This window comes from Sutcliffiella sp. FSL R7-0096 (genome assembly GCF_038595065.1).
GTDB lineage: Bacteria > Bacillota > Bacilli > Bacillales > Bacillaceae_I > Sutcliffiella_A.
In genome coordinates, this window is record NZ_CP152003.1 from 1,326,446 (window position 1) to 1,384,116 (window position 57,671).

At 41.2% G+C, this 57,671-nt stretch carries 57 protein-coding genes (2 of these 57 running past the window's edge); 34 read left to right on the plus strand and 23 right to left on the minus strand.

Annotated elements, in window-relative coordinates:
* Positions 1-1,111, minus strand: partial view of an NO-inducible flavohemoprotein gene (hmpA, locus tag MKY77_RS06805; RefSeq protein WP_339149493.1) — the 5' portion only. The gene continues 122 nt to the left of window position 1, outside the view; the window shows 1,111 of its 1,233 coding nt (coding positions 1-1,111); the start codon lies at positions 1,109-1,111; the stop codon falls past the left edge of the window.
* A gap of 206 nt (positions 1,112-1,317) precedes the next feature.
* Positions 1,318-1,518, minus strand: coding sequence for a cold shock domain-containing protein (locus tag MKY77_RS06810; protein ID WP_010198513.1), 201 nt, complete (start codon positions 1,516-1,518; stop codon positions 1,318-1,320).
* 803 nt (positions 1,519-2,321) lie between these two features.
* Between MKY77_RS06810 and MKY77_RS06815 the strand changes: the two genes are divergently transcribed.
* From MKY77_RS06815 to MKY77_RS06835, 5 genes are all read left to right on the plus strand, one after another.
* Positions 2,322-4,079: an ABC transporter transmembrane domain-containing protein gene (locus MKY77_RS06815; RefSeq protein WP_339149494.1), complete on the plus strand. Its 1,758-nt coding sequence runs from the start codon at positions 2,322-2,324 to the stop codon at positions 4,077-4,079.
* Between the two features lie 5 nt (positions 4,080-4,084).
* Positions 4,085-6,103, plus strand: a complete 2,019-nt coding sequence (locus tag MKY77_RS06820) for an ABC transporter ATP-binding protein (protein WP_339149978.1) — start codon at positions 4,085-4,087, stop codon at positions 6,101-6,103.
* A 355-nt stretch (positions 6,104-6,458) separates the two neighbouring features.
* Entirely contained in the window at positions 6,459-7,280 is an 822-nt protein-coding gene (locus tag MKY77_RS06825) for an amino acid ABC transporter substrate-binding protein (RefSeq protein ID WP_339149495.1), read from the plus strand.
* Positions 7,267-7,968 carry an amino acid ABC transporter permease gene (locus tag MKY77_RS06830; RefSeq protein ID WP_339149496.1) on the plus strand — a complete coding sequence of 234 codons (702 nt, stop codon included), beginning with the start codon at positions 7,267-7,269 and terminating at the stop codon, positions 7,966-7,968. Before MKY77_RS06825 ends, MKY77_RS06830 begins: the two co-directional genes overlap by 14 nt.
* A 33-nt stretch (positions 7,969-8,001) precedes the next feature.
* Positions 8,002-8,745, plus strand: a complete 744-nt coding sequence (locus MKY77_RS06835; protein WP_339149497.1) for an amino acid ABC transporter ATP-binding protein — start codon at positions 8,002-8,004, stop codon at positions 8,743-8,745.
* Positions 8,746-9,536: 791 nt separating this feature from the next.
* Here MKY77_RS06835 and MKY77_RS06840 read toward each other — a convergent pair.
* Positions 9,537-9,929: a DUF805 domain-containing protein gene (locus MKY77_RS06840; protein WP_339149498.1), complete on the minus strand. Its 393-nt coding sequence runs from the start codon at positions 9,927-9,929 to the stop codon at positions 9,537-9,539.
* Positions 9,930-10,112: 183 nt separating this feature from the next.
* Positions 10,113-10,313, minus strand: a complete 201-nt coding sequence (locus MKY77_RS06845; RefSeq protein WP_339149499.1) for an alpha/beta-type small acid-soluble spore protein — start codon at positions 10,311-10,313, stop codon at positions 10,113-10,115.
* Positions 10,314-10,504: 191 nt separating this feature from the next.
* Here MKY77_RS06845 and MKY77_RS06850 point away from each other — a divergent pair, with 191 nt between their 5' ends.
* A complete protein-coding gene (locus MKY77_RS06850) occupies positions 10,505-10,816 on the plus strand; it encodes a hypothetical protein (RefSeq protein WP_342515679.1) in 312 nt (103 codons plus the stop codon).
* 148 nt (positions 10,817-10,964) lie between these two features.
* Here MKY77_RS06850 and ugpC read toward each other — a convergent pair whose 3' ends face one another.
* The 8 genes from ugpC to MKY77_RS06890 all read right to left on the minus strand — a co-directional run bounded on the left by ugpC (position 10,965) and on the right by MKY77_RS06890 (position 19,124).
* On the minus strand, positions 10,965-12,068 hold the full coding sequence (gene ugpC / locus MKY77_RS06855; RefSeq protein WP_339149501.1) for a sn-glycerol-3-phosphate ABC transporter ATP-binding protein UgpC: 1,104 nt from the start codon (positions 12,066-12,068) through the stop codon (positions 10,965-10,967).
* 113 nt (positions 12,069-12,181) lie between these two features.
* Positions 12,182-13,093 carry a helix-turn-helix domain-containing protein gene (locus MKY77_RS06860; RefSeq protein ID WP_339149502.1) on the minus strand — a complete coding sequence of 304 codons (912 nt, stop codon included), beginning with the start codon at positions 13,091-13,093 and terminating at the stop codon, positions 12,182-12,184.
* Between the two features lie 493 nt (positions 13,094-13,586).
* On the minus strand, positions 13,587-13,772 hold the full coding sequence (locus tag MKY77_RS06865) for a hypothetical protein (protein WP_339149503.1): 186 nt from the start codon (positions 13,770-13,772) through the stop codon (positions 13,587-13,589).
* A gap of 71 nt (positions 13,773-13,843) precedes the next feature.
* The gene (locus MKY77_RS06870; protein WP_339149504.1) at positions 13,844-14,056 is read right to left on the minus strand and encodes a YheE family protein; all 213 of its coding nucleotides are present in this window, start codon (positions 14,054-14,056) and stop codon (positions 13,844-13,846) included.
* A gap of 56 nt (positions 14,057-14,112) precedes the next feature.
* Positions 14,113-15,306, minus strand: coding sequence for a YheC/YheD family protein (locus MKY77_RS06875; RefSeq protein ID WP_339149505.1), 1,194 nt, complete (start codon positions 15,304-15,306; stop codon positions 14,113-14,115).
* The gene (locus tag MKY77_RS06880) at positions 15,303-16,661 is read right to left on the minus strand and encodes a YheC/YheD family protein (RefSeq protein ID WP_339149506.1); all 1,359 of its coding nucleotides are present in this window, start codon (positions 16,659-16,661) and stop codon (positions 15,303-15,305) included. Before MKY77_RS06880 ends, MKY77_RS06875 begins: the two co-directional genes overlap by 4 nt.
* A gap of 20 nt (positions 16,662-16,681) precedes the next feature.
* Complete coding sequence (locus MKY77_RS06885; RefSeq protein ID WP_339149507.1) at positions 16,682-17,740, minus strand: YheC/YheD family protein; 1,059 nt, start codon at positions 17,738-17,740, stop codon at positions 16,682-16,684.
* A gap of 1 nt (position 17,741) precedes the next feature.
* Positions 17,742-19,124, minus strand: a complete 1,383-nt coding sequence (locus MKY77_RS06890; protein ID WP_339149508.1) for a YheC/YheD family protein — start codon at positions 19,122-19,124, stop codon at positions 17,742-17,744.
* A 118-nt stretch (positions 19,125-19,242) separates the two neighbouring features.
* Between MKY77_RS06890 and MKY77_RS06895 the strand changes: the two genes are divergently transcribed.
* The 7 genes from MKY77_RS06895 (at position 19,243) to MKY77_RS06925 (ending at position 26,401) form a co-directional block, all read left to right on the plus strand.
* Positions 19,243-20,376, plus strand: coding sequence for a DUF445 family protein (locus MKY77_RS06895; RefSeq protein ID WP_339149509.1), 1,134 nt, complete (start codon positions 19,243-19,245; stop codon positions 20,374-20,376).
* A gap of 251 nt (positions 20,377-20,627) precedes the next feature.
* A complete protein-coding gene (locus MKY77_RS06900; protein WP_339149510.1) occupies positions 20,628-20,987 on the plus strand; it encodes a YlbF family regulator in 360 nt (119 codons plus the stop codon).
* 138 nt (positions 20,988-21,125) lie between these two features.
* Positions 21,126-21,986 (plus strand): Cof-type HAD-IIB family hydrolase, encoded by an 861-nt coding sequence (locus tag MKY77_RS06905; protein WP_339149511.1) that lies wholly within the window; start codon positions 21,126-21,128, stop codon positions 21,984-21,986.
* A 293-nt stretch (positions 21,987-22,279) separates the two neighbouring features.
* Complete coding sequence (locus tag MKY77_RS06910) at positions 22,280-23,764, plus strand: coproporphyrinogen III oxidase (protein WP_339149512.1); 1,485 nt, start codon at positions 22,280-22,282, stop codon at positions 23,762-23,764.
* 362 nt (positions 23,765-24,126) lie between these two features.
* Positions 24,127-24,504: a MaoC family dehydratase N-terminal domain-containing protein gene (locus MKY77_RS06915; protein WP_339149513.1), complete on the plus strand. Its 378-nt coding sequence runs from the start codon at positions 24,127-24,129 to the stop codon at positions 24,502-24,504.
* A gap of 94 nt (positions 24,505-24,598) precedes the next feature.
* Positions 24,599-25,369: an enoyl-CoA hydratase gene (locus MKY77_RS06920; RefSeq protein ID WP_339149514.1), complete on the plus strand. Its 771-nt coding sequence runs from the start codon at positions 24,599-24,601 to the stop codon at positions 25,367-25,369.
* Positions 25,370-25,783: 414 nt separating this feature from the next.
* Complete coding sequence (locus tag MKY77_RS06925) at positions 25,784-26,401, plus strand: VTT domain-containing protein (protein WP_339149515.1); 618 nt, start codon at positions 25,784-25,786, stop codon at positions 26,399-26,401.
* 36 nt (positions 26,402-26,437) lie between these two features.
* Here the strand turns inward: MKY77_RS06925 and MKY77_RS06930 are convergent, their stop codons facing one another.
* Positions 26,438-26,623 (minus strand): YhzD family protein, encoded by a 186-nt coding sequence (locus tag MKY77_RS06930; RefSeq protein WP_339149516.1) that lies wholly within the window; start codon positions 26,621-26,623, stop codon positions 26,438-26,440.
* Between the two features lie 178 nt (positions 26,624-26,801).
* Between MKY77_RS06930 and MKY77_RS06935 the strand changes: the two genes are divergently transcribed.
* The 7 genes from MKY77_RS06935 to MKY77_RS06965 all read left to right on the plus strand — a co-directional run bounded on the left by MKY77_RS06935 (position 26,802) and on the right by MKY77_RS06965 (position 35,915).
* Positions 26,802-27,704 (plus strand): ABC transporter ATP-binding protein, encoded by a 903-nt coding sequence (locus tag MKY77_RS06935; protein WP_339149517.1) that lies wholly within the window; start codon positions 26,802-26,804, stop codon positions 27,702-27,704.
* Positions 27,697-28,953 (plus strand): ABC transporter permease, encoded by a 1,257-nt coding sequence (locus MKY77_RS06940; RefSeq protein ID WP_339149518.1) that lies wholly within the window; start codon positions 27,697-27,699, stop codon positions 28,951-28,953. The genes MKY77_RS06935 and MKY77_RS06940 overlap by 8 nt, the downstream gene beginning before the upstream one ends.
* Before the next feature lie 141 nt (positions 28,954-29,094).
* Positions 29,095-30,333, plus strand: a complete 1,239-nt coding sequence (locus MKY77_RS06945; protein WP_339149519.1) for a DNA repair exonuclease — start codon at positions 29,095-29,097, stop codon at positions 30,331-30,333.
* The gene (locus tag MKY77_RS06950; RefSeq protein ID WP_339149520.1) at positions 30,294-33,377 is read left to right on the plus strand and encodes an AAA family ATPase; all 3,084 of its coding nucleotides are present in this window, start codon (positions 30,294-30,296) and stop codon (positions 33,375-33,377) included. Before MKY77_RS06945 ends, MKY77_RS06950 begins: the two co-directional genes overlap by 40 nt.
* 84 nt (positions 33,378-33,461) lie before the next feature.
* Positions 33,462-34,676: an MFS transporter gene (locus tag MKY77_RS06955; RefSeq protein ID WP_339149521.1), complete on the plus strand. Its 1,215-nt coding sequence runs from the start codon at positions 33,462-33,464 to the stop codon at positions 34,674-34,676.
* A 49-nt stretch (positions 34,677-34,725) separates the two neighbouring features.
* Entirely contained in the window at positions 34,726-35,670 is a 945-nt protein-coding gene (gene yhaM, locus MKY77_RS06960) for a 3'-5' exoribonuclease YhaM (protein ID WP_339149979.1), read from the plus strand.
* A 68-nt stretch (positions 35,671-35,738) separates the two neighbouring features.
* The gene (locus MKY77_RS06965; RefSeq protein ID WP_237663898.1) at positions 35,739-35,915 is read left to right on the plus strand and encodes a sporulation YhaL family protein; all 177 of its coding nucleotides are present in this window, start codon (positions 35,739-35,741) and stop codon (positions 35,913-35,915) included.
* 317 nt (positions 35,916-36,232) lie between these two features.
* On the opposite strand, the gene MKY77_RS06970 is transcribed toward MKY77_RS06965, so the two are convergent.
* The gene (locus MKY77_RS06970) at positions 36,233-37,114 is read right to left on the minus strand and encodes a peptidylprolyl isomerase (RefSeq protein WP_339149522.1); all 882 of its coding nucleotides are present in this window, start codon (positions 37,112-37,114) and stop codon (positions 36,233-36,235) included.
* Positions 37,115-37,421: 307 nt separating this feature from the next.
* On the opposite strand from MKY77_RS06970, the gene MKY77_RS06975 reads away from it, so the two are divergent.
* Both MKY77_RS06975 and MKY77_RS06980 read left to right on the plus strand, forming a co-directional pair.
* A complete protein-coding gene (locus MKY77_RS06975) occupies positions 37,422-37,508 on the plus strand; it encodes a YjcZ family sporulation protein (protein ID WP_063561705.1) in 87 nt (28 codons plus the stop codon).
* 30 nt (positions 37,509-37,538) lie between these two features.
* The gene (locus MKY77_RS06980) at positions 37,539-37,625 is read left to right on the plus strand and encodes a YjcZ family sporulation protein (RefSeq protein WP_082153634.1); all 87 of its coding nucleotides are present in this window, start codon (positions 37,539-37,541) and stop codon (positions 37,623-37,625) included.
* Between the two features lie 110 nt (positions 37,626-37,735).
* Here the strand turns inward: MKY77_RS06980 and MKY77_RS06985 are convergent, their stop codons facing one another.
* The gene (locus tag MKY77_RS06985) at positions 37,736-37,924 is read right to left on the minus strand and encodes a hypothetical protein (RefSeq protein WP_207556373.1); all 189 of its coding nucleotides are present in this window, start codon (positions 37,922-37,924) and stop codon (positions 37,736-37,738) included.
* A 160-nt stretch (positions 37,925-38,084) separates the two neighbouring features.
* The gene (locus MKY77_RS06990; protein ID WP_339149523.1) at positions 38,085-38,639 is read right to left on the minus strand and encodes a DUF3267 domain-containing protein; all 555 of its coding nucleotides are present in this window, start codon (positions 38,637-38,639) and stop codon (positions 38,085-38,087) included.
* 209 nt (positions 38,640-38,848) lie between these two features.
* On the opposite strand from MKY77_RS06990, the gene MKY77_RS06995 reads away from it, so the two are divergent.
* A complete protein-coding gene (locus MKY77_RS06995) occupies positions 38,849-39,187 on the plus strand; it encodes a DUF1878 family protein (RefSeq protein ID WP_339149524.1) in 339 nt (112 codons plus the stop codon).
* Here MKY77_RS06995 and MKY77_RS07000 read toward each other — a convergent pair.
* Positions 39,174-39,773 (minus strand): HTH-type transcriptional regulator Hpr, encoded by a 600-nt coding sequence (locus MKY77_RS07000; protein ID WP_331254661.1) that lies wholly within the window; start codon positions 39,771-39,773, stop codon positions 39,174-39,176. The genes MKY77_RS06995 and MKY77_RS07000 overlap by 14 nt on opposite strands.
* A 94-nt stretch (positions 39,774-39,867) precedes the next feature.
* The gene (locus MKY77_RS07005) at positions 39,868-40,233 is read right to left on the minus strand and encodes a YtxH domain-containing protein (protein WP_339149525.1); all 366 of its coding nucleotides are present in this window, start codon (positions 40,231-40,233) and stop codon (positions 39,868-39,870) included.
* A gap of 315 nt (positions 40,234-40,548) precedes the next feature.
* Here MKY77_RS07005 and MKY77_RS07010 point away from each other — a divergent pair, with 315 nt between their 5' ends.
* Positions 40,549-40,740 (plus strand): hypothetical protein, encoded by a 192-nt coding sequence (locus tag MKY77_RS07010; protein ID WP_339149526.1) that lies wholly within the window; start codon positions 40,549-40,551, stop codon positions 40,738-40,740.
* A gap of 260 nt (positions 40,741-41,000) precedes the next feature.
* Here MKY77_RS07010 and MKY77_RS07015 read toward each other — a convergent pair whose 3' ends face one another.
* Positions 41,001-41,525: a tryptophan transporter gene (locus MKY77_RS07015; RefSeq protein WP_339149527.1), complete on the minus strand. Its 525-nt coding sequence runs from the start codon at positions 41,523-41,525 to the stop codon at positions 41,001-41,003.
* A 126-nt stretch (positions 41,526-41,651) separates the two neighbouring features.
* On the minus strand, positions 41,652-42,734 hold the full coding sequence (serC, locus tag MKY77_RS07020) for a 3-phosphoserine/phosphohydroxythreonine transaminase (RefSeq protein WP_339149528.1): 1,083 nt from the start codon (positions 42,732-42,734) through the stop codon (positions 41,652-41,654).
* Between the two features lie 101 nt (positions 42,735-42,835).
* Here serC and MKY77_RS07025 point away from each other — a divergent pair, with 101 nt between their 5' ends.
* Positions 42,836-43,714, plus strand: a complete 879-nt coding sequence (locus MKY77_RS07025) for a hypothetical protein (RefSeq protein WP_339149529.1) — start codon at positions 42,836-42,838, stop codon at positions 43,712-43,714.
* A gap of 73 nt (positions 43,715-43,787) precedes the next feature.
* On the opposite strand, the gene MKY77_RS07030 is transcribed toward MKY77_RS07025, so the two are convergent.
* Positions 43,788-44,210, minus strand: a complete 423-nt coding sequence (locus MKY77_RS07030) for an HIT family protein (protein WP_339149980.1) — start codon at positions 44,208-44,210, stop codon at positions 43,788-43,790.
* Between the two features lie 999 nt (positions 44,211-45,209).
* On the opposite strand from MKY77_RS07030, the gene MKY77_RS07035 reads away from it, so the two are divergent.
* The 3 genes from MKY77_RS07035 (at position 45,210) to MKY77_RS07045 (ending at position 47,981) form a co-directional block, all read left to right on the plus strand.
* Complete coding sequence (locus MKY77_RS07035; RefSeq protein ID WP_237663889.1) at positions 45,210-45,950, plus strand: ABC transporter ATP-binding protein; 741 nt, start codon at positions 45,210-45,212, stop codon at positions 45,948-45,950.
* Positions 45,943-47,160: an ABC transporter permease gene (locus MKY77_RS07040; RefSeq protein ID WP_339149530.1), complete on the plus strand. Its 1,218-nt coding sequence runs from the start codon at positions 45,943-45,945 to the stop codon at positions 47,158-47,160. The genes MKY77_RS07035 and MKY77_RS07040 overlap by 8 nt, the downstream gene beginning before the upstream one ends.
* 98 nt (positions 47,161-47,258) lie before the next feature.
* Positions 47,259-47,981 (plus strand): EcsC family protein, encoded by a 723-nt coding sequence (locus MKY77_RS07045; RefSeq protein ID WP_339149531.1) that lies wholly within the window; start codon positions 47,259-47,261, stop codon positions 47,979-47,981.
* Between the two features lie 50 nt (positions 47,982-48,031).
* Here the strand turns inward: MKY77_RS07045 and MKY77_RS07050 are convergent, their stop codons facing one another.
* On the minus strand, positions 48,032-49,240 hold the full coding sequence (locus tag MKY77_RS07050; RefSeq protein WP_339149532.1) for a M20 family metallopeptidase: 1,209 nt from the start codon (positions 49,238-49,240) through the stop codon (positions 48,032-48,034).
* 105 nt (positions 49,241-49,345) lie between these two features.
* Between MKY77_RS07050 and MKY77_RS07055 the strand changes: the two genes are divergently transcribed.
* From MKY77_RS07055 to MKY77_RS07070, 4 genes are all read left to right on the plus strand, one after another.
* On the plus strand, positions 49,346-50,050 hold the full coding sequence (locus MKY77_RS07055) for a phosphatase PAP2 family protein (RefSeq protein WP_342515680.1): 705 nt from the start codon (positions 49,346-49,348) through the stop codon (positions 50,048-50,050).
* 472 nt (positions 50,051-50,522) lie between these two features.
* Positions 50,523-51,320, plus strand: a complete 798-nt coding sequence (gene liaF / locus MKY77_RS07060; protein WP_339149534.1) for a cell wall-active antibiotics response protein LiaF — start codon at positions 50,523-50,525, stop codon at positions 51,318-51,320.
* Entirely contained in the window at positions 51,298-52,374 is a 1,077-nt protein-coding gene (locus MKY77_RS07065; RefSeq protein ID WP_339149535.1) for a sensor histidine kinase, read from the plus strand. The genes liaF and MKY77_RS07065 overlap by 23 nt, the downstream gene beginning before the upstream one ends.
* Positions 52,375-53,019 carry a response regulator transcription factor gene (locus MKY77_RS07070; RefSeq protein ID WP_339149536.1) on the plus strand — a complete coding sequence of 215 codons (645 nt, stop codon included), beginning with the start codon at positions 52,375-52,377 and terminating at the stop codon, positions 53,017-53,019.
* A gap of 119 nt (positions 53,020-53,138) precedes the next feature.
* Here MKY77_RS07070 and MKY77_RS07075 read toward each other — a convergent pair whose 3' ends face one another.
* Positions 53,139-53,654 (minus strand): antibiotic biosynthesis monooxygenase, encoded by a 516-nt coding sequence (locus MKY77_RS07075; RefSeq protein ID WP_339149537.1) that lies wholly within the window; start codon positions 53,652-53,654, stop codon positions 53,139-53,141.
* 220 nt (positions 53,655-53,874) lie between these two features.
* Between MKY77_RS07075 and MKY77_RS07080 the strand changes: the two genes are divergently transcribed.
* Together MKY77_RS07080 and MKY77_RS07085 are read left to right on the plus strand one after the other, a co-directional pair.
* Positions 53,875-56,013 carry a PBP1A family penicillin-binding protein gene (locus MKY77_RS07080; RefSeq protein WP_339149981.1) on the plus strand — a complete coding sequence of 713 codons (2,139 nt, stop codon included), beginning with the start codon at positions 53,875-53,877 and terminating at the stop codon, positions 56,011-56,013.
* A 240-nt stretch (positions 56,014-56,253) separates the two neighbouring features.
* A protein-coding gene (locus tag MKY77_RS07085) for an ATP-binding protein (protein WP_339149538.1) crosses the window boundary here: on the plus strand, positions 56,254-57,671 show its 5' portion. 226 nt of this gene lie beyond the right edge of the window; 1,418 of the gene's 1,644 nt are visible here — the first part of the coding sequence; the start codon lies at positions 56,254-56,256; its stop codon lies off the right edge, out of view.

Below are 57,671 nucleotides of genomic sequence, written 5' to 3' on the forward strand. Positions count from 1 at the left end.
GAACTGGTCCACAGACATAATATAGTGCATTATTATCTATGTTTAATGCTTCTAACATATTTTCCGTAATGTACCCTTGTTCATGGAAAGTTCCTAATCTTACGTCCTCATCTGATGGATTTTTATAAACAAATAGATTTTTCCCGTTCTCCATCATTTCAATGGCTTCTCTGACCTCATCTTTAAATGCATGTACAGAACCATTTCTGGCAGCGTGGATGAAAGTGGTTGGCCTTGCCGGTTGTTCTTTAGCAATGGTCTTCAACATACTTAGCATTGGTGTGATACCCACACCTCCACTTATTAAGTAAACAGGTGAGTCTTGTTTCGTTTCAAGAATAAAATCACCCGCTGGTGCTGTCACTTCCAAAGTATGACCTGGTTCCACCTGGTCGTGAAGGTAATTGGATACTACCCCATCAGGATCACCATTTTCTTTTTTGACAGAGATTCGGAAGCACTCCCCGTTGCTGGCATCAGATAAACTGTACTGACGATTGAATAAATTCTTTTCTCCTGGTATGGAGATTCTGATAGTGATGTACTGTCCAGGTGTGAAAGATGGTACAGCAGACCCGTCAGATGGCTTCAAGTAGAATGAAGTAATAAGCTCGCTTTCCTCCACCTTTTCCACCACTTCGAAGTCTTTGAAATCTTCCCAACCTGCATGCTGTTGTGCTGCTGCCTCATACATTTCTTTTTCTACGGATATGAACACATCTGCAATCACTCCATAAGCTTCTCCCCAAGCTTCAATAATTTCCTCTGTTGCTGCGTCTCCAAGTACGGCCTTTATCGCTTCAAGTAAATGTTCCCCAACAATAGGGTAATGTTCCGGTTTAACGGCCAAACTTCTATGCTTGTGGGCTATCTGCTTTACGGCAGGTATTAGGACCTCCAGTTGATCGATATAGGTAGCTGCCGCATAGACGGTGTTTGCCAAAGCGGTTTGCTGGCGCCCTTTTTTTTGATTAGCATGATTAAAGATATTTAAAAGTTCTGGGTGATTGGAAAATAAAGTTTTATAGAAATGGGTGGTAATTTCCTCACCCTTCACGGCTAGAACTGGAGCGGTTGATTTAACAATTTCAATTGTTTTTGAGCTAAGCATCTTAAAATGCCTCCCCTTTAAAGATATATTTTAAATACATCTTTATTATATATGAGGGCCCACATTAAAGTAATATGTAAAATACATCTTTAACAAATTAGCCACAAGTTAAGATGAAAAGGGGGGAGAATTGGAGGTATTTATCCAAGAAAGTCAAAACAAAAAGGCTCCCATCACTGGGAGCCTTTTATATGTTGTGCTATAAATTATGCTTTGTTTACGTTAGCAGCTTGGTCGCCACGGTTACCTTGAACGATTTCAAATGTAACAGATTGACCTTCTTCTAAAGATTTGAAACCTTCGCCTTGGATCGCTGAGAAGTGAACGAATACGTCGTCTCCGTCTTGGCGCTCGATGAATCCGAAACCTTTTTCTGCGTTAAACCATTTTACTGTACCTTGTAACATGTTGTTACCTCCTAGTGTGCTTACCACACAATGTATTACTATTCTTGCTCTTAGAAATATCAAGGCGAAAGTTAAATCTTAACTTTGAATCCTTACATACCGAACAAAAATAATTCTTCTTAAGAATAACAGTTTAATCCAAAAATAGCAAGGGGAGAACACAAATGCCCAAAACTGCGTGGGACTTCGCCGTAGAAGGGGAAACTCCTGTGCGGGTCTGTCCCCCTTCTTTTAATTTAACAAATGTAACATGACTGAAATATTTAAACTATCTTAATTTTGGTTAAATTGGTGATTGACAATTGCTTGTCTACGGTGGTAAGTTTAAAAAGTGGAAATTATATGAAACTTTTTAAATTTAAATGAAAGGGAGGTTATGAAGATGATGAAGTTAATGACAACAGATTTTGTGATTGGCAAAGATGTTAAAAATGGCTGCATCAATAATTTAATAAATCTCGTGACCTGTCCTAAAAGATATGAGGTTAGCATGTAACTCATTTCTGTTTCTTTAAATTTGTTCAGATATCTTTGTAGGGAACACAGGTCACCAACAGGGCGTGACGTGTGCTTTTTTTATGGAGAAAAAAGGTGGCATACCGAGTAACGTTCGGTATGCCACCTTTTTGTTTTGGTTTATTTCTATAATTTCCCAGAATAATCACCGAAAGGATCACTCTTTCGGAATATCAGGAGGAATTAACTATGCAAAGTGTTTATGTTCGTTTGATGATGTACAAAGTGGCTTCAGATGGAGGGTAGCAAGAAACTGGAATTCAGCATAGAAGGGAGAGTTTACAATTATGTTTTCAGTACTAGGAAAATTGGGTTGGTTTTTTAAAGAACATTGGAAAAGATATACGATTGCCATTGTATTACTTATTTTTGCAGGTATTTTAGAGGTCATTCCACCGAAAATGATCGGGATGGCGATTGATGATATACAGGTTGGGGCGTTCACGCCGGAGAAACTCATGCAGTATGTGGTGTTCCTCATGCTATTGGCCATTGTCATTTACGGTATCACCTACACCTGGATGTACCAGCTGTTCGGAAGTTCTTTTTTGGTGGAAAGATCCCTACGATCAAAATTGATGGGGCATCTGTTAAAGATGACACCAACCTTTTATGAAAAGAACCGGACAGGGGATTTAATGGCCCGCGCAACCAACGACTTGAAGGCAATTTCTACGACAGCGGGCTTCGGTGTATTGACACTGATTGATTCAAGTGTCTTCATGCTTATCATTTTAGGGACAATGGGCTTCATGATTAGCTGGAAGTTGACGCTTGCTGCAATCATTCCGTTGCCACTAATGGCACTTGCCATGAATATCTATGGGAAAAAAATTCACCAGCGTTTTACAGAAGCGCAGGATGCTTTTGGAGATATGAATGACAGAGTACTCGAATCCATTGCGGGAGTCCGTGTCATTCGTGCTTATGTACAGGAAAGGGCGGATCAGGGTAGATTCCATCAGATGACAGATGATGTCTATAAGAAAAATGTTAAGGTTGCCATCATCGATTCTTTGTTTGAGCCGACTATTAAACTGTTGGTTGGTGCAAGCTATCTGATTGGTCTTGGATACGGTGCATACTTGGTTTTCCACAAAACCATAACACTTGGGGAACTTGTTGCATTCAACGTTTACCTTGGGATGTTGATCTGGCCGATGTTTGCTATTGGTGAACTCATCAATGTCATGCAAAGAGGTAATGCATCTTTGGATCGTGTCAATGAGACACTTTCCTACAAACAGGATGTCGCAGATCACCCTGAGTTGATGGATGTTTTCCAACCTAACACCATTGAATTTAATCAGGTTACATTCAAATACCCATCCTCTACAGTAGAAAATTTAAAGAATGTCTCCTTCCATTTAAAAGCCGGGCAGACACTTGGGATTGTCGGGAAAACTGGTAGTGGAAAAACGACATTGATTAAACAACTCTTAAGGGAATATCCACTTGGAACTGGTAGAATAAGCATCAATGAGGTAGATCTACAACAAATTCCGCTCCACACCATCCAAGGGTGGATTGGGTATGTACCACAAGATCATATCCTTTTTTCGAGGTCTGTCAAAGAGAACATCCTTTTTGGAAAAGAAAACGCCACAACAGAAGAAATCGCGCAGGCTATCAGGTCGTCTGCTTTTGAAAAGGATTTGGAGATGCTGCCGGAGGGATTACAGACATTGGTCGGTGAGAAAGGGGTCTCCTTGTCAGGTGGACAGAAGCAACGGATATCTATAGCACGTGCTCTTATTGCCAATCCTGAAATACTCATTCTGGATGATTCCTTATCGGCAGTCGATGCTAAAACGGAAGCTACCATCATTGAAAATATCAGAAACGAACGGGCTGGAAAGACAACACTTATCTCCACTCACCGGTTATCAGGTGTCCAGCATGCAGATTGGATTATCGTTCTTGAGGACGGGGAAATCGTGGAATCGGGCATGCATGACCAATTGATGGCCATCGGAGGGTGGTACAAGGAACAGTTTGAACGGCAACAGGTTCAGTCGCCAAAAGGAGGCGAAGTTTTAACATGAAAAAAATAAAATCAGGCAAACGCCTATTTCAATATGCATTAACACAAAAGAAAATAATCATCATTGCATTACTGATGCTCTCGGTTGCGGTTGCTGCGGAATTGACTGGCCCCTTCATTGCAAAACGAATGATCGATAATCATATTCTGGGAATTGAGAAAGCCTGGATTACGACGGAAGAGAACGGCAAAGACCGAGTGTTCTTCCAAGGGAAGTACTATGTCAGGGAGGACAGGGTTGAGATAGACCCTACATCAGAGAATACTGTAAGGATCCTTCAAGTGGGAAGAGAATATTACTTTCTTCCTTCTGATATTCGTTTTGATGGGGAGAGGACGGCACGAAACGGTGAACTGACCATCAGTCGTGGTGGGGAACAGGAATCCTATCCTGCACAGAGGCTTTCCAATAGTGAACTAATCAGCTTTTATGAACCGGATGTAAAATACATCATTTACTTGGTTGGTCTTTATTTTGCTCTGCTGGTTGTGGCATCCTTCTTCCAGTACGGGCAAAGCTATTATTTACAGACTTCAGCGAATCGCATCATCCAGAAGATGAGGGAGGATGTGTTTGGTCAGATTCAGAAGTTGCCAATCCAGTATTTTGATCACCTTCCAGCAGGTAAAGTAGTGTCAAGGATTACGAATGATACAGAAACGATCAAGGAATTGTATGTAACCGTATTGGCTACCTTCTTTTCCGGATTGATTTATATTACAGGAATTTATATTGCGCTCTTTTTACTTGATGTAAAGCTAGCGGCAATCTGCCTGGCACTGATTCCTATCTTGATCATTTGGTTCATTTTCTACCGAAAATATGCTTCAGTTTACAACCATAAAATACGTGCACTTCTAAGTGATATCAATGGTAATATCAATGAATCGATACAGGGTATGCCCATCATTCAAGCCTTCCGTCGTCAGAAGAAGGCGAAGGAAGAATTCGAGGGCTGGAATGAGCAGCATTTCTCTTATCAAAATAAGCTGTTAAGTTTGAATGCCTTGACCTCCCATAATCTTGTAGGGGTATTAAGAAATATCTCATTTGTCGTGGTCATTTGGTATTTTGGCGGTGCATCTCTTGGGATCGGGACAATGGTTTCTCTAGGAGTTCTTTACGCTTTCGTGGATTACTTGGGAAGAATGTTCGGGCCCATCACCGGAATGGTGAACCAGCTGGCAAACCTGGAACAAGCGCGTGTTTCTGCAGTACGTGTCTTTGAATTGATGGATGAGGCTGGCATTCAGGTTTCCGATGTGAAACACCCTCGATATGAAGGAAATGTATCGTTTGATTCCGTTTGGTTTGGTTACAAGGAGAACGAGCATGTTCTTAAAGACATCTCTTTTACTGCGCATAAAGGCGAGACTGTCGCACTTGTAGGTCATACAGGATCCGGAAAGAGCTCCATCATGAACCTCCTATTTCGCTTTTATGATATTGAAAAAGGCAAAATCGTCATTGATGGGGAGAATATTCAGGATTTACCGAAGCAGGCAGTCAGACAGCATATGGGTATTGTGCTGCAAGATCCGTTCCTGTTCAGTGGAACCATTGCTTCAAATGTAAGCTTGGATGATCCTTCCATTACTATAGAGCGGGTCAAAAAAGCACTTGAGGACGTAGGTGCCATGGATTTCATCAACGCACTTCCGAATGGGCTAGAGGAACCTGTCATTGAAAAGGGGAGTACCTTGTCTTCTGGACAACGACAGCTAATTTCTTTTGCGCGTGCTCTTGCGTTCGATCCGGCCATACTTATTCTGGATGAGGCGACAGCAAGTATTGATACAGAAACCGAGGCTATTATTCAACAGGCTTTGGAAGTTCTTAAAAAAGGAAGAACGACTTTTATCATTGCACATAGACTTTCTACTATTAAGAATGCGGATCAAATCCTTGTCTTGGATCGTGGAGAAATTTCAGAGCGGGGCAATCATGAAGATCTGATGGAGATTAAAGGGAAATACTATCAAATGTATGAACTGCAGCAGGGAAGTAAAGGGTTGGCAGGATAATAAATAGGTCATGGGGATTAATCTCCATGACCTTTTGTTATTTTAAGGCTATTTACGTAAACATTGTTGCTTTTACGTATTTTTAAACCAACCGTTATTTTCCTTACTGTCGTGCTCTTTTTCCTGCAATACTAAATATGCTACTTGCACATCTTGAGTAAATACCCAGTAAAAAGTCCAATTGCCGACTTTTTACTAATGAATAGCAACAATCTTTTAGAAAAGAGCCTACTTTAAAAATAATTAGGGAATAGTAAAAAGGAAAACAAAGTCTTTGACAAGTGATTCAACATTTTATACTATACAGTATGTTGCTATTAAATAATTCATATAAGAATACTGGGGGTTAAATAAAATGAAGAAAAAATTACTATCAGCTTTAGCACTTCTTTTCCTATCAGCAGTGGTACTTGCAGCTTGTGGTACATCAAATGACAACGGTTCAACAGGAGATGCTCCTAAAGAAGAAACAGACAATCTTTTAAGCAAAGTAGAAAAGGAAGGCGAGCTTCTAATTGGAACAGAAGGTACATATCCGCCATTTACTTTTCATGATAAGTCAGGGAAACTGACAGGATTTGACGTGGAAATTGCTGAAGCGATTGCAGAGAAAATGGGTGTAGAAGCAAAGTTCATGGAAACGCAATGGGATGCCATGTTTGCAGGCCTTGACTCTAAGCGCTTTGATATGATTGCAAATCAAGTAGGTATTCGTGAGGATCGCCAAGAGAAATATGATTTCTCCGATCACTACATCACCTCTGCTGCCGTACTTGTTACGAAAGAGGATAATGACGAAATTAATGGCTTTGAAGATATCGATGGGAAAAAATCGGCGCAATCCCTGACAAGCAACTATGCAGATATTGCGCGTGAATACAATGCGGAAATTGAAGGAGTCGAAGGATTCAATCAAGCAATTGAATTAATAAACTCAAACCGTGTGGATGTCACGATTAATGATAAATTGTCCGTACTTGATTTCCAAAAGAACCGGCCGAATGCAGCCATTAAAATCGTAGCAGAGTCTGACAACGCAGCGCAAAGTGGTTTTATGTTCCGAAAAGGCAGTGACGAGCTTGTAGAAGCTGTGAATAAAGCACTTGCTGAAATCATTGAAGACGGAACGTACGAAGAAATTGCAGAGAAATGGTTTGGTGAAAATGTACTTAACTAGTATCCTTACTGATCCGGAACGACTTGAAAGATGGATGTCAATCGCACAGAACTCCCTTCTCCCTTTGGTGAAGGGAGCTTTGTCTTATACGATTCCGTTAACATTGCTTTCATTCAGTTTAGGATTGATGATTGCCATTTTAACGGCATTGGCACGCATTTCTCCCATTAAACCGTTACAGATACTTGCTAGCGTTTATGTTTCCATCATTAGAGGTACTCCCTTATTGGTGCAATTGTTCATTATCTTTTACGGGTTACCTTCCATCGGTGTGACCATAGATTCATTTCCGGCAGCGGTCATTGCATTTTCTTTAAATGTAGGAGCGTATGCATCTGAAATCATTCGCGCTGCAATCCTGTCCACACCTAAAGGGCAATGGGAAGCAGCATATTCAATGGGGATGAGCTATCCACAGGCTTTAAGAAGAATTATTCTTCCACAAGCTTCACGTGTTTCTATACCTCCATTGTCCAATTCATTTATCAGTCTTGTAAAAGATACATCGTTGGCGTCGTTAATTTTGGTAACAGAGATGTTCAGGGTAGCCCAACAAATAGCAGCGACCAACTATGAATTCCTTCTTTTATATGCACAGGCAGGTGCGATTTATTGGATTATTTGCTTCTGCTTATCCTTAGTGCAAGGAAGAGTGGAGCGTCGATTAGATAGATATGTCGCAAAATGATTAATTACAGCCATAAATAAAGGAGCTCGAGAGATGATTTCAGTAGAGAGCTTATATAAGCAATTTGGAGATTTGAAAGTACTAAAAGGAATTGACTTGAATGTGGAGCAAGGGAAGGTAGTTGTGGTCATTGGCCCGTCTGGTTCAGGGAAAACAACCCTCCTTCGTTGTCTTAATATATTGGAGACACCGACTTCAGGTAAAGTGGGGATAGACCAGCAAGCCCTGGATTTTTCCAACAGGGTTTCCGCAGGCAAGATTGCCGATTTCAGGCGTTTGACAGGAATGGTCTTCCAGAGCTACAATCTGTTCCCACATATGACGGCTTTGCAAAATGTGATGGAAGGTCCGATTACAGTAAAAAAAGAAGAGAAAGCGAAAGTGGAAGAGCGGGCTCGCAGGCTTCTGGAAAAAGTGGGGCTTGGGGACAAGCTTGATTTCTACCCATTCCAGCTTTCCGGTGGCCAGCAACAGCGTGTTGGAATTGCAAGGGCGCTTGCCATGGAACCGAAAGTGATGCTCTTTGATGAACCGACATCTGCCCTTGATCCGGAACTAGTAGGCGAAGTGCTCAGAGTAATGAAGGAGCTCGCGCAGGAAGGCATGACAATGGTGGTTGTCACCCATGAAATGAAATTTGCGAGAGAAGTTGCGGATGAAGTGATCTTCATGGATGATGGAAAAATAGTAGAGCAGGGGACACCTGCAAATATCTTTGAGAATCCTAAAAATGTGAGAACAAAGCAGTTTCTGCGTTTGATAGAAAGTAATGTATAATTGTACGACCATAAAAGCCCTCTATTCTAGCAGGAGGACACTGAAAAATCCAATAACTTCACTTCTGATGATTTCTAGCTGTTGATTGGAGCAATAGACGAAGACTCCTTGAAAATGCGAGCATTTTATGCGTGCGATGTATCGCTGTCGCAACCTTCCTTGTCCTGCGGAGGGATAGCGACAATCTTGAGACCCCACAGGACGCTAGTCCATGGAGGCTCAAGGTCGCCACGCGGAAAGCGGAGCCGTATACGAAAGTTAACAGAGGTGTTTAACAGATTATTAGAATACTGAACTTTTTCAATGGCCCCTTCTATCAGAAGGGGCTTTTTTGTTGATATTTTCGCATGAAATCAACGTCTATCTTGTGTTTAAGCTTCCATGCTACCTTATTGTGGAAAGTAAAATTTGCATATTGAAACAAAGCCTCTTGATTCCCAGTTGAAATCAACGATAAGAAATGACGCTGGGGGTTGAATGTCCGACATGCTTCCTTTTTAAGATAGCGAGTTATATTCTCCCAAAGCAATTCACCCTAGCATATCGCCACCTTCAGCATTTTAATTGGCTCTTTTCGTAAACTTTGTTGCTTTTTCGTATGTATACATCAACCTTTATTTTCCTTACTGTCGTGCTCTTTTCCCTGCCGTACTTAAGAAACTATTTGCACCTTTTAGAGTATGAGAGCAGTAAAAAGTCCAATTGCCGACTTTTTACAAGTAAATAGCAACAATCTTTGAGAAAAGAGCATTTTAATTATAGTTTATATGATTTAGGTGTTATTACCTAATCTAACGGGCAATGGTTCCTTCCTTATAGACAGGAGGAAGCTTCCTTGGATTTGGTCCATACTTATTATCAGATTCACTTTCCATGCAAGCGAAGACGAAAATGGGAATCCAGCCAATCAGGGGAATAAGTCCAAGTAAATTCCACCAACCGCTTCTTCCGATATCATGCAATCTGCGAACGGTAATGGAGATGGTTGGTAAAAACATGACAACTCCATAAACCAATATGAATATTACACCAGGTGTATCATTATTTGGGAAAATGGTGATGAGTAAAATAGCCACTACCCAGAATATTACGAAATTTCCTAAAGTGAAAATCCAATACTCCTTCCTTCTAGCTCTCCCACTGAAGTTAAAATAATTTCTGAAACCTTCTAAATACCAATGCATGAAAAAACCTCCTCTTCAAATTTATGTAAAATATTAAAATCTATATACCTATACCCCAGGAAGTAGAAAAATAACCCATATAATAAATGCTATAGGTTCTTAACATACTAAGAAAGACACCCCAAAAATTGAGGTGCCTTCAGCCATACATATGAAATTATGTTGTTACTGAAAAACTGTTACTTATCTTCCGCCTAGGGATTGCTCAGCCATTTGAACTAGACGCTTAGTGATTTCTCCACCAACAGATCCGTTAGAGCGAGAAGTTGTGTCTGCACCAAGATTTACACCAAATTCAGTCGCGATTTCATACTTCATTTGGTCGATAGCTGCTTGAGCTCCAGGTGCTACTAATTGATTAGACGAATTGTTTCTGTTTGCCATGATGTGATTCATCTCCTCGTAATATAGTTTTGGCTGGACCAACTGGGATTGCACCAGTGAGTGCAGAGGATTCTGCTGCCTTCTAGGCTCGGTCCATCGGGTGATAAGTTGTTACTTGTATTATAGGAAATTCATAAAATCATTATTCATTTTATTTTAGGTAATTTATGGATAATTTGAATTTGAGGAATATGGGATATTTACTGGTAAGATGCAAAAATTATAAGGAAGCAAAGAAGAATGCAATTGGAGGAACCGTCATGGAGATTTGTCCGCTATGTAATGGGTTTGAAAATTACACTGGTTTGTGCGCCTCTTGTGGGAGTGTGATGATTGATACAGGGAAGGTTACCGATTATCTGGATGATTATAGTGCTTACATGGAAATAAATCTTTTAAAGTTGGTGGATGGAGACTTGAACAGTCTGGAAAATCATGTTTGTGTTCATCTGATCAGTTGTGCAGTTTGCCAAAACGAGCAGATTATTTCTATTCAAGATTAAATAAGGCTCTTTTCTTAGTGCGACAGGGAAAAGAGCACGACAGTAAGTGAGATAACGGATGATTAGAATATACGAAAAAACAACAAGGCTTACGAAAACAACCATAAAAAAAACAGGCCGATTATGGCCTGCTTTTGTAAAGGTAAAATTATTTAGAACGAATGCGAGATTCAGTTTCAAGATCGAAGAAGTGGCATTTGTTCATATCCAACGCAAGTTGAAGTTGCTGTTGAGGCTTCACATCTGTACGGGAGTCAACACGTGCTACGAAATCTTGACCATGAATTTGAGAGTATAACATAGATTCTGCACCAAGAAGCTCAGAAACTTCAATCACGGCTGTGATTGTGCTTCCTACGGATGATTCGATAAATACAGGCTCATCATGGATATCTTCCGGACGAATTCCAAGGATTACTTCTTTTCCAACGTATCCTTGATCGCGAAGAACTTTCATTTTTCCTTCTGGGACAGTAATTTTTTGCTCACCGATATTGAATGAACCGTCTTCAAGTTTACCATTGAAGAAGTTCATTGCTGGAGAACCGATGAATCCACCAACAAATACATTCTCAGGGTTTTCGTAAACTTCTTTTGGAGAACCAAGCTGTTGGATGATTCCATCTTTCATAACAACAAGGCGTGTAGCCATTGTCATCGCTTCTGTTTGGTCATGCGTTACATAGATAGTAGTCGTTTGCAGGCGTTGGTGAAGCTTGGAGATTTCCGCACGCATCGCTACACGAAGCTTTGCATCAAGGTTGGACAAAGGCTCATCCATCAAGAATACTTTTGCATCACGAACGATTGCACGGCCAAGTGCCACACGTTGACGCTGACCACCGGATAATGCCTTTGGTTTACGATCTAAGTATTGCTCTAAGCCAAGGATTGCAGCAGCTTCCTTAACACGACGATCAATTTCTTCTTTAGGGAATTTACGTAATTTCAAGCCGAATGCCATGTTGTCATATACATTCATATGTGGATATAATGCATAGTTTTGGAATACCATCGCAATGTCGCGATCTTTTGGTGCAACATCATTCATTCTTTTTCCATCAATCTCGAAATCACCTTTGGATATTTCCTCAAGTCCTGCAATCATACGAAGTGTAGTTGATTTACCGCAACCAGATGGACCTACGAATACGATAAACTCTTTATCTTTAATGTGTAAGTTGAAATCTTTAACAGCAGTTACGTCGCCTTCATATACCTTATAAATGTGATCTAATTTTAATTCAGCCATGTCTATTTCCCCCTAATGAAATCGTTTTCTTAATCTGTTTACAGTGTACCGAAAACGATTACATTCCGTAAATGTACAAGTTGCACAAAAAAAAGGCACGTCTTTGTGCAACGTTACCTTTTGTGCTCATTTTCCATGATAATGATAGCCAAATAGGCTGCCAATGCGCCTTGAAAATTTTTGATATCGATACCAGTTCGTTCAATGAATTTATCAATTCGGTATTGAAGGCTGTTCCGGTGCATGAATAGCTTTTTTGCGGTGAGCGAGACATTCATATTATTTTCGATATAGACCTTCACGCTTTGTAATAGTTCCTTCTCATCTTCCAAGATCGTTCCAAACATGCTTTTGATGGGAGGGAGATGTCCAATTTCTAACTGTTCTGTCACGATATAGGGGAGGGCGTGCTCGAACGTATGGATGCTTCTCTGCTTTCTTCCTTTCATGGAAAGAGCAAAGCACCGTTCTTCCCATTGAAACAGAGCTGCCAGGTCTTCTTGAGAACTGGTATAGGCACCGATATACAACTTAACATTTGTATAAAAATCGGTGGCAGTCGTATCTACCATATCAGAAAAGGATACAAACTCATCCCCTTTAGTTTCTGGTATTAAGTCAATAATGACTCCGCTTGTAAGGCTGTCCCATACAATTTCTATTTCACTGTCAAAAAACGCAAGCATTGCTTCTTTCCATTCTTCCTTATTTAATAGGGGTTCGGAAAAATGAAAATGGATAAACCGGAGAGATCTTTGTGCGTTGAAGAGGTCTTTTTCAGGTTGTTGTTGGAGAAACAATAGTTCATGCCACCACTTTTCCGTACCTGTCATGGAAAGTTGGCTTTCTTCGACTCTTTTGAGAAACGTTTCGAGAAAAAGAATATCCCTTGGACTCAGCGCTTCATTTTCAATTCCGTAGTAGTCATTGTCAGGGGTAAGAAACCAGGCGTAGCGTGAAAAACTGTGGGGGGATGATGTTTGAATAAGTGCGTTCTTATAAATTCTCTCTAAATTGTTGTACATGTCTTATCCCTCTTCTTTAAAAGCTTAATGATTGCTTATGTCCCATTATATCGAAGTGTGCAGGACAAACAAAGACAAAGCTCTTCCAAGGAAGAGCTCGACTGTTGAGAAACCCAATTAATTTTTAGAATTGCTCTTCTTCATTTCAGACGCTTCGCTATCCGCGGGCGGTCCTGGAGCCTCCTCGGGCTACGTCCTGCGGTGTCTTCCATGTCCTTTCCTCCCGAGGGAGGATACGCGCCTTCCACTACAATCAACAATGTTCCTTCATTCACCTAAAGGACGATGTAAAGCTCATCTAACCAAATTAACGCATTACCGTTTAGTTCTCGTAATTTCTAGCTGTGTATTGGAGCAAATGGCGTAGACTCCAGCGGGGGAGTAGCGGCAATGTTGAGACGCCGCAGGCTTGCCGAGGAGGCTCAACATTGCCTTCTGGATAAGCGCAGCTATTTGCAAAAAGAAACAGCGGTGATTAACAAAACAACAAAAACTATTTTCTTTCAATAGGTGGTTCTTCTTTTTTCAGATCGCGGGCCTCTTCGATGTTGGTGTAGCGGTCGCGTTCAAAGACAGTTCCGCCAGCCATCCCCTCATTGATATACCTATCGACATCTATGAAATATTCGTCACGGCCTTCGTATTGTGGTTCTTTGGACGTTTTTTCCTTTTCAGACATAAAGAATCCCTCCTTGTTGTTAGTGTATCTTAAGGAGGGGAAATGATTCTTTCAACTAAATACTTTTGAAGTCAATCATAGACATGGAACAGCATCAATTCATGAATTTGTGCTTCGACAGCCTGTTTTTCCTCTTCGGAAAGAGCTTGCGATTCTGGCCATTCAATTGAACCGTTTTTGTGATAGACGGCTTTTACGGCGTGACCTTTAAAGAAGAAAGAAAGGTGCCAGCCAGGTAGTTGGTTGTTTTGATATAAAGGTTTAAGTTGGAAGTGAGAAATCAAGCAAATTTCCTCCCCTTGATGTGTCGGTTATTTATAGCTTATAACCATATTCTACATTATGAAGTGGATTCCTGCTTGGAATAATCCGTTCTCTCATAAAACACTCTGGTAATATTTTCAGCAGCCTGCTGCTTGATCGGGGGCTCATCAAAATCCATCGGTTTGGCATTCAGTTCAAAAATATAAAGCTTTCCTTCACGTGTCACCCCAACATCTGCAGAAAATTCTCCAATTTCGTCATAAAAAGCATTTAGCTGTTTTCCACAATGATTTATCAGAAGATTCATGGTCTCATGGTCTGTTGTAACTGGAAGTTCATCTGTTGAGACGATGGCACCACCTGCAGGGACATGGGTGGTTACTTGCTGTTTTTTTGCCAACCTAACTCCGACACCGGTGATGGTAAAACGGTTATGATTTGCGTGGGCTAAAATCCGATAATCAAACTTTTTCCCTTTCATTGGCAAAGTGGAGATAGCTTCTTGAATGATATAGGAATCCAGGGCTTCCTCCTTTTGAAGGAAGCGAGCAAGTTTGCCCAAGGTTGGAAACAGGACGGTTGAGGGGGAAGTTGTCCTCATCAAATAAGTATTACCATTCCGGATAATAAGATAGATTCCTTTTCCTTTCTTGCTTTTCCGCTTCTTAATATAAACCGCCGGGTAGGTTGAAAGGTACTCGCCTAATGTATCCTCAGAAAGGAGTGCGGTTTTCGGAAGATGCTGGATTAATTTTTCATTATCCTGCAACTGCAGGTGTAGCTCCCATTTGTCAAAGAAATGGGGATTGAACACAGGGATGTGATAAAGAGATGCAAGCTTCTCCGTTTGATCAAGAAATCGTCTTTCATCCTCATAGCTGGATAAGCGATTATAGATAATGTCTGGCAGAGGGGTTCGCATCTTTATCCAATGGTCATGTTGAGGCAGATAACAAAATCCATCGCCTCCATTTTCCGTAAGGCTCTTTGGGGTGACTACAACAGAAAGGCCTCCATGTTGCTGAAGGCTCTTCTGTATACGTTTGAATAATCCGACGTTCCCAACAAAGCCTTCTTGTTTCGGAGTGGCCAATATGGCGACAAGAGGGCCTGCTTTAGAATCTTTAAGGAGAAAAGGGAGGTTAATATGTTTAGATGAATGCTCTTTTTTATATGGAACAGAATAGTACTTTCCAAACGTCACCTTTTCTTCTTCGTCAAAATTCTGATACCAAGTCTGGGAGTCTAGTTCATAATATAGTTCTTTCATGAAAAAACACCCTCCGGATTTTTTATTGAGGTTTCCGTCAAATAAACCGCATATTCGATGGAAAGCTTACGTGTCAGAATATCTTCACTTCGCAATTTCGGATGAAAAAATATGGAGCGGCCAGGTTTGGAATTGGCTTCAAACATCCAAAGCCTTTGTTCCTTATCAAGTCCAAAATCAAACCCTATTTCTCCGATGAAGCCAGGCATATGGGTATCAATGGCTTCACTTATTAGAAGGGAGGCATGAGTAAGTTTACTGATGACTGTTTTGAGCTCTACCTCATCGGTAAAAATTTCTGGTATGGTCTTGATGATTCCGCCGCTGTTAGCATGGGTGGTAATGCTGCCTTTTCCGCTCAGCTTAGCGGCCATTGCGCTCACTACCCATTGACCATGGTCATCCTTATTCGTGTGGACGCGGAAATCAACAAAAGAATCATCCACTTTCAGCAAAGGAATACCTTGTTGAATGAGATAAGCTGACAGGTCGCGATTTTTAAGTATATGGGACAACAACCCTTCAAGCGAGGAGGAACGTTGCAGTTTATTGACAAAGTCTTCTGTTCTATAACGGGCGTAATAAACTTCCTCTTCACGATTGTAGATGATTTTATAAACGCCAAGGCCTAAACTTCCATTGGTGGGTTTCAAATAGATGAACGGGTATTTGGATAATAGTTTCTCCATCTTATCGATTGTCACTTCATTATGGGTTTCTGGCAGATAGTCCACGATATTTTCTTCAATCATCAATTTTTGATGAATATCCCATTTGTTGAAGAAGCCCGGATTGAACCATGGTATGGCATAATCCTTTTGCATCTTTTCCCGTGTTTGGGCTAGCAACCTATGTCTTTCTGTACGTCTGTTCGGAAGCCGGTCATAAACGACGTGCGGAAAGGGAAGCGTCTTTTTACACCATCCGTGTTCGGTAAACATAAAACCTTCCATGGTCCCATCTTCCCAATTGATATGGTTGGCGCCGAAAAGGAACATGTATGCACCGACTTTTCTCTCGGTGGAAAGCAGTTTTGAAAAAAATAAGGAACGCTCGCCGATCGGACGAATAATGGAACTGGTAAACCCTGCTGTAAAAATACCGATCAATGGTCCAAGGTGCAAGGTCCCCCCGTGTACGAACACATGAATATTTCCTTCATATGGGACTAAAAGTTTTTCAAACAAAGGTCTGGAGACAATAAGAGAATGTCCACTATGAAGGCTGGCATTACAAGAAAACTGGTGGGTACCAAAGGCGATTGATTCTATTGCCATACTACTGATCTGGGACGGAACCAGGATCCGGTTGTCCTTTAATTCATCCCTGCATTTGACAGGTAAGAGTGCTTTCATTTTCATCAACTCCCATTAGGTCACCTTTTGATAGACGACAAGTACATACAGTACCTGCTCGGGGCTTCATAGATTTCTGTCTTAACAGTAGGGGAAGCCATTGTTACTATCTTATGACCTGGCTTGGAATTAATATCTAAAATCCATAAATTATAGTCGGGATCCACACCTATATCTATGCCAAGTTCAAATAGTGACTTTATGTTCTTTTCAATGGCAGGTGGCAAACCTTCAACAATAGCTTGCAATTGCTCTTCCATCTTCTTTCTTTTTAAAGGGGAGACTCCATGAAGAAGTACTGAAAAAGGGAGCATCTCGCCACCGCCTGCCAAGTTAGAGGTGATATAGTTTTTAGGACCTGTCCTGATGGCGCGAACTCTTTCTGTCCATTTCCCCTCCTCGTCTTTTTGAAGAAGGAGCCTCAAATCAAAGGGTGCATTCTTTTTATTTTGCAAAGGAAGAAAAGGTTGAAAAAGATAGTCAACATGCTGCATTCGAATATGTAGCCATTTTTTCAAATGGGCTTCAGACCGGAATACATGGAGTTGTTCTCCTGGCTGCACCACTTCCTTTACGACGTATTGCCCACTAACCTTCTCCACCTTTATCAAGCCCCTTCCTTGCGATCCATTTATCGGTTTGATCAACCAGTTGTCGTGGTGGGTAAAATGGGACAAAAAATAAGCCACACTTGTCAACTTTCTTGTGGTTGGGAAAAAAGCCTCTAATTCTGGAAGGGAAGATAGTGACTGATACACTTCCCATTTATTTGGCAGGCCATAGCCCAGAAAGTGTACATCCTCCCTCATTTTCAGTGTTTCTGTATGGATCTTGAAGAGACGTGTCTTTTTATTTCCATAGTAACAACGATCGTAGATAAAAGAAGGAATGGGAAATGACGTGCTCTCCCATTCCTCTTTAGATGGAGAGTATAACAGTCCATTCACAATAGAAGGATTTCCTGTTAATTGAGCAGGTGAAAGGATGCAAGTCCTGACGCCATTTTTTATCGCATGTTCCGCAATTCTCGTAAGGTAGGGGGTAGGTTGTGAAAACGAGAGGACACCAAGGGTTATCATGTTATCTCTCCTTTAAATGTTCATGAATAAGGTTTAGGCAATAGAGAATGACAGCTTTTGCAGAAGGTCGAATTGTCCTTGTGCTTTGGGGTTGATCCAAGTTTTTGGACGGTTTTGTATTTACTTCAATAATCCAAGGGTGACCGGTTTTATCTATCGCGAGGTCAATGCCCAATTCCCCGAAGATGCCTTCAGAAACAGCCCCTATTTCCATCGCGACTTCCAAGGCCAGTTCTTTCAGGTGCTTACGGATCTGGGGCATTTCCTTTGCATCAAATTGTGCGCTCAGTACATGGTTGACAGATAGCATCTCCCCTCCCTGGGCAAGATTTGAAACGAATGAACCGCTTTTGGATGCCCTGGCGGTGGTGGAGGTGACCTGCCAACGATTATTTTCGGTACGATGGCACAGATAACGGAAATCCACCGGTCTTTCATCAAGATGTACCAGATTCAAGCCTTGCTGCAGGATGTATTGCCTTTTCTTGATATGGGGGGAAAGTCGCTTGTACAAATCATGGAAACTGCTGTATGTTTGAGATGCTTGTTGTTGAAGGGAAGAGTAATCCAATTTATAGCCTTCTGAAGTTTTACAAACTTTGAAGATTTGCTTTCCCTGGTTGCCATTGATCGGTTTTAAAAACACCACAGAATACGTTTCCAGCCATGTTTCAAGACGCTTAGCAGAAAAGAGTGCCGTATCAGGCAGGTATGGAAGCAAATGTTCCACTTCGGCAAGCTGCTCATGGACGGTCCATTTATTGAGAAAATGAGCATTGAAATAAGGGATGCTCCATTCTTGTAATTGGTCGGTAAATTCCCGGAACATTTCACTCTTCTCATTCGTACGTTTATGGAGTCGGTTATGAACGACCTGAGGAAATGGGAGCAGTGCTTTGTTCCACATGTTATTTTCCAGATAGAACCCTTCCATGCTTTTTTTGGATAGTTCTTTATGAAAGGTAAATACATAAAAGATGACTCCGATATCTTCTGAATAGTTTGCAAGCTCCATACAATAGTCTTCAATGGATTTAAGGTCGATCTGCTCATCTTCTTTTACGGATATTTCTGTAAGAAGGGCGATGACAGGGCCGATATGAAGCTTGTTAGACTCAGCATCATAGGTGATAAGATACGTCCTTTCTTCTTCAAACAGAAGCAACGACTCCTGGATGGTTCTGTCCATTCTTACCAGGTTTCCTTCTATATTGATGTTTACGATATTGCATGTAATTGTATTCCGACTGCATTGGACGGTACATATGGATATATCTTCCGGAAGCTTTAATCTTTTTGCCAAAGCTCCACTTATTTGTATAATTGGTACAGGTGATTTTTTTTCAATTTCAATAGGAATTACCCTGACTGCTTGAAAGTTCATGTTTTTCCCTCATTTTTCGTCTAAGGTTAGGCAACAGTTGGAGAGACTTGGGGAATATCCCCACAATGTATAGTATTGAAACAAAGATAAATCGGTGATTGGAAAGAGGTTCTGATAGATGGATATATTATTAGTCATTGTGTTGATGGTGGGAATTGGTGCGTTAATAGGTGGCGTTACTAACTCCCTCGCAATTCGGATGCTATTCCGGCCATATAGTCCCATTTTTCTGTTCGGCAAGAGAGTACCATTTACTCCCGGATTGATTCCCAAAAGAAGATCAGAGCTTGCTGATCAACTTGGAAAGCTTGTCATGGAGCATCTCCTGACAGCTGAAAGCATGAAAAGAAGATTGGTGAACAGTTCGTTTCAGGAAAAGTCAGAAGAATGGATAAAGGAAGAGATCGACCGTTATCTTGAAAAAGGGATAAGCGTGCAGGAAGTATTGGCGAAATTCGGCATAGACAACGCCGAAACACTTTTCCAGGAGAATCTACACAAAATTGTTGAGAGCAAATACGAAGAGGTCATGGAAGGGTTACGCACTAAACCCATTCAGCAAGTAGTGCCGGCAAATCTGATGCATTCGGTGGAACGTAATATTCCGGCAGTGTCAGAATTTATCCTGACGAAGGCTATCCATCATTTTGATAGTGTGGAAGGAAAGCGGCAGTTAACCAAGATGATCAATGACTTTATCGCGACCCGTGGAAAATTGGGAAGTGTCGTGCAGATGTTCATGGGCAACTATCCCCTTGTAGATAAGGTACAACCCGAGATCATCAAGTTCCTTAAGCATGATGGAACGAAAGATGTCCTAATAAGTGTTCTGTATAGGGAATGGAACAAACTGAAGCAGATGGAAGTTCAGGATCTGGAAAAGAAAATATCCAGGGAAGCAATCCTTTCCTCCCTCCATACAGTGGTCGAGCGCACGGTGGATGTACCAAAATGGATGAACAAAACGGTGAAGGAAGCGATCAAACCAATTTATCCATGGATGATGGAGAAATTAGTTCCAGCCGCTTTTTCCACAGGCAGCGAACTCTTGCTTGAGAAACTGGAAGAACTGCTCGTAAGATTGAAACTTGAGGAAGTGGTGAGAGATCAGGTGGAGTCCTTTTCCCTGCAGGAAGTCGAGGAAATGGTCCTCTCCGTATCCCGCCGAGAATTAAAATTAATAACGTACCTTGGTGCTCTATTGGGCGGACTGATAGGTTTCCTACAAGGATTGCTCGTGCTTTTCCTTTAGGAGTAAGTAATCCCCCTGTAGATTGAAGTGCAAGGTGAGAGACTCCAGCGGGGGGAATAACGGTTGGTTGAGACCCCCAAGTGTTGTGAGGAGGCCTCAAGCACCATCCCGCGGAAAGCGAACACCTGGAATGGAAATCTACAGGCGGTTGTTTGAAATAACCCTTTTGGTTTGTATGGCAATGGCAGGTTTGTTATACTGGTCACTAGCACGCCTGGAAGATGGGCAAAAAAGGAAGGAATGACATACAAATGGCAAACAATGTTTATGATGTAGCGTACAACCTTGAAACAGCAGTAAAAGAAAGTGATGAATTCAAAAATTTACAATCTTTATATAGAGAGGTTTTTGCAGACGAGACGACTAAAAGAATGTTCGAAAACTTCCGCAACATTCAATTAGAGCTTCAACAAAAACAAATGAGCGGCCAAGAAATTACTCAAGAGGAAGTAGAGCAAGCTCAAAAGACAGTTGCAGTTGTGCAACAGAACGAAGCGATTGCGAAGCTTATGGAAGCAGAGCAACAAATGAGCATGATGGTAAGCGAACTAAACAAGATCATCATGAAGCCTCTTGAAGAATTATATAGCAATGTAGATTCTGCTAACTAATTGAATAGTAAAACGGTAGGAAAGCGCACTTTAAATAGTGCGTTTTTTTCTTGACCTCATACCCAAATGTTCTATTTCCCCCAATTTCCTCATACTCATATCAATAAGTACAAACATCTTAGATAAGGAGGTCTCTCCATGATATACCGCCTGCTCGCCATCAATATTGATGGAACGCTATTGAAATCGAATGGAAGATTGGCAAAGGAAACGAAAGAAGCGATAGAGTATGTGAAAAACAAGGGAGTCTACGTTACACTTGTGACCGGCCGTAGTTTTGCTTTTGCAAAGAAAGTGGCCAAATCATTGAAGCTTGATACATTTTTGGTGACACACGGTGGGGCATTTATTGCCACCAAGCTGGAGCAGCCTCTTCATGTGAAGCGTCTTTCGGAGGATAAAACCTTCAACCTGGTGCAGGTGCTCGAAAATTATGATTGTACGGTCCGGATTCTGCACGAACGTTATTCAATTGGGAACAGACTTCGTGGAGCCAATAACTTAATGGCAAGAGCGGTGCTTGGTTCAAGTGACCCCTTGATCTATCCGATGCAGTTCGTCGAGTCCTTGGGTGATACGCTAATCGATAACCCGATTGCACCTCCGAAGATAGAAGTCTATTTTTCTGAACCAGAGGAGAGGGAAAGAGTATTGACTACCTTGAAATCTGCGTTTGAAGGAATAGAGATCCTTGTGCATGCTGACGGGAAGGTGGATATCCTGCCTGATGGTGGCACAAAAATGGATGGTTTACTCACCCTTGGCGAAGTGCTGAAAATCCCGCCACAGGAAATGGTTGTCATCGGGGATACAATGGAGGACCTGCCAATCATTGAGGTGGCTGGACTTGGGGTTGCAATGGGCAATGCCCCGAGAGAAGTAAAACAGGCTGCCGATTGGATCACCAGGACCAATGATGAAAACGGTGTAGCATATATGATCAAAGAACATTTCCGCAAACAGCAACGCATTGCGTTCTTAAATAAAATGAAAATATAGAATGATAATGGCAGACTCTGAAAATGGGGTTTGCCTTTATTTTTTTGATTGTAAGGGTTACTACGGTAGTGAAGAAGGATTTCTATGAAACCCAGAATCAGGATGGTAGAGAAAACGGGACTCATAGAGGGCGTATGGAACCCAAGATCCGAATACATCCATACCATATAACAGAAAACAGGAAGCATGGTTCTTTTCCAGTGGTATTATCTTGATATGCGGGCACTACATCCGTTACACTAGTGGAAGTGAAAATCTTGCTAGAAACAAAGCAAGTGTGAAAGGTGATTAACTTGAAGATTGCTATTAAAGGATTACATGATGATAGATATCAGCGTCCGTTGTCATTGATTGCGGATTTATTTTTTGAGGAAACAGAAGTGGTGCTTGGGGAAGATACTTCCTCTGAGCTGGAAGTTTCCTTCACTGTCGAAGAAAACGGAGGTTCCGTTTTTGCAGTACATGGTGTATTAGGGGGGGTATCCTGTTCCCACGAAAAAGATCTTGTCGATTCTGATGAGAAAGAGAGCTTTCGCCGTAAAAAACAAGCAGTGTCCTATGTTTATTTGACCCTATTACAAGAGCATACGGGTATCATTCAGAAATGGGGGATCTTAACAGGAATCCGTCCAACGAAACTCCTCCACTCTAAGCTTCAGAAGGGGGAACCTCAAGAAAAAGTCCACCAACAGCTGCGAGAAGACTATTTAATTACAGATGAAAAGATAGAGTTGATGCAGCAGATTGTGGATCGGCAGCTTGATGTAGTACCGGATTTACATGATTTAGGGCAAGAGGTCAGCATTTACATCGGGATACCATTCTGTCCGACAAAATGTGCGTATTGCACATTCCCTGCCTATGCAATCAATGGAAAGCAGGGGAAAGTGGACTCCTTCCTTGGGGGGCTACATCATGAGATTGATGCTATCGGTGCCTGGTTGAAAGAAAAAGGCATTAAGATCACCACTGTTTATTACGGCGGGGGTACCCCTACAAGTATCACGGCAGAAGAGATGGATATGCTTTATGAGCAGATGTATGCTTCGTTCCCAGACATGGAAAAGGTCCGTGAAGTGACAGTGGAAGCAGGACGTCCGGATACCATTACGCCGGAGAAGCTGGAAGTGTTGAAAAAATGGAATATTGATCGGATCAGTATCAATCCGCAGTCTTATACACAAGAAACATTGAAAGCGATTGGTCGCCATCATACCGTGGAGGAAACCATTGATAAATTCCACCTTGCACGTGAAATGGGAATGAATAATATCAATATGGATTTGATCATTGGCCTGCCTGGTGAAGGGGTGGGAGAATTTGCCCACACACTGGAAGAGACGGAAAAGCTGATGCCCGAATCGTTGACGGTCCATACATTATCCTTCAAACGAGCTTCTGAAATGACACAGAATAAAAATCGCTACAAGGTGGCAGACCGTTATGAAATCGGGAAGATGATGGATATGGCGACTGAGTGGACCACTAATCACAACTATGTACCATATTATCTATATCGCCAGAAAAATATCTTGGGCAATTTGGAGAATGTAGGATATGCATTGCCAGGCCAGGATAGCATCTATAACATCATGATCATGGAAGAGAAACAAACGATCATCGGACTGGGGTGTGGGGCATCAAGTAAGTTTGTTCACCCTGAAACAGGGAGGATAACTCGCTTTGCCAATCCGAAAGACCCTAAATCCTACAATGATGGCTTTGAACATTATACTGATGAAAAAATTCGGATATTGGAAGAGTTGTTCTCAAAATAATAATATTAGTACAGATAGGTGGGGCGAGTCCCCACTTTTTTTGGCTCTGTTAAAGCATACTGTTGATTTTTGCTGCAGTAACCTAGCTGTTGATTGGAGCAATAGGCGAAGACTCCTCGGAAATGCTACCGCATTTTCTTCTTGCGAATGTATTGCTGCCGAAGCCTTCCTTGTCATGAGGGAGTTAGCGTTTTAGGGGAGACCCCGCAGGCAAGCCGAGGATGCTCCCCAAACGCCCCTAGGAAAGCGAAGCCTAGTGCGGATATCAACAAAGCCATTTTTTTAACTAAATGAGTGAATAATCATTCATTTTTAAGCGTTTTCATATTATACTAGTTATATATCAAAGAGGAGGTAATGGGATGAAGGTTGAAACAGGAGAAGTACTGACTTATTCCAGGACATTCACTGTGGAGGAAACCCTTCAATTTGGAGAGGTTTCAGGAGATCAAGGCAAGCATCATGTGGAAAAGGATGAGCATGGCCGTTTAATGGTACATGGCCTATTGACTGCAAGTATTGGTACCAAAATAGGGGGAGACCTAAACTACATCGCAAGAGAAATGAACATGGAATTCCTCCGTCCCGTCTTTACTGGAGACACCATCACCTGTGAAGCCACCCTCACCAATGTCCAACAACAAGAAGGCTACAAACAAGTCAGCGTAACATCCATCTACACCAACCAAAAAGGCAAACAAGTCCTCCTAGGCAACAGTAAAGGTATAATTCGAGATTAAGAGCTAAACTCCTGTGAGGGTCTGACCCCTCACAGAACTTTAATATTTCTGAAAATTCAAACTAAAACTAGATAATATGAAAGGTTGTGTTGGTATGGGTACGGTTAATGTGTTGAATCAGGGACCGGTTGTGGTGTTGGAGTTGAATAGGCCGGGGTCGTTGAATGCGATGAATGTAGAGATGCTTGAGGAACTGGAACGTGTACTGGAAGAGGTTTCAAACAATGATGCAAAAGTGTTGGTGGTGAAGGGCAGCGGAAATGCGTTCAGTGCCGGTGGGGATATCAAAATGATGCTTCAGGAAAATGTAGGGGGAGACTTCGACCAGGTGATGGATACGATCGGTTCCATCGTCACCAAGCTTTATACCATGCCTAAAATCACCATCAGTGCTCTTCATGGTGCCGCTGCAGGGCTGGGGTTAAGCTTTGCTCTTGCAAGTGATTTTGTTGTTGCCCACAACTCCACTAAGCTTGCCATGAATTTTATCAAAATCGGATTAATTCCTGACGGTGGCGGTCACTTCTTCATGGAAAAGCGCCTTGGGGAGGCGAAGGCCAAACAAATGATTTGGGAAGGAAAGACAATCTCCGCTGAAGAAGCCCTACATTTAGGCATCGTGGACACTTTGGCAGGAGATCAAATGGAGGAGGTAATCTCCAAAAGAGTTGCTGCAATTCTCCATGCACCATTACAAGCAATGTTAGAAACAAAAACAATTTTCACCAAACAATCCCTGCCACGTCTACAGCAAATTCTGGAGTTAGAAAAGAATGCCCAGCGTAGGATGAGGCAATCACAAGACCATAAAGAAGGGATAAGGGCTTTCGTTGAAAAAAGAAAGCCTCAATTCTCAGGAAAGTGACCTTTGATAGCTGCACCCAATTTAGGGAGCAGCTTTTATTTTCGCACCATCCAAGTGATTCTTAGGAAACCCCTAAGCCTTCAGTCGTATATTCACATACTGCTCCGGTACATTATGAAGTAATAGAGAATCCTCTATACTTAACACACAAGACAAAACGGAGTGGTTCTTATGGTAATAACCGAAACAAGCAAGGTCCCAATAAAAGTGTTGACACATATACTGTTAGCTAGCATATCCATCCTAATTCTAGTGAATTTTTTGCCAACATTGCTACCCATCTATAAGATTATTTTTTTAACAATAATCACTTTCCTAATACTTATTGATACTGGCCTCATTTTTAGCAAAAACCTATATTACTTCAAACTAACAAAATCATTCTATTACGTCCTAACAGGATTAACCTTCCTCATGTTGGTTATCTATTACATTACAAAAATCATGGTGATAACGGAGGAGCAGGGTCTTGAGAGTATATTGACAGACTATGGCTCCATGGCCCAGCTTATCTTTTTTCTTGTGTGCCTGGCACAACCAATCATTTTACCGATTCCCGAGGCCGTGACCATTCCTGCCGGCAGTGTAGCCTTTGGGGCACTTAACGCTACCTTTCTAAGTTTTTCAGGCACTCTACTCGGAATCATTATCATGTTCTTTATAGCAAGATATGGTGGGATGGGTATTGCTTCTAAACTAGTAAAGGATCATCATCTAAAAAGGTATCAACATTATGTGGGGAAAAACGAGACTGTCATTTTGGGTCTCTTATTCATTATTCCGATTCTACCAGACGAAATTATCTGTGTAGGGGCCGGAATCGGTGCGGTTTCTTTCAAGAGGTTTCTCCTGATTGCATCCATGACCAAGCTGTTCACATCCTTTGTGTTGGCATATTCGGTATCGTTGGCAAAAGTGCTGTCATTGTCCACCACCGAGCTGGTATTATATTGCTCGTTGGTTATGGGATTGCTTTTCTTTACTACGATCGCTATCAGAAAACGATGGAACAAAAAAAGCTTGGAGACATAATAGTGCAGGTCTCCAAGCTGTTGTGCATATTTATCATTACCTATGAAAAAGAACCAGTTTTCCGCTTGCGTTTGTGCAGCGGTGCGTAGTGTCCAAAAGGTTAAGCTCTTCCAATCTTTTTTCCCCTAGTACCTTTGCCTCTTTTTCTGAAGCAGCCTCGAAGCTTTCATCCAGAAGTGTCTCCCCGCTTTTGCTAAAGGCCGTTAACATATATTTTCCCATCTAAGTCCCCTCCATGTCTTCTGACTGAATAGCAATTCATTATTATCTTTATTCTACTAGAAGACTTTCAAATTGTAAAAGTGATAGTTACGATCCATGGAAAAAAGATTCGACTTTTATGAAACTATTCACCTACTATAAACGTATAGGTAACAGATAGCATAGGAGGGATTACGACATGGCATTAAAGATAGAAGGTGTGACCAAGAGATTCGGCAAGCATGTGGCCGTCAATAATTTAACCTTGGAAATACCTGAGAGCGAGATGTTTGGTTTTCTAGGTGCGAATGGTGCCGGTAAGACAACCACATTCAGGATGGTTCTTGGGTTGCTGGAGCCGACGGAAGGCAATGTATCTTGGGCTGGCAAACCGATTACATATAGAGAGAGTCACCTGGTCGGATACTTACCTGAAGAAAGGGGGCTTTATCCGAAGCTGACCGTAAAGGACCAGATGATTTATTTGGGCCGATTGCGTGGAATGGAAAAAGCGGATATCCTCAAACAGCTCGACTATTGGTTGGAGCGATTCAAGGTGCCGGAATATTTGAACAAAAAAGTGGAAGAACTTTCAAAAGGGAATCAGCAGAAAATACAGTTTATCGCTTCAACTATCCATAATCCAAAGCTTTTGATATTGGATGAGCCTTTCAGCGGTTTAGATCCATTGAATGTAGAGTTGTTGAAAGAAGCGGTAGTGGACCTTAAGAAACAAGGAACGTCCATCGTGTTTTCCAGCCACCGGATGGAGCATGTGGAGGAGCTGTGTGAGCATCTGTGCATCATGCATCATGGTCAACCGGTGGTACATGGATCTTTGAGAGACATCAAGCGTTCATTTGGCAAGAAAAATGTCATCATTCATGCAGACTTTGATTTGGGTTTCCTTGCAAATGTGCCCGGTGTGACAAAAACAAAGCAGACAACAGAAGGAATGATCCTTCAGGTCGACGAGGAAGATGTTTCACAGACACTGCTTCAAGAGATTACGGGTAAAGGCTATATCAGGAAATTCATTTTGGAAGAGCCGTCCTTGAATGATATTTTCATAGAAAAGGTGGGTGCTTCTTATCATGAATAAGTTTTGGATCATTTTAATGCACACCTACATGAGCAAACTGAAATCTAAGTCATTTATCATTTCCACATTGATAACTACCGTATTGATTATCGGCGTTACAAATATCCAATCTATTATTGATATTTTTGACAAAGAGGAGGAAAAAACGGTTGCTGTCTACGATGAGGAAAACACCATCGCCCCACTATTGAAACAGCAGCTTTCCACGACTCCAAACAGCAACCTGAAATTGAATATGGTAAGCAATGAAGAGGACGCGGAGACGAAGGTTACAGACGGTGAGTACGATGGGCTTCTTGTCCTCTCTACCGATCTAGATGGATTGCCTTCAGGGGTGTACAAAGCTGCCTCCATTACCGATTCACAAACGATGGTGCAAGTGGAAACTATGCTTCAACAAGTGAAAAATGAGCTGGCCACAAGCCAACTTGGTTTATCACAAGAACAAATTGCTCAATTATATACACCCATCTCCTTTGATGTAGTGGCACTGGAGGAATCAGCAAAGTCTGCCGAGGAGCTTAATCAGGCTCGTGGTTTGGTGTATGTTCTGCTATTTGTGATTTATTTTTCTGTCATTCTGTATGCTAGCATGATAGCAACGGAAGTGGCTGTAGAGAAATCTTCCCGTGTCATGGAAATACTTATTTCATCAGCATCCCCGATTATGCATATGTTCGGAAAAATATTAGGAATTGCCTTGCTGAGCTTAACGCAGCTTGCGTTCTGGATCATCATCGGGTACTCCTCCCTGAGCCGCAATCTGGATGGAATGACGGAAGCAGGTGGAGTGTTCGAATTCTTTGGCGTCGGTGATCTGCCTGTAGCAACTTTTGTTTATGCGGTTGTATTCTTCTTGTTAGGATATTTCCTGTATGCAACTTTTGCCGCTTTCCTTGGCTCGCTTGTCAGCAGAATTGAAGAGATTCAACAAATGATCATGCCGATGACATTATTGATCGTGGCAGGTTTCATGATATCCATGTTCGGTCTCGGAAATCCTGACAATTCCTTTATCCAGGTAACTTCATTCATTCCTTTCTTTGCACCAATGATCATGTTCCTTCGAGTAGGGATGTTAAATGTTCCTCTTTGGGAGATCAGTCTATCCATTGGTCTTTTGATGGCGACGATTGTTCTATTGGCCATTTTTGGGGCTAAAGTATATCGCGGGGGCGTACTGATGTATGGGAAATCATCCTCGTTAAAAGATATCAAAAAGGCTTTGCAACTAACAAAAAATAGATAGGTAGGAAAAAAGCATGTGGGACTGAGATGTAGAATCCCATATGCTTTTTTCTTCTTTTATAAAACTAATCGAACCGAACGTGCATTCGTATTTCGTCCGTGGTAAAATAAGAGAAAGACTAAAAATAAGAGGTAAAATTAAATGATGAAAAAAATTCGCTTTCTACATGCGGCAGATTTGCACTTGGATAGTCCATTCAAAGGGCTGACCCATCTTCCTCCTGAGATTTTCCATCAAATAAAAAATAGCACATTCCTGGCACTGACAAATCTCATTGATATGGCCATAAAAAAAGAAGTGGACTTGCTTCTTTTGGCTGGGGATTTATTTGACCTGGAACAAAGAAGTCTGTTTGCACAAGCCAAGCTAAGAAAGGAATTTATACGGCTAAGGCAATCGGGGATCCAAGTTTACATCATTCATGGAAACCATGACTACCTGACAGAAAGCCATCGCCTTTTTCGATATCCTGAAAACGTACATGTTTTCAATGAAACGGTTGATTGCGAGCCTTTCATCAAAAATGGGGAGCATCTGGCCAACATCTATGGTTTCAGCTATAACAGAAGGCATATGACAGAAAGTATGACCAATCATTATACAAAGTCGAATACGAGTGTCCCATTTCATATTGGTATGCTCCATGGAAATCTGTCCGGCAGGGAAGATCATGACCCATACGCACCATTCAGCGTCTCAGAACTTCTGGAAAAGGAATTCGATTATTGGGCTCTTGGCCATATACATAAACGAGAAATTCTTCACTTAAATCCTCCCATCGTATATCCCGGCAATATCCAAGGAAGGCACAAAAAGGAGACAGGAGGAAAGGGCTGTTATATTGTGGAGCTGACCGACGGAGGGAAAGCAGAAATTCAATATGTTGAAACTTCTCCTATCGTTTGGGAGGAAGTGGAGATTTCCATCACAGGACTAAAGACACTAGATCAGCTAATGGATGTAACAAGAAAAGCATTGGATACCCATAAAGAAGCAGATAAAAGCAAATTGATTAGATTGATTTATAAAGACAGTGGAGATCTGCATCAATCCCTTCAAGATGAACACAAGCAGGAGGACCTGCAAATCCTACTAAATGAAGGGGAGGACACCAGAGAACCTTTCTTATACATATACTCCCTACAGGTTAGGACGACAGTTGCTTTCAACAAGGAAGGCTTAAAGGAAAAGACCTTCTATCGGGATTTTTATTCCATAGTAGAACAGATGGAAGATCAGGATGAGGTCTTATCCAGTTTATACCGACATTCAGGAGCAAGGCACTATCTTGAGCCGTTGGATAAAGAAGAGAAGGACGCCATTCTGAAAGAAGCGGAGCAATGGCTTGTTACCAGATTCCTGGAAAGCGAGAAGAGGTGAATGGATTGAAAATCAAAGCATTACATATTTATGGATTTGGGAAGTTGGAGAATGTGCTGGTGGAAGACTTCTCTCCGGCCATTCAAGTGTTCTACGGAGAAAATGAAGCGGGAAAATCAACAATCATGGCGTTTATCCATGCAGTCCTTTTTGGGTTTCCTGCTAAAAATCAGCAGGATTTACGATATCTTCCAAAAAAAGGACATAAATATGGCGGGAAAGTGATCATTGAGACAAAGGATATGCGTTCTATTACGATCGAGCGAGTTGCAGGTAGGTCTTCAGGGGATGTCACCGTTTTGGATGAACAGGGAAATCATTGTGATTTAGACGATATTCTGGGCGGATTGGATAAAACGATGTATAAGGGGATTTTCTCCTTTAATATAATGGATCTGCAAAATCTAAAACTGATCGATGCAGAACAGCTAGGAAGTTATCTTTTTTCATCAGGGTTGATAGGAAGTGACCAGCTTCACAAGCTCTCCAATCAGTTAAACAAAGAACAGGAGGACCGCTTCAAGCCCCAGGGAAGAAAACCTGAGATCAATAAGTTATTATTGAATAGACTAAAAGAAGAAGAAAAAACGGTGCAACTATGGAAGGCGAAGATGGAAGAATATGAACAGCTCCAAACAGATGTAACACGTTTTGATGAGGATTTTAAAACACTCCTACGGAATAAAGAAGATATTACAAAGAAAATAAAATATACCGAGGCCATGCTAGCCATCCAACCTTTAGCGAATAAAGCTGAATTGCTTCAAGATCAGATGGAAAAGTTGGGGAATGTTGATTCGATACCGGTGGATGGATTGGCCAGACTGGAAAAGCCACAAACAGAATTAGGTTTCTATCAGGCGAAATTAGAACAATTAACAAAAGATAGGAAGAGCAAAGAAAAAGAGCTGGCAGAACTACATGTGAATTCACAGCTCTTGTATAAAGAAGAAGTACTAGAAAACTTGTTATCCAAACGTCCAAGCTATGAGCAGGCAAAAGGTCAGTTGGCGCTACTTTCTTCAGAGATAGAAGAATACGATTATCAGATTGGTAACTGGAAAAGGGATTTGGATTGGAGCGGATTTCAAGAGGCAACGATAGAAGAACTCCATACAAGCTTGGGTACCAAAGCGATGCTGAAGGAACTCATCAAACAAAATCACAAGCTCTCTATTCAAAAACAGCGACTGGATGATCAGTTCCAAGTTACAAAGGACGAACTGGAAATGCAGGAGGAAAGGGTAGAAACCCTGGAGAAAGAGCTACTCCCAGCGGATGAAGTATTGCGGATGAAAAAATCTGTGGCAGAACAGGGGAAGAATAGTTTGTCAAAGGATATCGCTGTAACGGAACAGCTTGTCCATCAATTAGAAAGACAACTGAAAGGTCAAGAAAAAGTACAACGTGCCAAAAAGAAGAACAACCAATATACTGCTATGGGAATTCTCTTTTTCGGCTTTGCAGGAGCAATAGCTTTATTTTTACAAAACCAGCTTTTCTTATCCCTATTGTTCTTTCTTGTCTTTGGCATCGTTTCATATGTAGCTGTCAGGAAAAATGCATCAGAAGAAGTATGGATAGGTTTAGAAAAAGAGAAAAAAGAATTAGAAAGCAAGCTGGAAAAGCTGCGGGCGAAGTTCTTTTCCTCCGGTACCTATGAAAAATTAGAGGAGTACCAGCAGGCTTTGGCAAAGGATGAACAAGTAAATCATCTTTTGCAAAAGGAAAGACTGTTACTTTCTCAAAGTGAACGGGCATACAATAAAATTATTCATCAGTACGAGGAATGGGAAAAGGAGAATTTCCAATTTGAAGAGAGTTGGCAGAAGTGGGCAGAATCCATTCGCCTTGCCCACATACCCTTCCCCTTTATGGAAGAAGCCTTTGAAAAGGTAACCCAGCTGAAAACTGCTATTTTAGAGAAGAAGGGATTAATAGAAAAAAGGAAGCATTATGAACTATTAATGGAGGATTTCACGAGTCAGCTTTTAGAATTGGTGAAAGAAATCGACTGGCAGGATGAATATGCTTCGCCTGAAGAGGCTCTGAGTCAGTTAGGTAAGAAAATGGACGAACAGAAAAGTAAACAGCTAAAAGTAGAAAGAATTCAGGAAAGCATTTCCTTATTAGAAGAGGAGTCTACTACATTAGAAGTTCATATAGAGGACGCACGCAATCAGATTCACCAGTTGTTTGAACAGGCTGGTGTGCAGGAAGAAGATGCCTTTCGGATGAAAAGCCACCAACGACTAGAAAAAAAGGAGCTTGAAAGAGATCTGTCATTGGTGCTCAGTCAATTGCAGCAAATGGAAAGCGCTTATCAAGTCACACTTGAACAAAGTAAACCTTTGGACATCTGGAAAATGGATAAGGAAAGACTTGAACGGGAACTGGTTGACCTGAATGAAAACTACCAGCACCTGCTTGAAAAAAGAACGGCTACCTATGAAACAATTCGGCAGTTAGAGGAAGGTGGTACCTATTCGGAGGCCGTCCAACAATTTGAGTTGTCCAAAAGCACATTACAGCGTCATGCTCGCAAATGGGCGGTATATGCCACCGCTCAGCACCTTCTCACAAAAACCATGGACTTTTACAGGACTGTAAAGTTACCGAAAGTTTTAGATCACGCATCAGAACATTTCCGTTTCCTAACAGGAGGCAATTATGTAGGGGTCCATGACACCAAACTTGAGAGAAAAATTATAGTGGAACACAAGGACGGTACAATGTTTGAACCAAAAGAGTTAAGCCAGGCCACTGTTGAACAATTATATATATCCATCCGTTTTGCGGTAGCACAGGTGTGGAGTGAAGAGCAAACACTTCCATTCATGATGGATGACAGCTTTGTCAATTTTGATCAGAAACGGTCAGACCTGGCTATCCAATTGATGAACCGTTTGGCTGAACAGGGCAATCAATTTATCTTTTTCACCTGTCATCAGCAGTTCAAGAAAAAGTTATCGGAAGGGGTAGCAAACTCGATATTTTCATTTAGCAGGAACAATATGGTCGGAACGGTTTCGTTCCGGGATTGAATTTGGCACCATCCATTGCCGAATGGAAGAAACAAGTGCTATGCTTAGAGAGGTATAGAGAAGCATGTTGAAAGGATAACCAGAATGAGTGAGAGTGTAAAAAATAATAAAGCGCCATTGATTCTATTAAGTTTTAATTTATTTATCGTCATGGTAGGCATTGGTTTGGTCATACCGATTCTGCCTTTTTATATCGATAAATTCGGTGCGGATGCCCGGACGTTGGGATTGTTGGTAGCTGTTTTTGCGTTTATGCAATTCCTTTTCGCCCCTGTATGGGGAAGGCTTTCGGACAAAGTTGGCCGAAAGCCTCTTATCACCATCGGCCTGTTCGGATTTGCGATAGCAGAGTTCATCTTTGCGTTTGCGAACGGACTATGGATGCTGTTCCTATCGAGAATCCTTGCAGGAATATTCGGTTCGGCTCTGATGCCGACCGCCATGGCCTACGTTTCAGATGTCACCTCTTCTGAAAAGAGGGGCCAGGGGATGGGAATAATGGGGGCAGCCATGGGACTTGGTATCGTTGTAGGACCAGGGATAGGAGGATGGCTAGCAGAATACGATCTGTCCTTGCCTTTTCTTGTGGCAGGGATTGCAGCGACTATCGCCGGGATCCTATCGGTGATAATTCTACCTGAATCCTACTCCAAAGAGAAACGCGAACGTGACGCTCAATTATCAGCTGGAGAGAAGCGGGACAATCAATTTGTAGTTATGTATACGGCGCTAAAAAGTCCTGTCGGATTCTTGCTGATCTTGGTTTTTATCATGAGTTTTGGCTTGGCTAATTTTCAATCCATTTTTGGATATTATACGATGCAACGGTATGGCTATAACCCCAGTGAAGTAGGATTGATCATCTTGATTGTTGGACTGGTGGGTACCGTTGTACAAGGCGGATTGGTTGGTAGATTGACGAAGCGGTTTGGGGAAGAGAAAGTAGTGACGAGTGCTTTATTGATCAGTGCGATTGGGTTTGTGATGATGACACTTGCTACAGGCTTCAAAACGGTCCTATTAACTACTTGCCTTTTCTTTTTGGGGAACTCTTTATTAAGGCCATCATTGAATTCATTCATCTCCAAACTGGCTGGAAGTAGACAAGGGCTTGTGATGGGACTCAATAACTCATTTCTCAGCCTTGGAAATGTAGCTGGTCCCATATTGGCCGGAATTTTCTTTGAAATTAATATCCATATTCCTTATCTATTCGGAGCATGTATCATGCTTTTCGGGTTGATTGTGACAAAAATTTGGCTCGCAAGAAGAAAGGAACAGATGGAGGCTACTTTATAAGTGACAGTCAACATAGCGATATCTATTATTTTGACAGGGGGAAGAAATGATGAAGAAGGGAATTCTCCACTTTGAAGTGGGAGAACAAGTGGATATCCATCTACTAATTAAAACAGCGACAAAAGGGATTGCCAGCAATGGAAAACCATTTTTGACGTTGATATTCCAAGATAAGAGTGGCGAGATAGAAGCAAAGCTTTGGGACGCTTCTGCAGATGATGAAGGGTTATATACGCCCCAAAGTATTGTGAGGGTTCTTGGGGACATTCATCATTACCGGGGGCGTAATCAATTAAAGATTCGCAAAATAAAGCCTAAGGAAGATCATGAAAACGTCAGCGTCTCCGATCTTATTGAAACAGCTCCTGTAAGCCAGGAGCAAATGATGGATACAATCACACAGGCCATATTCGAAATGAAAAATCCCAATATCCAAAGAATAACAAGACATCTATTGAAGAAACATCAGCATGATTTCCTGCAATATCCGGCTGCAACAAAAAACCATCATGAGTTTGTCTCCGGGTTGGCCTACCATGTAGTTTCCATGTTGGACCTCGCCAAAGCGATAGCTGGATTATATCCTTCCTTGGACAGGGACCTCCTTTACGCAGGAGTTATCCTACACGACTTAGGAAAGGTAACGGAACTATCCGGACCTGTTTCTACTAGCTATACCATAGAGGGTAACCTGATAGGGCACATCTCCATCATGGTGAATGAAATCGGAAAAGCAGCGGACGAGCTTGGTATTGAAGGGGAAGAAGTGATGGTGCTTCAACATCTTGTACTGAGCCATCATGGTAAACTAGAATGGGGAAGTCCGAAACTTCCATTGATTAAAGAGGCGGAAATTCTCCATTATATTGATAATATAGATGCAAAGATGAATATGCTAGACCGCGCATTGGAGCGGGTAAAGCCTGGAGAATACACAGAAAGAATCTTTGCTATGGATAACCGAAACTTCTATAAACCTAGTTTTCACAAATAAGTACTAGCCTCCCATCCTCTATCATATGTATAGATTAGTAGCACATATGAAAGAGAGGGGGCTTTTTTATGCCGTGGTGGATGCTATTGGTTGTTATCGGGATATGTTTCAGTGCCTATATGACGTTAAGGTCTGCTAAAGAAGAAAAAGAAGTGGAGACTGCCATCATTGAAAAAGAAGGACAAGTATATATGGACAGGATTCAAGAGGAGAGAGAGAAGAAGCAGCAGGTTGTAAATGTGTAATAGAAAAAGGAAGCGGGGATGCCGCTTCCTTTCAGACTGTTGACCAACTATAAACTAGTTAGGTTATCTGTTGGAAGAGTTGATCTTCGTTGCAGGAGCTTCGCTTTCCGCGGGCAGTCCGGAAGCCTCCTCGGGCTACGCCCTGCGGGGTCTTCCATGTCCTTTCCTCCGCAGGAGTCTTCGCTCCTTCCACTGCGATCAACTAGAGAATTTCATTATTTTTAGCTTTGTCTACACACTGAAAGGAAGCGGGGATGCCGCTTCCTTTTTACTAATTTATTGTACATGTTAATTTCTGTTTAATAAAAATTGGTCGCTTATTCTTTTTCTTGGTCCTGATTTTCTTCTTGTTCGAATGTGTTCTTAAGGGATTCGTCTTTTATTTGGACATTGGCAGCATCCAATTCTTTTTGAAGTGCAGCGTCCGCATTTTCTTGTTGCACTTTAGCTTGGAGTACTTCCTGTTCCACTTGTTCCCTGATTTCATCCAATGGAGGTTTTTCTTTTTTATCGGTCACCATGATGATGTGATAGCCGAACATACTTTCAACCGGCTCACTGATTTCATTGATTTCAAGGTTATAAGCCGCTTCTTCAAATTCTGTTAACATATCTCCAGAACCAAACCATTCAAGGTCCCCGCCATTTTGGGCAGATGCCGGATCTGTGGAATGTTCTGTTGCAAGCTCTGCAAAGTCTGCACCCTCGTCCAGTTTATTCTTGATTTCCTTGGCTGTTTCTTCGTCCTCCACAAGAATGTGGCTTGCACGCAACTCAGGTTTCATCTCATCATAATGTTTTTGTATGTCTTCCTCTGTGACTTCCACATTTTCCATTGCTGCCTTTTCCTGAAGCATGGAGAGGCGCAAGGTTTGTGTCAATTGTGCTTCATTTTTAAAGCCGCTCTGGGCCATGGCCATATCGAATTCCGGTCCAAGTTGCATTTTCAGCTCATCCAACCGCTCCTGTACTTCTTCATCTGTTACCTCGTAATTTTCACTAAGCACTTTTTCATATACTAGTTCACGAAGAACCTCTTCTCCGAATCGTTCTTTCATCGCGTCATAAAGCTCTGCCTGCGTGATGTTCCATTCGGAGGCTTCAGCAATCACCTTTGAATTGTCAGTAGCGTCATTGTTACATGCAGATAATGCGAAGAGTGAAGCGGTGGCACTAACAGCAATCATCCATTTTTTCATATAGTCAACTCCCATATGTAATAAAGCATTTCATTCCATTCCATACTATAGCATAATCTCCTAATTTAATGAAATAATCTTCACTTTCCACCAAAGTCCCATATGCTTTTTTATAAAAAAATGGGTTAACGTCCATTCCAAATCTAATACCCATACATACTATAAATGGAATCATGAAATAAACCAACACACACTTGTTGTCCCAGGATTTCATGTAAAAAGCCTTAGAGGCAGGATAAACGCCTATGCCTCCTAAGAAATTGTTGCATAAGATATCGTAACAACTCACAAAGGAGGTGTTAGTGAGATGGGTAATGCGTATGCAGGTGGCTTCGCGTTAATCGTAGTATTGTTTATCTTGTTGGTAATCGTAGGTGCAGCTTGGTTGTACTAAAAACACTTTCTTTAAAAAGGAGGAACTAAAATGTCAGGTGGACATTCCGGCGGATTTGCGTTAATCGTAGTATTATTCATTCTGTTAGTAATCGTAGGTGCAGCTTGGTTATACTAAGCTAAAACCTTGGAGACGGGAATAGCCCCGTTTCTAAAGAAAAACACCTTCCATCTAAGATGGAAGGTGTTTTTTGTTCCATCTAAGATGGAAGGTGTTTTTTGTTCGTTTTATCGTTGGGAACTAAGCAAAATATCTACATAAGAAGAAATTAATAGAATGGTAATTAGAACATTTATGGTTCGGAAAACTTTCGGCTGACGATCCTCCGGGATTTCTTTCTGAACGCATAAAGCATTCGTTAATTTGTTTATGTAGAAGAGTATGAATATAGCCACCAAAACGAATAAGAATGCGATAGCCATAAAATCCCTCCTTTGCGGCTTGCTTGCTTTTAAACTATTATACGAAATTAATACTTATGCCTTCTACCTTATCAAAGTTTGTAAAAAAAAGATACCTTGACACTCTAAAACTTTTACAAAAAAATGAAATAACATCCATTGATTAAGTGTGATCTTAGGACGCTATTTCATTCTCGTTAACTATTAAAATATCATACCCGTTTTCCAGTTCTTCGATTTGGCATTTATTTGGTGCACGTTGTATCAGTTTGATATAAAGAAAATCTGGAATACTCAACCCGATATTTACTGCCGCAAGCATGGAGAAATAATGATAGTAGCTTGGAAAAATGTGGGCAAGTAAGATGCACGCAGTCGTAATGATGGCAAATGGAGCCATTAGAACAGCGTAGGATTGAATTTTTGTAAAAGGTTTTTTAGTTTTTATTTTCATATAAGGCATATAGCACTTTAGTTTCCATCTGAGTTTTACTTGGTTTCTGGTCGCAATTAGCGGAAGTACATGACATAACTTGTGCATGGTGAACATGCCTGCAAGCCCAAGGATGAACCATCCAAAATTGGCTGAGGAAACAGTACTGTCATGATAAATAAGGCTAAAAGATAAAAATAACACAATAAACGAAAGTAAAGTGATGATAAACGATACAAGTGTAATGCGATGGAGTCCATATTGTCTTGATATATCAATGGATTTCCAACAGTTCATAGTTGAATCACCTACCGTAATTGCTAGTCGTAATCAAAATTACTAAATTAATGTAAGCTTTTTAAATGAAAAAATCAATAGGTGAATGTAATTTATTTTTCAACAAAGTCATCTAAATATTGGTAAGTGGATTAATTTGATGTAAAATATATAAAAAAGCGAAGGTGGCTGCCTACCATTGTTCAAAGAATAAATGGATTTAGCGAGGAATGAGTAAATTGGAAGAAAGACTTGCAACATTGGAATACTACATGGAGCTATTGATGAAACAGATGGATCTTACACGTTTTCCATGGGATGGTTTAATTATCCGTGTAAGGCTTACCAGAAGGGAGGTAGAATTCATATACAATACATGTGAAACATTGAGCATGGAGATGGAAAAACAAAAAGCGGAAGGTTTTGTGACTTTCTCTCCGCTTCTTATACAATTCAGGGAAGCCTTGCCATCTAGTCTACCATGGGAAGAGACTATTCATGCTTTGAGATCGCAAGGGCTATACACTTCATTAATGGATGAATTTCACAAGCTGATCAAGAAGAAGTAACGCTTTCATTTTTTTCTATAAGTGTTTCTTCTTTTTTAGAAAGCTTTCCATCAACCTCTACAAAGTCCTCCTCAATGTTGTTAAAGGACCTTTCAAAAATCTGCATGAAATCCTCCCCGTACACATTACGTATCACACACATGATATCCAACAGTTCCGGAAACTTTCCGTATAAGTCATGCATAGGCAATGCACCACTGAATACCGAATTTTTGCTAGGATCATAGCTTTCCATCAAATCCAGAAGTATTTGCTCACCTTTTTCAGTAAGTTCGATATACGTATTGCGTTTATCGTTCTCTTTCTTGGAGAAGCGAAGCAATTCTCTTTCCTCTAATTTCTTGGAGAAGTTAAATGCAGTAGAGACATGCATTACTCCAAACTTGGCAATCTCTGAAATACTTGCACCTTTCAAATGATAGGCAATCCATAGAATGTGGTGCTCATTAATATTTAAGTCATAAGGCTTGATCCATTGCTGCCAATCCTTTTCGATTGTTTTCCAAAGAGCTTTGCTAAGCTGTGCAACACGCTGGCTGAATAGCATGGCTTCTTTTAATGAATACTGTCCATTCTGTGTATTCACAAACTCACCTACTTTTTTCTAATATATTACTATCTATTATGACAATAAAATAAAAATTAATAAAGGTCAAAATTTACAAAAAATTAAAATTTTTTTATTTTGTCGTGTTTTTTGCTAATTCTTTTTCAAGATTTTCCAATTCCTTTTCCACATTTGCAATGTTTTGTTGAATGGACTCTTGATGTGATTTTATGGAATTTTGCCATAGATCAACGGATACTTGAATTTCTTCGGCAATGTTTCCAACCGTTGCTTTGCCCTCCTCAAGCGCTTGTGCTACTTGATCCTTAACCTGAATAGCTTCGTTTTTCAATTCATCCAGTGTTGCTTGGACATTGCGTGCGGCATCCTTAACTTGTTCTCTTCTAACTGCACCGGAAACGGGAGTTGTCAATAATGTGGAAATGCCGGCAATAGCTCCTCCTATTAAAACGCCATAGATGAATGATTTCCCATTCATAGTAATCACCTCGAATTTAAAATTATGTAAGTATAGTTCAATACCCTAAGATTATTATATAATTCAACATTTCTAAAAAAAATCCTCTTTTTTCGGACTTTTTTCATGGAGTTTGTTTCGACAAGGGCAAATTAAATGGAACCTTGCAAGGTCATATACTTATATTATTACCAAAGCCCTTTTAAAGGATGCCAATGAACTCCAGCAACTTAATTGTGAACAGATATGATAGGTCTTGATGGGCTAGGAAAGGTAACTTGTTTCATAAGAGCAGACTGCTCCGCATACTTATGAAAGAAAAGGGGGCGGGCAAAATTGGCAGGCATAACATTCGGGTTATTCACCCTAAGCATTTTGCTTCTTTTTGGAGGGGGAAACTACTATCTTGCATCGCAAAGAGGAGGGGCATATCCACCTAGACGAGTATTGCAGCAAAAAGCCCTGGCCATCAGTGGTGCGGGAGGGCTCATTCTCTTGTTGGCAGTACTTGCAACCTGGATTGCTTAAAGGCAATTGATAGATGATAGGAAAACAAAAAAGAGGGAAACTCCTTAGATGGAGTTTTCCTCTTTTCATGAGGCTCTTTTCTCAAAGATTGTTGCTATTCTCTAATAAAAAGTCGGCAATTGGACTTTTTATTAATTAGAAATCTTAAAAAATGCAGTAATAAATTTAGTACTGCTGGGAAAAGAGCACGACAGTAACGAAAATAACGATGTTTTTATTAAATACGTAAAAGCAACAAAGTTTACGAAAAAAGCCTTTCATTATGTTGCTGGAACTAAGTTGGAGCGTCTTGCAATGCCTGTTACTATTGGATAGAGAATAATCATGACTACTACATTCATTGCAACAGCAGGAAGTACAGCTGTCAGCATGAAAAATACAAATGTTCCCTCGCCTGGCAAACCTACAAGTGTCAGGGCGGATAATAAGAATATCGCTCCTGAAATGAGGGTGCCGATTGCGGTTAAAAGTCCTGCTTTAACTAGTGGTTTGTTGACCTTTTTCACTGCAAGAAGCAGGAAGAAAAACAGGAATGCGGTAATCGGTTTGTCAATGATATTTGGGATTTGCCCTCCTGGAAAAGTGGTGGTAAGTGCGGAAATCATTCCGGTCACCATTCCAATAAGTAATACATTCTTCTTTTCTGGAAATAACATAATTCCGAGAAACATCATCGTTAAAGCCAAATCAGGCTTCATACCAAGTATAAAACCAGGTACCACTGTGTGCAATACAGCACCGATTCCAACCAGTAAAGCTAGTGACACTAAAGTCTTCGTTTTCATTTCTCATCTCTCCTCGACTAATCTTGTCTTCTTTTATAACCCCATTAGTACACTTGTTGTCTAATGCGAATTATTAGGTACTAGTATAGTAAATATTACACCTCTTGAAAAGGGTAAAGCTTGCCATTAACTATATTTGGTACGGAAACCATTCATGAATTCTGCCAATGCCTCACATGATTCTAGTGGGACGGCATTATAAATGGACGCTCGACAGCCACCAACCATACGATGTCCTCCGAGTCCGACAAAGCCTTGCTCTTTAACCTCTGCCAGAAAGGATGCTGTAAGTTCTTCTGTTGAGAGGTTAAAGGTGACATTCATGTGGGATCTTGCTTCTTTCTTCGCATGGCCGATAAAGAAGCCGTTGCTTTCATCAATTGCTCCATATAGAAGTTCGGCTTTCTTTTGATTGTTCTTTTCTATTTCCTCCACACCACCCTGTTCGGCAACCCATTCCAATACAAGTGACAACATATAGATGGAAAAAGTGGGAGGAGTGTTATAAAGGGACCTGTTCTTGGCGAAAGTCTGATAATTCAACATGGTCGGGATGTTATCTGGACAACGCTCCAGTAATTCCTTCTTGATCATAACCACTGTCACACCTGAAGGACCGAGGTTTTTCTGGGCGCCAGCATAAATGAGGGAGAAATCTCTCACATTGATCGGCCTGCTCAGGATATCACTCGACATATCCGCAATCAATGGTACATCCGTTGATATGGTAGGGAAACTCCGCCACTGGGTACCGAAAATGGTATTATTACTTGTGATATGTAAGTAGGCCGGATTCTCAGATAGCTTCATGTGAGCAGGAACATCCGTATATCCGGTTTCTTTTGCGGAAGAGGCTATATGTGTCTCCCCGAGTTTCTGAGCTTCCTTCAAGGCTTTTTCAGACCAGGAGCCGGTTAGACTATAATTCCCCTTTTTTCCCATGGGAAGAAAATTCATGGGGATAGCAGAAAACTGGAGACTCGCGCCACCTTGCATGAAGAGGACCTCGTAGTCTTCAGGGATATGCAATAGTTCTTTTAATAGGGTTGTTGCTTTATTGTGAACCTTTTCGTACTCCTTGCTTCGATGACTTAATTCCATCACGGACATGCCAGTAGTTTCAAAATCTACTAACTCCTGTTGAGCTCGCTTTAGTACTTCCTTTGGCAGTGCAGCAGGTCCTGCATTAAAGTTATAGACACGCTTCATCCTATTACCCTCCTAAAGTTTTCTGAAAATATTAATATATATCCTATCATGGATTGTGTTAGAATACATGAAAGATTTAGAAAAAAGTTAGGAGTTTTAACATGTATCGTGATCAAAAGCCTTTTGATGTAAGTCCATATGACCACCCGGATATTTATCCTGGCCCAAGACCTGCCACTTCTTTTTTGTATTGGAATGGAAAAGCCCATCGATTGGAGGCAGAAAAAGGTCTCCCTGTCGAGCAGCATTCCATCTACTTTTCCAATATGGATCATGTATTGGGAAGTCTTGCTTTTCAGAGTGCAGATGTAAAAAAGGTGGAAGAGCTCTTACTAAAAGAAGGGTTGTCGTCTAAGGTTCCCGTAGTTGCTTATGGGTCGAATGTTTGCCTGGCACAGCTTCAATATAAATTTGGACTTCGACCGGAGGAAGATGACTTTATGCTTTGTCTGAAGGGGAAGGTGCTGGATTCCGATATCGTATATGCCCCATTTTTGGCTCCATATGGTTCATTGCCTGCAGTCATTGCCCCTGTAAAAGGTGCCGAGTCAGAGGTGTGGTTGACATTCATCGAAAAGAAGCAGTTGGAGCTGATCAACTCAACCGAAATAGATTATGAACTGAGGGAGCACTCCGGCAAGAAAGTGTATTTGAATACCGGAGAGGTTTTTGAACGGGTCTATGCCTATTATAAGCCTCAAGCGCTGTTGTGGGAGGGGAAAATGTGCAGGTTTGCGGATATCCCTGGGAACAGCCCCCTTCCATCCGTTTGGCAGAGTGATATGTTGAACGAGCTGAAAGTAGCTGTGGAACATAAAGGAACGCGCGAGGAATTTATCCACTTATTAAGGTGGGACAGAAGATACAGAGATTATGTGGAGGGTTACTTGGAGTCTGAATGCACCTACACGTTTAATCACCCAGACTGGGAAAAGGTGGAAAATGTTGTTTCTGTGGGGGAGATGAAAAGATCATTTTGAGGTGAGTAGCAACCAATATATGGGTCTTCTTAAGGGAAATGACGTGGGAGAGTTGCTCCCACGTCATTTTTTCTTATTGTATGCCTTCTTTAATCTGGGCAGATATTTCTTGCAGATCCTGAGGTGTATAGTCACTTTGGTTTGATTTCCACACTGCTCCAAAGCCGTCGCCCTTGCCGTAGCGTGGCAGTATGTGGAGATGATAATGGAAAACAGACTGCCCGGCAGCTTCTCCATTGTTATTCAACAGGTTCAACCCGATTGGTTGGAACTTTTCTTTAATGGAATTGGCTATTTTTGGTACCACTTTAAAAAGGTTTTCGGCTATTTCTGGTGTCAGCTCATAGATGTTTTCTTTATGTACTTTAGGGATTACCAGCGTATGACCTTTTGTTACCTGGCTGATGTCAAGAAAAGCGAGGACATGCTCGTCTTCATAAACCTTTGCGGCCGGAATATCACCATTAATTATTTTACAGAAAATACAATCACTCATCATGGATCACCTCGGTAATTTGTTTTATCTAAGCAGGAAAAGAGCACGACAGCACGGAAAATAACGGTTGTTTACAAATGCGAAAAAGCAACAAAGTATGCCAAAACAGCCTTTATCTATTTTACCATGTTTTGGACATGGATCCTAATAATGTCCTAAGGCAAATTAAACAAGCAAGAGCCGGAGCTCCTGCTTGCGAAGAAAGGGAAGAGAGGCAACAAGCTTCTCTATCTAAATAAGGAGAAGCCTACAAACAACATTTTAGCTTTCAAATAACTGTGTTTGATGAACACCTCATTTGATATTAAAAATGTGTCTAGTGGTCAGCTTTCCTGTTCAAGACAACCATCCCCTTGTTACTGAGTTTTACAACTTTAGTAACGTGGCTATCGACTTAAGGTCTCTTTAACGAACACCTCTTTTTCAAAATGAATCAATCACAGGTTTCGACTTTAGAATAAAGTGTCGCCCGTAAGCACCTCATTTCTTCATCAATCGGAGTTACGTTATAGATGATCGTGTGGTTGCAGTCGGTTAAGTCCCGCAACGACAATAGAAATGTGTAACTTTATCGAGATCAAAGCAAAACTGTCTTTGACAGTCACCTCATCTACAAAGAAGTCAACTAAAGGCTTGTATAAGAGCCCCTCATTCCCCTTCCTTACATATCATGCGCACTTTCGTTTAAATTATGTTATGGTAAAATTTAATTAGGCTCTTTTCTTGAAGATTGATGCGATTTGCTAGTAAAAATTCGGCAATTGGATTTTTTGCTGTTTACATACTTGAAAAATTTGCAAGAAGTATTTATTAGAAAGCAAGCAAAAGAGCACGTCGTATCGAAGATAACGTACAATAAAATTAATTTTGAGGTTATATTTCATATAGGTTACAGGGGGATTAAATTTTGAAAGGGGGTCAGACCCTTGAAGGAATTTCTCCCTCCATGTAGTACCTATACCTTATACATAAAATGGCTGGCAGAAAGGGTAGGTTGATGTGAGTTTATTGGAGATTAGTGGGTTGACTGGTGGGTATACGAATCAGGCGGTGTTGAAGGATATTTCGTTTGAGGTGAAGCGAAATGAGCTGGTCGGATTGATTGGGCTTAATGGTGCCGGGAAGAGTACGACGATCAAGCATGTAATTGGTACGATGGAACCGAAGAAGGGATCCATCAAAATCGATGGCATTTCCATTCAAGAGGATACGACCAAATATCGCTCGACTTTCACTTTTATTCCGGAAACGCCGATTTTATATGATGAGCTGACATTATATGAACATCTTGAATTAACGGCGATGGCATATGGTCTATCAAAGGAGACTTTTGAAGAACGCCTTCATCCATTATTGAAGGAATTCCGCATGGAAAAACGCCTAAAGTGGTTTCCGGCACACTTCTCTAAGGGAATGAAGCAGAAGGTGATGATTCTTGCAGCTTTCTTGATTGAACCGAAGTTATATATTGTGGACGAGCCATTTGTAGGCTTAGATCCACTTGCTATCCATTCCCTTTTAGAAATCATGGATAAAGCGAAAAAGAGTGGGGCCGGGATCCTCATGTCCACGCATATCCTCGCAACTGCGGAGAAGTACTGCGATTCCTTCGTAATACTGCATGAGGGTGAAGTCCGGGCAAAAGGAACGCTTCAAGAGCTTAGACAGCAGTTCCAAATGCCGATGGCTTCCTTAGATGATCTCTATATCCAGTTGACAAAGGAAGAGAGCAATGTTTAATGTCGATCAGCTCTGGAAGTCCAGATTCAGTCAATATGTAAAGGATACTCGCAGATATTTACGTTATATGTTCAACGATCATCTCGTCATCGTGATGATTTTTCTACTAAGCGGCCTCGCCCTAGCCTATCAGAACTGGCTGGAGATTGTCCCGCCTGATTTTCCCTATGCATTGCTAATGGGTGCGGTACTTGCCTTATTGATGACCAGAGGTAGCATACATACATTTTTAAAGGACCCGGACCTAGTCTTTTTGCTTCCTTTGGAAGAAAAATTAAAGCCTTATATAAAGAAATCATTTCTTTATTCCATCGTGTTAGAAAGTTATTTCCTTTTATTGGTTTTTGGTGTTTCCGTGCCTTTATTCTTCACATTGACAAATGCTACATTCCAAACACTTTTGGCCATTCTTCTATTATTGCTTGGGATGAAATCCTGGAACCTGTGGATGACGTGGCTTGTTAATTTCTATACGGATAGAAAAGTGAGGCTGACGGACTGGTGGATCAGACTTGCGCTAAATTTCGGTCTACTGTATCTTGTTTTTTCTGAAGCAAGCCTACTTTTCATCGGAGTAATTATTGGAGTGATGGTGCTGCTCCTTGTATATTTCCAAAAAGCCTCCCAAAAGATGAATTGGAAATGGGACCTCCTGATTGAAAATGAAACGAAAAGAATGCAGTTGTTTTATCGAGTGGCAAACCTGTTCGTGGATGTGCCGGGCTTGAAAGAAAAAGTCAAAAGGAGAAGATGGCTGGACTTTATCCTGTCTTTCACACCGTACGCAAAGGAGAAGTCCTTTCACTACCTGTACTTACGAACTTTCCTTCGTTCAGGTGACTATTTCGGATTATATCTTCGCCTGTTGATTATCGGTGTTGTCCTTCTTCTTACACTTCCTGTGGGCTATGCAACCTATCTGGTTCCAGTGCTTGTTCTATATCTGACCGGATTTCAGCTTATCCCAATGTGGAGACATCATTATAACAAACTGTGGCTTTCTATCTATCCGCTCAAAGAAGAACACCGGGTACATGCTTTTACCAAAATGATAACTTTGATACTCATCTCTCAAGTGATAATCTTAGCAATACTGTTGGCTTTCATGGCAACGTGGCTGGAAACGGCGATTGTACTTGGTGGGGGGATTGCCTTTTCATACTTATATGTACAAGGGGTTGTCAAACGAAAAATTGCATCTCTTAAATAAGGGAGGAACACTCAAATGTTTTTGGGTGTTTTTCTTATTTTGAATCATATGCTCTATTTACACGTATATAAGGCAAAACGATACAAGGAGTGTTTCCATTGTACGAACAGAAAGTAATCGAAGAGGTAAGAAAGTGGAAAATGCAGGTGGCCAAAAAATCTACGATGTTCCAGCGTTTTTCCAAGGGTGCGCAAAATAAAGTGAATACCTTGATTCCAGATAAAGTTCATGCAGTCATGACGGAGAGTATCAAGAAAATGGTGCAGGGGACGCTTGTAGGAAGCAATATGACAACTAAATTGAATGAGGGGCATATCGTCATGAGCCTTGAAGAAAAAGAAAGATGGATTCAGGAAAAAATAAACGTGTATAAACGTACTGCGGCAGTTGAAGGTGCGGGAACGGGAGCAGGGGGGATTTTGCTCGGATTGGCGGACTTTCCGCTGCTTCTTTCCATCAAAATGAAATTTCTATTTGAAGTGGCAGCCATATATGGATACGACACAAAAAATTATGAGGAGAGAGTGTTCGTGTTATATATTTTTCAGTTGGCCTTCTCCAGCGATGCCAGACGTAAAGAGGTACTGAGGTATATAGAGAATTGGGAGGAGCACAAAGAGGAAGCAAAAGAGCTTGATTGGAGGGTGTTCCAACAGGAGTATCGCGACCATATCGATTTGATCAAAATGTTGCAAATGGTCCCTGGTCTGGGAGCAATTGTTGGAGCATATGCAAACTATAATTTTCTTGACCAATTGGGGACAACCGCAAAAAACTGTTACCGTTTGAGAATGTTCCATGAAAGAGGATTAGACATATAAAAAGCACCGGTCTCCTTTTATAGGAGGCCGGTGCTTTGTTCAGAAACCAATTATGATTGGTGAGAGGGAACAAGCTTTTCCTGCTCATGCTGGTGATACAGAACCGTTGCCGCACCCAACGTTTTAGCGGCAACCAACAATGCCTTCTCATGGATATCAAACTTGGGATGATGGTGTGGGTAGGCCACTTCCACGCCTTCCGGTTTAGCGCCGGTAAAGAAGAAAGTCCCTTTGACATGTCTCAGGTAATAGGCAAAATCTTCTCCTCCCATATGTGGCGAAGTCTCCTCTACAGCCTTCACCTCATTCACAGAGGATGCAACGTTCACAACAAAGTCTGTTTCGTCCTTATGATTGACGACAGCAGGATAACCTCTGTCATACTTATATTCATATGTCGAACCATTAAGCGAGCATGTGGAGGAAGCAACAACATCTATTTCTGCTTCGATCTGGTCACGCACATCATCATTGAATGTACGAACCGTTCCTTCTAGGTAAGCAGAGTCCGCGATAACATTGAAGGCATTCTCTGCTTTGAAAGTACCGACTGAAATGACTGCAGGATCAACTGGACTCACTCGTCTGCTGACAATTTGTTGCAGGTTAAGAACAAGTTGAGAAGCTGTTACAACCGCATCTTTTGTTTTATGCGGTTGGGCACCATGTCCACCAGATCCTTGCACCTTGATGGAAAAACGGTCGGCAGCAGCCATTACCGGTCCCACTCGGTACTGAATGGTTCCAAGGTCCACACCTGCCCATAGGTGCGTCCCAAAGATAACATCCACCCCTTCAAGGCATCCATCATTGATCATCGCGATCGCTCCGCCTGGTGCATATTCCTCCGCATGTTGGTGGATAAAGACGACATTTCCTTCCAAATCTTCTTTCAATTCATTCAAACATTTTGCAAGGACTAGTAATGTTGCTGTGTGGCCATCATGTCCGCAAGCGTGCATGACCCCGGGAACTTTTGATTTATATTCTACATCTTTTTCGTCTTGAATTGGTAGGGCATCAAAATCTGCTCGCAGTGCAACGGTTTTACCGGGGCGTGCTCCCATAATTTTAGCTACCACACCATTGCCGCCGACATTTGACTGGTAGGCAATACCCAATTTTTTATAAAAGTCTGCTATGTAGGCTGCAGTATGGAATTCTTTAAAAGAAACCTCAGGGAATTGGTGTAAATAACGTCTAATCTCTACCATTTCATCAAAACGATTTTCTAACAGTTGATTCAGTTTATTTAACATATAGCGCTCCCCATTTCGAAGATTTGTATTTAATATAGTATTCTATATGACTCTGTTAAAAAAGAATAGTCATAACTTTCATAAATTTAGTAAAATAAAAGGGGCATGATTGAACAAGGGGAGATGATTGGTATGCAAGCGGAATATGGGCAGGAGTTGAGCAGTAAAAAAAGTAATAAGAAATGGAGAAGACTTACATTATTTGCTATTTGTGGAGCGTTTTTTATTTGGTCATTCCAACAAATTATTTGGCAAAATACGATAGGATTTGATGAAGTGATACGCAATGCGGTAAATGCTCTGGACGTCGAGCTGTTAGTTAGTTTTTTTCAGCTATTTACGATGCTTGGTGATAAAACCGGTGTGATCATCATCATGTTATTATCTATAGGACTTATTTGGTGGATAAAAAGGGATTATGCAGCAATGGGCGTGATCGTCGGAGGAGTCATTATTGTCAATGAGCTCAATAAGTGGTTGAAAGATTATACTGGGCGCGAAAGGCCGATGACGGGACCTGGCGCGGAAAGCCTTAGTTTCCCTAGTGGACACGCGATGGTGGGGCTTTTCTTTTATGGGTTATTACTTTATTTTGCGTTAGCCTATACAGAGGAAAGCAAAAAAAAGTTGGTGATCGCTATTTTTGGAACGATGTTTATCATATTACTTGGAATAAGTAGAATCTTTTTAAACTACCATTATCCTTCCGATGTTTTTGCAGGATACGCTGCTGGATATATTTGTTTGATCCTCGGGTTACTGGTGTACGAAGGGATTCAGAATAAAGTGATGAAGAGAAAATCGATGTAGCCGCAGCTCATCGCTTTTTTTATAAGGCAAGTAAAAAATTTGTTGATTTGCGTTCCATGCGCTTCGCTTTCCACTTCAATCAACTAGGTGGCTACATTCATCGTAAGAAGAACGTAAAAGCTTTCTACGTAAAGAGACTGAAATAGTCTTTAACCTTACTTACTTTGTTAATCTAGCTGTGGATTGGAGTAATGGTGGAGACACATACGGGGGAGAAGCGACAATCTTGTGACCCCGCAAGCGTTGTGAGGAGGCTCAAGGTCGCCCCGTGGAAAGCGAAGCCATTTGCGGAAATCAACAGCGGTGCTAAATAGATTTCCTCATAAACCAAGTAATTTCCGCCTCCAGACGGACAAAGAAAGTGACCGGGGATAGGGGCTTTCCTTCATGGAAATTAGTAAACTAATTGTATAATGGAGGAATAACCCTAATAGTGTCAAATAATAGAAGAAGGGAGGCTACAGGAAATAAGATGAAGACATTTAATCAAAAAGTAATTGCCATAATCTTTGTTTTTATAGGAATCATGCTGTTGCTTGTCAATATAGGTGTCATTTCCTTGGAAATAAAAGAGTATTTTGTCACATACTATCCAGTCCTCATCGTCCTCTATGGGTTTAAACTCCTGGTGGACACCATTTTTTATCATATACGTGCTCTCTTCCTAAGTGTATTTCTAATAGCCTTTGGTGGTTTGCTGTTATTGGATAGGGCAGGATATCTAGTATTTGAATTTCATATGTTCTGGAAACTTTGGCCGTTATTGATCATTTACTTAGGTGTGAGGCTTTTTGTAAACAAGCGTCCTGTAAGAGTCTCATTCACTAAAGGGGATACTGATTTTGATGATTTATTCGACTCGGCAGAGGAAAGAGTGGAACATCAAGAAACAAAAACAGCCGGTACAAAGAAAGTGATAACCATTGGTGATATGAAAATGAACAAACAGAACTGGGCAGTGGAGCCATTGACTGTCTGGAATGTGGTGGGGGATTACTATTTCGATTTCAGTAAGGCCTATATACCCGATAAGGAAACAAACATTCAAATCAAAGGCGTGGTTGCTGATTTGAAAATGCTCATTCCAGAGGACCTGCCAATTAAAGTGGCAGCAAAGGTGAAAGTAGGTCAATTAAACATCTTTGGTAATACGTCTGAAGGAAAGGGGAACAAACTTTTTTATGAATCCCCCAACTATGGAGAAGCAACCAGAAAACTCAACATCGTGCTAGATATGAAAATAGGAGATGTTCGAATTGATCGGGTCTGATAAAGGGAAAAAAATTGAAAGCTTGAGATTTTGGTACATCCGTTCCTTTATTGTCGTGTCGGTTGTTTCAGCCTTTCTTTTCTTCATTTTCCTACAAAGTGTATTGCTTTTTTATCCTCAAGGCCGGGTAATCAATGTCCAATGGAGTATGTTGATGACCGTTGCCGCTTTTATCATTATGGCAGTAACAAGCCTTTATTTTGGATATAAGCAAAGCGGTTATATGAAAAAACGTGTGGAGGATATATCCACCTTCATTGCCACTCTTGGGAGAGGGAAGTTTTCAGAAAGAATAGCTGTCGAACAGACGGATGAGCTGGGAAGGTTAACGGAAGATATCAACCAGTTGGCCAATAAAATACAGAATCAAGTGAAATCATTGCAAAAGCTTGCCGAAGAAAAAAATGAGCTCGCGATTAAAGCCCACAATGCTGCTACGATTGAAGAGCGTCAGCGATTGGCCCGGGAGTTGCATGATTCAGTAAGTCAGCAGCTTTTTGCACTTAGCATCATGTCTTCAGCTGCAATCAGGATGTTTGATGCTTACCCGGAAGAGGCGAGAAAGCAATTAACGGATATTGCCTCCATTGCTGCACAGGCTCAAGGAGAAATGAGAGCGCTGCTTCTCCATTTGAGACCAATATCTTTGACAAATGATACGTTATGTGTTGGAATCCATAAATTGCTAGAAGAACTGGAGGAACGTACACCCATCACTTTCCAAAAGGATATACAAGAAATAAATGTGCTCTCCAATGCAACCGAAGACCATTTATTCCGAATCATCCAGGAAGCCATATCCAATATCCTCCGGCATGCAGATGCAACAATTGTCAAATTGGACATGCATCAAAAAGGAAACCAGTATGTATACATATTTATTAGTGATAATGGAAAAGGCTTTGAAATCAATCAACATAAGCAGGCTTCTTATGGACTCCATACCATGAGAGAACGATGCGAAGAAATAGGGGGACAGTTCAGTATTCGCTCCAAAAAAGGGGAAGGGACGCATATTGAAATCCATATTCCGATTAGAGGGGAGGAGAATTAAATGGATCGAATAAAAGTCGCGGTGGTGGATGACCATGATATGGTACGAAAAGGCCTATTGGCATATCTAATTACAGAGCCTACCATAGAGATCGTTGGGGAAGGTTCGAGCGGACAGGCAGCGATAGAGTTGGCAAGAAAGGAAAGGCCGGATGTAATATTGATGGATCTCCTTATGGATAATGGAACGGGTATTGAAGCGACACGTGAAATCGTCAAATTTCTTCCTGAATGTAAAATAATCATCATTACGAGCTACTTTGATGATGAACAAGTATTTCCTGCCATTGAAGCTGGAGCATATAGTTATCTTTTAAAAACCGCAAGAGCCGAAGATATTATCAAGGCAATCGAGAAGGCTATGCAAAACGAGCCTGTCATAGAGCCGAAAGTTGCAAGCAAAATGATGAACCGGTTCCGTACCCCGTCTAAGCTTCCACATGATGATTTGACGGAAAGGGAGCTTGAGGTACTGATGTGTCTTGGAGATGGTCTGACCAATCAGGAAATAAGTGACGAGCTTTTTATCGGGGTGAAGACCGTGAAAACGCATGTGAGCAATATTTTGAGCAAGTTGCAGGTGGCAGATCGGACACAGGCAGCGATTTATGCAAACAGGCATGGTGTACTCCGTGAGAAAAAATAGCTAGGCCTCTACGCTGTTGAAGAGCTTCACTTTCGTGCAAGCGGACTAATTATGAAAATCTCATTCTAATTCTACATGAACTGCCCCGCTCACTTGGGAGAGCGGGGCAGTTTGTTTTATCAATCTTCTTCCGGCATTTCTGCATAATAGGTGGTTACATAGGAAGGACGGGGAAAGACCTGTTGCTTCTGGTCGACCCCTTCAGAGGTTCCACGTTTCTCGTGGGCTTTATCATAAGCTTTTGACTCCTGCCATTGTTTGAAATATTTCACATCTTCCCACAATGTTAAAATGACATAGGTATCCGAGTCGGTTGGGCGCAATACACGGATTGCTGCAAAGCCTGGCTCTTTATCAATGAGGCCTGCACGTTGGCTGAAGCGGTATTCAAACACTGGTCGGCCTTCATCTGTAACGGGGATATTATTGAGAACGGCAAATTTTCCGTTAGCCAAATTGCCATTCGAGTCAAGGACTTCATAGTTTTTGCCTGAGTTGAAGCTGGACTGTTCGTGTGTTTCATGCATCAATACAGCATTGTCCTCCCCAAACATCAGCAAGGATTCACCATTTCCTAGTTTGTTTTTCAAATCCTTTAAGTAATCGGTTGTGCCGAACGTCATATAAAAATTCATTCTGAACCACTCCTTTATGTTTAATTAGTGCCATATAATTACAAAATAAGGGAAACCCGAGAAAAAATATGTAGAATAAGGTAGAATATAGGATGCGCTAACCTTTGAAACTATCCTTACTTACTAATTATTCCCGTATACTAGGAGGAGGTAAACCACTTTGGAAAGATTTAAAGGAAAAAAACTATCAATTAAGAAGTTACATACCATCAAAACAATCTTGCCTAAAAAATACTTCCTTATCCCTTTTATTTTTGCCAGTATTGTAGCTGTCGGTCTGGTCGGGTATATCTTCATTATTTTCTTAGGGGATTATGTGATAGATGAAAAAAAGTTGATCATGGACTCCACTACCACGATGGTTGATGAAAACGGTAATGAAATAGCATCTCTTTTCTTTGAAAATAGGGAAATTGTCGAAATTAATAAAATTCCAAAGCATGTCCAACAAGCATTTGTTGCAGTGGAGGACAACCGCTTTTATGAACACCGGGGAATTGATGTACGGGCAATCGGAAGGGCGGTTTATCGCGATATTCTTGCAAGAAGCAAGGCTGAGGGCGGAAGTACTCTAACCCAGCAGTTAGCAAAAAATATTTTTTTGACAAATGAAAAATCCTGGCTTCGAAAAACAAAAGAGGCTGTCATCGCTATCAATCTTGAGCGGAGATACACCAAAAACGAAATTTTGGAAATGTATTTGAACCAGATTTATTTCGGCCACGGTGCCTATGGGGTCCAAGCGGCGTCCCAGGTATATTTTAATAAAAACGTAGAAGACCTGACAGTTGAGCAGGGGGCCTTATTGGCAGCTCTTCCGAAAGCGCCCAATGCTTTTTCCCCTATAAATTATCCAGAAGAGGCGAAAAGTAGACGGGACCTTGTCTTGCATCTTATGGAAAGTCAAGGATACTTGGAAGCGGAAGAAGCAGTTGGGTTCATGGGGAGAACGTTAGGTTTGGAAATTGTTGAATCTCCGGAAAAACAGGCATATTTAACGTATATCGACATGGTCACAGAAGAGGCGGAAGATAAATATGGTCTCACTCCGGAAGAGCTGCATAGAGGCGGGTATAAGATTACGGTTCCTATGAACGTAGCTGCTCAGGATGCTGCGCACCAACTCTTTCAGGAAGATCAATATTTTCCTGGGACCAATGATAATGTCGAAGGTGCTTTTGTTATGATGAATCAGCACAATGGCGGAGTCATGGCTGTTATCGGCGGAAGGAATTATGTAACAAAAGGCATAAATAGAGTCAAAATTAAAAGGCAGCCTGGGTCTACATTCAAGCCATTAGCGGTCTATGCACCAGCACTTGAGGAAGGAAAGTATGAGCCATACAGCCTTTTAAAAGATGAATTGCTATCGTATGAGGATGGTCAGGAAGTTTATAAGCCAAGAAACTATCACCATCAATATAAAAAGGAAGTAACGATGTATGAAGCAATAAGAGATTCTTTAAATGCACCTGCTGTTTGGGCATTAAATGAATTAGGTGTAAAAAAGAGTAAGAGTTATCTTGATAAGTTAGAACTCTCCATTCCTGATAATGGATTGGCCATTGCCCTTGGAGGTCTTACGGATGGGGTTACCCCATTGGAACTTACTAAGGCATATAGATCATTTGGCAATAATGGAAAAATAATTGAGCCTTACTTCATTGAAGAAATCAAGACAAGAAAAGGCGAAGTGATTGTCAAAGCGAAAAAAGAAGAAAAAGAAGTCTTCAGTCCCCAGACAGCTTGGAACATGACCAGAATGCTAGAAGGTGTGGTGCAGGAAGGTTCCGCACAGGCAGGTAATATTAATGGGGAATTGGCCGGTAAGACAGGCACTACCAACTATCCCGGGATAGACGGGGCCATTAAGGATACATGGTTCGTGGGATACACACAAGATGTGATTGGGACAGTTTGGATGGGATATGATTCGACAACGCCAGAACAACATTTAACGGCAGGAGGAGCCTATCCTACAAGGTTGCTGAAAGATATCCTACAAGATGCTGGTTTAGATAACGGAGCATTCTCGGTTCCTGTCGGTGTATCAGATTTGGAGGACCCAATAATCTTACCTGAGAATACCAAATTAAACGGGTCGATGACATTCCACCCTTTAAGTTTATTCACTGTCAACCTAGAATGGACACAAGCAAGCGATGATCGGATCGTGTACCGTATTTATTCGGTTTCAGGCGACAAGGAAACCTTGGTCAATGAAATCTCAGGGGATAATCGATACTCCATTAAAAATGTAAATGTTTTTCAAGTCCCATCGTACTATGTGGTTCCTTACAATACACAAACAAAAAAAGAGGGACAACCTTCCAAACCATTAAAACCTAACTTTAGATAAAGCTCTTTTCTCAAAGATTGTTGCTATCCACTAGTAAAAAGTCGGCAATTGGACTTTTTACAGTTTACCTACTCTAAATAATGCATGTAGTATTTTTAGTACAGCAAGGAAAAGAGCACGACTGTATGGAATATAACGGTTAATTTAAACATAAGGAAAGGCAACAAAGTTTACGAATACAGCTTTTAGATAAAAAGAGAAATATATTTGGGAAACGAACTGTTAGAGGAGAAGCAGGAGATGAAATATACACTAGGAAAGATGTATACTCGCTTTCACGCGAGTATCAGGGAAGTCTGGCTAAATGAGAAACGGATGAACAGGGAACAAGTTCATATCATTCATCAAAAAAATAAACTGATGCTGGTTGTTTTCACTACACTTTTATTCCTGGATATACTGACAAATATCTTTATTTTCCCTGAAATTTTACCAGCCATCATCATTACGGCTGGTCTGGGGTGGATAGTGGTTGGCTATTTTGTCTTGCATCCAAAGCTTGCCAAATTAGGGATGTACGTGACTGTATGTGCATCCTTCATCCCATTCTGGGTGGTGGCCTATCTCGACAAAGATGTCATCAACTTTTACTTTCTATCGATGCCTTTGATTATGTCGTCTTTATACAATCGAATTTTGCCCATTATAATATCCAGTTTCATCACTTGTATCACCTTATCATTTTTTTATATTGACTATAGCAATATCGTATTTTCCAACCATTTAAAAGTAGATGTAATCTATTTCATTTTATTTTCTATCTTTGTGACAATCTTTCTCCTGTTCTCGAGCAGGTTGACAGGGAGTCTTCTGTTAAGGGCGGAAGAAAAGGAAAAAAGGACGTCTTTGGAGCTTCTGTCTACAAAAGAATACCTGGAAGCCTACTTCAATAATACAACCGATGCTATTGGGGTGTATGACCTGCAAGGGACCATATTAAAGGCCAATGGATCTTTTGAGAAAATGCTCGAGGTGGAGGCAAAGGATATAGTAGGAAACAAGACAAGCTTTCTATCCTTTACATCCGGGAACTCATTGCGGGTTTTCCTGGCAAAATTAATGAATCAAAAGCAGTTGTCCTTTGAATTATTGACCTCCACGAATAGTGGTGCTCCTATTGATGTAAGCATTACCGTTACCCCTGTGAAAAATAGTGATGGAGATATACTGGCACTTGTCTTCCTTATGAAAGATATCACAGATAAGAAACGGACAGAGGAAGCGCTTATGCAGTCAGAAAAGTTATCCGTCATCGGTGAACTCGCAGCTGGTGTGGCACACGAAATCAGAAATCCTGTTACCGTGTTGAAGGGCTTCGTACATCTGCTATCGCAGGAAAATAGGAAAAAAGAATTCTATACGATCATGGACAAGGAGCTTGAGCGCATCAATCAGATCACCAATGAATTCATGGCTTTAGCCAAACCACAGGCTGTCCACTTCAAAAAACAAGATTTGAAAGAGCTTATCCAAGAGGTATGCTTGTTTCTTGAAAGCGAGGCATTTATCCATCAGGTGGTAATCGAAGTGGAGCATCCAGACGAATACATATGGTTGAATTGTGAACCAAATCAATTGAAGCAGGTATTAATCAATACGATAAAAAATGGGATGGAAGCAATGCCCAATGGCGGGAAGATCACGATACAGACAAAAGT

Bases quoted from the DNA above. Each gene is read 5' to 3' on its own strand.
- MKY77_RS06810 (WP_010198513.1), bottom strand. From the start codon at position 1,518: ATGTTACAAGGTACAGTAAAATGGTTTAACGCAGAAAAAGGTTTCGGA.
- MKY77_RS06815 (WP_339149494.1), top strand. From the start codon at position 2,322: ATGTTTTCAGTACTAGGAAAATTGGGTTGGTTTTTTAAAGAACATTGG.
- MKY77_RS06825 (WP_339149495.1), top strand. From the start codon at position 6,459: ATGAAGAAAAAATTACTATCAGCTTTAGCACTTCTTTTCCTATCAGCA.
- MKY77_RS06830 (WP_339149496.1), top strand. From the start codon at position 7,267: ATGTACTTAACTAGTATCCTTACTGATCCGGAACGACTTGAAAGATGG.
- MKY77_RS06835 (WP_339149497.1), top strand. From the start codon at position 8,002: ATGATTTCAGTAGAGAGCTTATATAAGCAATTTGGAGATTTGAAAGTA.
- MKY77_RS06840 (WP_339149498.1), bottom strand. From the start codon at position 9,929: ATGCATTGGTATTTAGAAGGTTTCAGAAATTATTTTAACTTCAGTGGG.
- MKY77_RS06845 (WP_339149499.1), bottom strand. From the start codon at position 10,313: ATGGCAAACAGAAACAATTCGTCTAATCAATTAGTAGCACCTGGAGCT.
- MKY77_RS06850 (WP_342515679.1), top strand. From the start codon at position 10,505: ATGGGATATTTACTGGTAAGATGCAAAAATTATAAGGAAGCAAAGAAG.
- ugpC (WP_339149501.1), bottom strand. From the start codon at position 12,068: ATGGCTGAATTAAAATTAGATCACATTTATAAGGTATATGAAGGCGAC.
- MKY77_RS06860 (WP_339149502.1), bottom strand. From the start codon at position 13,093: ATGTACAACAATTTAGAGAGAATTTATAAGAACGCACTTATTCAAACA.
- MKY77_RS06865 (WP_339149503.1), bottom strand. From the start codon at position 13,772: ATGTCTGAAAAGGAAAAAACGTCCAAAGAACCACAATACGAAGGCCGT.
- MKY77_RS06875 (WP_339149505.1), bottom strand. From the start codon at position 15,306: ATGAAAGAACTATATTATGAACTAGACTCCCAGACTTGGTATCAGAAT.
- MKY77_RS06880 (WP_339149506.1), bottom strand. From the start codon at position 16,661: ATGAAAGCACTCTTACCTGTCAAATGCAGGGATGAATTAAAGGACAAC.
- MKY77_RS06885 (WP_339149507.1), bottom strand. From the start codon at position 17,740: ATGATAACCCTTGGTGTCCTCTCGTTTTCACAACCTACCCCCTACCTT.
- MKY77_RS06890 (WP_339149508.1), bottom strand. From the start codon at position 19,124: ATGAACTTTCAAGCAGTCAGGGTAATTCCTATTGAAATTGAAAAAAAA.
- MKY77_RS06895 (WP_339149509.1), top strand. From the start codon at position 19,243: ATGGATATATTATTAGTCATTGTGTTGATGGTGGGAATTGGTGCGTTA.
- MKY77_RS06900 (WP_339149510.1), top strand. From the start codon at position 20,628: ATGGCAAACAATGTTTATGATGTAGCGTACAACCTTGAAACAGCAGTA.
- MKY77_RS06905 (WP_339149511.1), top strand. From the start codon at position 21,126: ATGATATACCGCCTGCTCGCCATCAATATTGATGGAACGCTATTGAAA.
- MKY77_RS06915 (WP_339149513.1), top strand. From the start codon at position 24,127: ATGAAGGTTGAAACAGGAGAAGTACTGACTTATTCCAGGACATTCACT.
- MKY77_RS06920 (WP_339149514.1), top strand. From the start codon at position 24,599: ATGGGTACGGTTAATGTGTTGAATCAGGGACCGGTTGTGGTGTTGGAG.
- MKY77_RS06925 (WP_339149515.1), top strand. From the start codon at position 25,784: ATGTTGGTTATCTATTACATTACAAAAATCATGGTGATAACGGAGGAG.
- MKY77_RS06930 (WP_339149516.1), bottom strand. From the start codon at position 26,623: ATGGGAAAATATATGTTAACGGCCTTTAGCAAAAGCGGGGAGACACTT.
- MKY77_RS06935 (WP_339149517.1), top strand. From the start codon at position 26,802: ATGGCATTAAAGATAGAAGGTGTGACCAAGAGATTCGGCAAGCATGTG.
- MKY77_RS06940 (WP_339149518.1), top strand. From the start codon at position 27,697: ATGAATAAGTTTTGGATCATTTTAATGCACACCTACATGAGCAAACTG.
- MKY77_RS06945 (WP_339149519.1), top strand. From the start codon at position 29,095: ATGATGAAAAAAATTCGCTTTCTACATGCGGCAGATTTGCACTTGGAT.
- MKY77_RS06950 (WP_339149520.1), top strand. From the start codon at position 30,294: ATGGCTTGTTACCAGATTCCTGGAAAGCGAGAAGAGGTGAATGGATTG.
- MKY77_RS06955 (WP_339149521.1), top strand. From the start codon at position 33,462: ATGAGTGAGAGTGTAAAAAATAATAAAGCGCCATTGATTCTATTAAGT.
- yhaM (WP_339149979.1), top strand. From the start codon at position 34,726: ATGAAGAAGGGAATTCTCCACTTTGAAGTGGGAGAACAAGTGGATATC.
- MKY77_RS06965 (WP_237663898.1), top strand. From the start codon at position 35,739: ATGCCGTGGTGGATGCTATTGGTTGTTATCGGGATATGTTTCAGTGCC.
- MKY77_RS06970 (WP_339149522.1), bottom strand. From the start codon at position 37,114: ATGAAAAAATGGATGATTGCTGTTAGTGCCACCGCTTCACTCTTCGCA.
- MKY77_RS06975 (WP_063561705.1), top strand. From the start codon at position 37,422: ATGGGTAATGCGTATGCAGGTGGCTTCGCGTTAATCGTAGTATTGTTT.
- MKY77_RS06980 (WP_082153634.1), top strand. From the start codon at position 37,539: ATGTCAGGTGGACATTCCGGCGGATTTGCGTTAATCGTAGTATTATTC.
- MKY77_RS06990 (WP_339149523.1), bottom strand. From the start codon at position 38,639: ATGAACTGTTGGAAATCCATTGATATATCAAGACAATATGGACTCCAT.
- MKY77_RS06995 (WP_339149524.1), top strand. From the start codon at position 38,849: ATGAGTAAATTGGAAGAAAGACTTGCAACATTGGAATACTACATGGAG.
- MKY77_RS07005 (WP_339149525.1), bottom strand. From the start codon at position 40,233: ATGAATGGGAAATCATTCATCTATGGCGTTTTAATAGGAGGAGCTATT.
- MKY77_RS07015 (WP_339149527.1), bottom strand. From the start codon at position 41,525: ATGAAAACGAAGACTTTAGTGTCACTAGCTTTACTGGTTGGAATCGGT.
- serC (WP_339149528.1), bottom strand. From the start codon at position 42,734: ATGAAGCGTGTCTATAACTTTAATGCAGGACCTGCTGCACTGCCAAAG.
- MKY77_RS07025 (WP_339149529.1), top strand. From the start codon at position 42,836: ATGTATCGTGATCAAAAGCCTTTTGATGTAAGTCCATATGACCACCCG.
- MKY77_RS07030 (WP_339149980.1), bottom strand. From the start codon at position 44,210: ATGAGTGATTGTATTTTCTGTAAAATAATTAATGGTGATATTCCGGCC.
- MKY77_RS07040 (WP_339149530.1), top strand. From the start codon at position 45,943: ATGTTTAATGTCGATCAGCTCTGGAAGTCCAGATTCAGTCAATATGTA.
- MKY77_RS07050 (WP_339149532.1), bottom strand. From the start codon at position 49,240: ATGTTAAATAAACTGAATCAACTGTTAGAAAATCGTTTTGATGAAATG.
- MKY77_RS07055 (WP_342515680.1), top strand. From the start codon at position 49,346: ATGATTGAACAAGGGGAGATGATTGGTATGCAAGCGGAATATGGGCAG.
- liaF (WP_339149534.1), top strand. From the start codon at position 50,523: ATGAAGACATTTAATCAAAAAGTAATTGCCATAATCTTTGTTTTTATA.
- MKY77_RS07065 (WP_339149535.1), top strand. From the start codon at position 51,298: ATGTTCGAATTGATCGGGTCTGATAAAGGGAAAAAAATTGAAAGCTTG.
- MKY77_RS07070 (WP_339149536.1), top strand. From the start codon at position 52,375: ATGGATCGAATAAAAGTCGCGGTGGTGGATGACCATGATATGGTACGA.
- MKY77_RS07075 (WP_339149537.1), bottom strand. From the start codon at position 53,654: ATGAATTTTTATATGACGTTCGGCACAACCGATTACTTAAAGGATTTG.